Below are 56,936 nucleotides of genomic sequence, written 5' to 3'. Positions count from 1 at the left end.
AAGCAGCGGGATCGGGCTTGAAGCGGCAAAGATCCTGCTGGCCCGTGGAGATGAGCTGACCATCCTTTGTCGTAATGCAGAACGGGCCGATCACACCCAAGCAGCGTTGTCTGGATCGGTTCAGACCTGTGTTGCAGATCTGGCAGACCTTGGGTCCATCGCCAATGCGATCGACCACCTCCGTCAGAGCCACACAACATTCGATGCGATGGTGCTCAATGCGGGGTTGCAATACGCCGGACATTGTTCACCCCGTTGGAGTCAACAAGGCATTGAACTCACCTTTGCGGTGAACCATTTGGCCCATCAACTCCTGGTTGAAAGATTGAAGGACCGCGCCAGAGCGATCGTCATCACCGCCTCTGAGGTGCACAACCCATCCACTGGAGGTGGGCGGGTTGGCCAACCTGCAGGACTCGGCACGATGGAGGGCATTCACCAGGGGCCAGGGGCGGCCATGGTGGACGGCATTAGCCCTTTCAATTCTGATAAGGCCTACAAGGACAGCAAGCTCTGCAATCTGCTGATGGCCCAGGAGATTCATCGTCAAAGTCCTGGAGTACCCGTGGTGGCATGGAGTCCGGGGCTGGTGATTCCACGGACATCAGGGGGGTTTTTCAGAAACAGTCGCCAAGCCAATCCCATGGGGCAGGCCCTTTTTGGATTTGTCGCCCGAGATCTATTGAGATTGACGGAAAGCGTTGAACAGGCTGGAGGTCTTTTGGTGCGACTCATCGACGAAGAGCTCAACCAGCCTGGATTTACCTACTGGAGCAACGGGCTGCTGGGGCCCGGACGACATCAATTCAGCCCAACTGAACCTTCCGAAGAAGCATCCGACAGCAACAAAGCGACGACTCTCTGGAGACTGTCGTCCAAACTGATCAAGGCGACGCTTTCAACATAAAACTGTTGTTCAGCCCCATAGAAAGACACACAGACAACAGAAGTACGGATCAACGATGCGGTTCCAATAACCGCAATCCCCCGAAAGCTGATCGTGACGGCAGAACGTCGGATCAATTTCCCGTCACTGACGGCTCAATGCCCCGACAAGCTCTCAAGCAATTGCCCCAGCACATTTCGCATCTCCAGAACTCACGTTCCTGAATTGTGCACAGAGTTCTGAACGACACAGGAGACTTCACGACGATCACCATCACGAGATGACGGGAGTGCTGGCGGCCCTCGGTGCAGCCATGGCCTGGACCGGAGCCAGTGCTCTTTGGCGTTCGCTATCGGGTCGGGTGACGGCGATCCGGCTCAATGCTTTGAAAAACGGCCTGGCAAGCCTGGTGTTTCTGCCGGTACTGCTCATGCTTCCGCGGAGTACCGAGGGAGAAGCTGTGTTGCTGCTGTTGATCAGCGGCTTGATCGGAATTGCTGCAGGAGACAGCTTTTACCTCGGTGCTTTACGTCGGCTCGGCACTCGTCGAACCCTCACTGTCGAGGCAAGCGGTCCGGTGCTGGCAAGCATCGCTGGAGTCCTTGTGATGGGGGACAGCTTGAGTTCGAAGAACTGGCTTGGCGCCATCCTGGTGTCGGGCGCGGTTGTGCTGATCGCTTTACAGGCCAAGGAAGAAAGCCATCGACAAGAGGGTGAAATCGGCACCGAACTGAGCAGCGGTCTGATGTTCGCCCTCGTCGCTGTGATCTGTGGTCTGAGCGGGGCCTTTCTTGCCCGTCATGTCTTGATCAGCTCAGAACTGACGCCGCTGCAGACGGCAGCCATTCGCTTGCTGGGGGGATGGCTTGGTCTGATCCCCGTGATGAAGGGGGCCTGGAGAAGATCAGCAATGACACGGCAGGAGCAGTGGAAGCTTGTGGTCGCCACCCTGATCGGAACCAACGGGGGCATCCTGTTGCAACAGGTCGTGTTGCAGACCATGCCCGTTGGACAAGGCGTCACGTTGATGGCTACGGCTCCGGTGATGGCTCTTTTTATTGGCCGAATGGAAGGTGATCCGATTCAGCTCCCCGGAGCTGCTGCTGCAGTGCTGGCCTTGGCAGGTGTGGCCTGCACAAGCCTCTGAAGAGCGGTTTCCACGGCCGAAGCCGCAGTGTTGTTCAACGCCAGCACCACAAGATCAGCACCGCAGCCACCCTCAGGACGCCAGGCATGGCTGGGGGCAGCTTCAAACCAGCTGTTCAGCCGTGGGCCCACCATCTGGACTTGAAGCGGAAGCGCTTTGCCCTGCAACCAGACGCGCCCTTTTAGACGAAGCACCTGCTGATCACGAACGAGGTTGGGCAGCAGCTGCTCGAAAGCCTGCCGATCCAAGGCGCCTTCCACGCGAACGTTGCTACCGACCATCTCGACGTGGGTGTGGTCGTGATGATCGTGGTCATGGTGGTCGTGATCGTCGTGGTGTTCGTGCTCATGGCTGTGATGCGTGGCCTGGTGCTCCAGTCCCAGCACAACAGCCGTCTCCACCTGTCCCTGAGATACCGGAAGCAGAGCAGTTCCCGGTCGGACTTTGCTGCTAATTCCCTCCTTCACATCAGCCATCGCCGAAGCGTCCAGAAGATCGGCACGACTGATCAAGACCAGGTCAGCGGCCTGGAGTTGATCCTCAAACAACTCGTCGATGGCTGTGAGGTGATCGAGGCTGGGATCCTCGGCGCGCTGACGCTCAAGCGCATCGGCGTCAGCCACAGGGCTGCCCTGCGCAAGGGCCTCGCCATCCACCAGCGTCACCACACCATTCACATGAACACGGCTGCGAATGGCGGGCCAGTCCAAAGCCTGAAGCAAGGGACGTGGCAAGGCCAGGCCGCTGGTTTCAACAACAATCCCATCCAGCTGATCCGCCCGTTCAAGCAACGTCTCCATCGTCGGGAGGAAATCGTCCTGAACCGTGCAACAGAGGCAGCCGTTGTTCAGCTCCACCAGGCGGCCTGCCACATCCTCCTCAGGGCAAAAGCCACAACTGCGGATCAGATCACCATCAAGGCCCACACTGCCAAATTCATTCACCATCACCGCCAAACGCTGGCCGCCGCGGGTGAGCAGATGGCGCAGCACGGTGGTCTTACCGGCCCCAAGGAAGCCAGTGATCACGGTCACCGGCAGGCGTTTTGGCATGGGAATTAAGGGCGACAGCCCAGGCTCTCACGGGTTGACACCCCGCTGATCGGGTTGGAGCCATCGGCCCTTGCGCAAAGGGCACGCTGCTGAGGCAGATCGATCACGGCGTTGGTGAAATCAGCACCATCAATCTGCGCGTCGGTAAAACGGCTCTGCATCATCATCGCGTTGGTGAAATTGGCACCACGCAGATCGGCGCCTTCGAAGTGACTGGCAAAGCCGACTACATCGGAGAGGTTGGCGTCACGCAGATCGGCGCCCTGAAGTTGAGAGGTGTTGATTACAGCTCCCCGCAAATCTGTGCCGCTCAGATTCACCTCCCGCAGATCGGCCTTGAGGAACTCTTTCTCCTTGAGATCGAGGCCATGCATGTCGGAGCTGATCTCCTGAACTGCAAACTGTCCGCGGAGTTCGGGAGCCGTGATGGCCTCGGCCGACTCAGGCCAGAAGATGGTGCTGAGACCCAGCAGGATCACCGCCAGCAGCGAGGCCGTACGTCGAAGGGCGCCCATGAGACCGGTAATTTGAGCAATCACGTTATGGCAAACACCAGCGGAGCGAGTCGTTATGGCCATGAGCCTGCGGGTGGTGGTTCCACCCCATCCCCTAATCGGTCATTGGCTGACGAGGCTGCGGCACCGGGAAACCCCTCCAGCCCTTTATGCCACTGCACTGCAGGAACTGGGCCGCTGGCTCACCTATGAAGCCCTGCGGGACTGGTTACCCCATCGTCGCGAGACGGTGCCCGGGATAGACGGAGACACCGAAGGAACCATCGTTGAGGCTTCTGTGCCACTGATCGCCATCCCAGTTCTTCCTGGTGGCCTCGAGCTGTGGCAAGGAGGACGATCCGTACTACCTGATGCATCCCTTTGTTTAGGGACATGCCCGCAGGAGATTGAGGCGAACGCTGGGCTGATTCTGTTTATTGATCAGATCCGCGATGGCCAGGCAACACTCAAGCTCCTGCAGGAGCTGCAAAACAAGGGTGTCGATGGGCGACGTCTGCGTTTAATCACCGCGCTGTGTGCCAGTCCGGGGCTGAAGCTATTGGGAGAAACCGTTCCCGACCTGACGCTGCACACTGCTTGCATTGACGAAGGTCTGGGTGAACAAGGCGAGATTCGTCCGGGAATCGGTGACCCTGTGCGACGGCTCAACCTCAGAGATTGAGAGCGTGACTAACCTTCAGGCAGGTTGATTGCACCCATGGCCCAGCAGCACGACACGGGCTCAGGCACCCTGGCAACGCTGGTCACCGGAGCAGTGCTCGGTGCCGCGGGTCTGGCCTGGTGGCTCTTGAATGAAGCCGACAGGCGTAGGCGCTATGGAGTGCAGAAGTCGATGTTGCATGCGCCGCGCATGCAAGACGGCTCTGAAGTGCTGGACAGCTCACCCAACGGACACCTCGAGGAACGGGTGGAAAAACTGAACGCTGAGATCGCCCGCGTTCGCGCCCAACTTGAAGGTCTTGGTAGCGAAGGATGAGCGCTCGGTAGGTTGGCTTGATCGCCACTGGTCCGCTCCGTTCCATGCTTCGCTCTGACGCCGTCACCAAGGGGATTCAGCGGTCTCCCAACCGGGCCATGCTGCGGGCCGTCGGTTTTGGTGACAGTGATTTTGGCAAGCCCATCCTGGGCATTGCCAACGGCTTCAGCACCATCACTCCATGCAATGTGGGACTGAATGACCTGTCTAAAAGGGCTGAGGAAGCAGCCCGACAGGCCGGAGGCATGCCTCAGATGTTTGGAACCATCACGGTGAGTGATGGCATATCCATGGGCACCGAAGGGATGAAGTACTCCCTGGTGAGTCGGGAGGTGATCGCCGATGCGATCGAAACTGCCTGCAACGGCCAGAGCATGGACGGCGTGCTGGCTGTTGGCGGCTGCGACAAGAACATGCCCGGCGCGATGCTGGCCATGGCACGGATGAATATTCCGTCGGTGTTCGTCTACGGCGGCACGATCAAGCCCGGCAAGCTTGGAGGTTGTGATCTCACGGTGGTGAGCGCTTTTGAAGCTGTCGGCCAGCTGACCAGCGGCAAAATCGATGAAGCGCAGCTCACTGCGGTTGAAAAAAATGCCTGCCCGGGTGCTGGCAGTTGCGGCGGGATGTTCACCGCCAACACGATGAGTGCCGCCATCGAAACAATGGGTCTCAGCCTCCCCTACAGCTCCACGATGGCAGCGGAGGACGAGGAAAAAGCCGACAGTGCAGCGCGCTCCGCTGAGGTGCTGGTCGAGGCGGTGAAAGCCAATATTCGTCCCCTCGATCTGCTCACCAAAGAAGCGTTTGAGAACGCCATCAGCGTGATCATGGCGGTAGGTGGCTCCACCAATGCGGTGCTCCACCTGCTAGCCATTGCCCGCACAGCCGGTGTCGACCTGAGCATCGATGACTTCGAGCGAATCCGTCAGCGGGTGCCGGTGATCTGCGATCTCAAGCCCAGCGGTCGCTACGTAACCGTTGATCTGCACAATGCCGGCGGTATCCCCCAGGTGATGAAGCTTTTGCTCGATGCCGGATTGCTCCACGGGGACTGCCGCACGGTCGAAGGAAAAAGCCTGAAGGAGCTTCTGGCGGACGTTCCAGGAGAGCCACCCACCGGGCAAGACGTGATCCGTCCACTAAGCGACCCCATGTACGCCAAAGGACATCTGGCGATCCTCAAGGGCAACCTGGCGACTGAAGGCAGCGTGGCCAAGATCAGCGGTGTGAAAACGCCTGTGCTCACTGGACCGGCCCGGGTTTTCGAAAGCGAGGAAAAATGCCTGGCTGCCATCCTCGACAAGCAGATCAAAGCCGGTGACGTGGTCGTCGTCCGCTATGAGGGTCCCGTCGGTGGACCTGGCATGCGGGAGATGCTGGCTCCCACCTCAGCGATCGTGGGACAAGGCCTTGGGGACAAGGTCGCTCTGATCACCGATGGGCGCTTCAGCGGTGGCACCTACGGACTCGTTGTGGGCCATGTCGCTCCGGAAGCCGCCGTCGGAGGAACAATCGGCCTGGTTCAGGAAGGCGACAGCATCACCGTCGATGCCGACCAACTGCTGCTTCAACTGAACGTGGATGAGGCCGAACTGGAGTGTCGTCGTGCGGGGTGGACCAAACCGCAACCGCGCTATCGCAACGGAATTCTCGGCAAATACGCACGGCTCGTCTCCAGCTCGAGCCGAGGCGCAACAACCGATCACGACGACTGAGTCAAACGGCCGGTTGCACCAGAGCCCTTAAGCGTCGACCCAGCGCCTCCAAAGGAGTGGCATCCTGCGGCGCAGAGCAACGTTGGCCCGAGGCCCCATCCATCCAAACTGGATGTCGCCCGTGCCAGAGCATTGGGCGTTCGGGTTGATCCCACCAGCTGAGCATCAGATTGATTTCATCACCACTCCGATAAATCTCCAGCTCAAGATCCCGATCGGGATGGCGCTGGCCATCGCCATCCCGGCTTTCAATCCGCACATGAAGGTCGTCGAGTTGCTCAGGAGCTGAGGGGTCAATCAAGACCACTGCATGGCTCCATGGCTTGAGACAAACGTCGGCCGCCTTGGCGATCAACACCAGAAGGTCCATCGGTTCAGGGCAAGGCGCGGATGGATCGAATCAGCATTCGGATGGAGCCGGGGCGAAAGCCTGGATTGAGTTCGCCCGCATCGCCGAACTTGGAGTGCAGCACCTGAATGCGCGTGATGCCACTGGGATCGAAGCGCAACGGCAAACCAACTGGCTTGGCACGCACCGTGGGCCTGAGCTGAGTGAAAGGCACCACCACGCGGGTCACCCCATCAGGATCAGTTGCTGCATCAACCACCCAGCGCAGACCACCAGGAATCAATTCGGTCAGTCCCATGGCCCCATCCCGGCAACCGATGGCAATCTTCAGCGTTCGACCCTCCCCCTCCACATCCAGCTGCAGAGCGGAGAAAAGAGAAAGGTCGAGCGGGGGTTGGAGGCGGGGCGAGCGACAGCTGACAAAACCGCCACCGTTTTCCACCAAATCTCCCTCCAGAACGAGTCCTTCTGGGGAAACATGACAACCCGCACGGGATCGGCCGCCCATGATGGTGTCATTGAGGCTGGCCCAGTCAGCGAAATCGCTGCCCTGGAAAAGAATCTGTTCAGAGGCAGGCGGCTGCATCCTGATCAGCAAGGATCAGCACATCACTAGCAGGCTGAACGAGCCGTGCGGGAGTGCGATCGGCGGACTCAGAAGGATCCAGCAGTCGCCGCAGGGCTTCTTGCTTGCCGGCCCCACTCACCAGAAAAATCACTTGTCGGGCTGCACTGAGCACAGGAGCCGTCAAGGTGATCCGATCCAAGCCCTTGCCACGACCAATGGTTGTCCAGCGATCCACAACCGCTGGAGCATCCGTACCGGGAAAAAGGGAGGCTGTGTGACCGTCGTCGCCCAGCCCAAGCAGCATCACATCAAAAACGGGAGGAACCCCTGAACAAAGCCGGGAGACCTGTTCAGCAAAGGCGTGAGCGCTGGCCTCCGGGCTCTCAAGTTCCACCGTGGGCACAGGGTGGAAGGAGGAAGAAGCTCCAGGCCCAGGGGCGAGCAGGGTGCGCCGCAACATGCCCGCGTTGCTGGATTCATCCTCAGCAGCGACCCATCGCTCGTCACCCAGCACCACATCCACCCGATCCCAGGGCAGCCTCTCCTGACCAAGCAGTGAATAGGCACTGGCAGGGGTGCTGCCACCAGAGAGTGCGATCTGGCATCGATCTCTTTGATCCAAGGCCAGATCGATCTGGGCAGCGATTGTCTCGGCAGCCCGGCGGGCAAGGTCCTGGGGATCCCTCGCCCGCTCGACGCGGTAGTTCGTCATGGCTGACCGCTCAACTGAGCCATTCGGTGTGGAACGTGCCCTCCTTGTCGACCCGTTGATAGGTGTGGGACCCAAAACAGTCGCGCATCGCCTGAACCAGGTTCTGGGGAAGGCGACCTGAGCGGTAGCTGTTGATGTAGTCGAGGGTGCTGCTGAAGCAGGGAACCGGAATGCCAGCTTGGGCAGCACCGGCAACCACCTTGGCCAGGCCAGGGAGACGGCGGTTGATCTGCTCGGCGAACCAAGGATCCACCATCAGGTTGGGCAGTTGGGGATCAGCGTCAAAGGCATCCTGAATCCGCTTGAGCAGGCGCGCGCGAATGATGCAGCCGCCTTTCCAGATCTGAGCGATGGAAGGCATGTGGAGCTCATAGTCGAGATCCTGGGACGCAATGCGTAGCAGTTCCATGCCCTGGGCATAACTTGCGATGCAGCTCAGCACCGTGGCATCCATCAACGGAGACATGGCATCCTCAGGCGTCCCCAGATCAAAGTCCTTGATTGCGGGACCCTTGAGGATGGATTCAGCGGCCATCCGTTGGGGCCTCATGGAGCTCATCACACGCGCATTGAGCGATGCATAGATGGTGGGAACCGAAGCACCCATCTGCAGTGCAGTCACCACAGTCCAGAGGCCCGTACCCTTCTGGCCAGCCTGATCCGTGATCTTCTCGACCAGATCGGTTCCATCTTCAGGATCCTTGGTGCGCAGACACACCTCCGTGATCTCCACCAGGTAGGACGACAACTCCTCAGTGGCATTCCATTGACCGAGAACATCAGCCATCTGCAAACCGGTCATTCCCTTGACCCGCTTCATCAGGTCGTAACCCTCGGCGAGGATCTGCTCGATGCCGTACTCGATGCCGTTGTGGACCGTCTTGACCAGATGACCTGATCCACCGGGGCCGATGTAGGTGACACAGGGTCCATCCTCGACCTGTGCTGCCATCTTGTTCACGAGGCTCTCGATGGCCTCATAGGAGGCTTTCGTCCCCCCGGGCATCATGCTTGGCCCCTCCAAGGCGCCTTTTGCACCACCGGAGACACCCATGCCGATGAAGCCAAAACTCTTACTTTCGAGCTGCTTCACCCGGCGTTCGGTGTCGTGATAATCGGAGTTGCCACCATCAATCAGCAGATCTCCTTCTTCCAGATAGGGAGAAAGCTGATCCACCACAGCATCAACTGCGGGGCCCGCTTTCACCATCATCAAAATCCGGCGAGGGCGTTCAAGTTTGCCGACGAAGTCTTCAAGATCAGTGGCGCCCTGGATGTTCTTCTCCCTGCCGCGACCATTCAGGAAGTCTTCAGTCTTCGCATAGGTGCGGTTGTAGACAACGCTGGAGAAGCCATTCCGCTCCGCATTGAGGACGAGGTTTTCCCCCATCACGCCGAGACCGATGAGGCCGAAGTGAGACTTGGACATGGTCTGGAGGACCACTGACAACTGTGCTCAGTGTGTTGAGGCCGGACCGCTTCGACCGCAAATCACACAAGTTATGTCAGGAATGGGCCATCAGGTTTCGGGGCCGACGGCCTTCCCGACAAGGGCTCAAATCACCGATCAGATCACCGATCAGATCACCGATCAGATAACCGTGCCATCAGGAATAGTGGCGTTTTTCTGAACAACCACAATGCCGTTGCGGATGTAGAAGCCCTGATCCGAACGATCCGCTTCTTCAACGTTGTCCTTGTTGATGATCGAGACACCCGAACCGATGCGAGTGTTCTTATCGAGGATGGCTCGTTTAACAGTGGTGCCCTTACCCACACCAAGTGGGATGCCACCGCGTTCCTGAAGAAGGGCACGCTCTTCGCTCGATTCGAAGAAATCAGAGCCCATCACCAGGGTGTCCTGAAGGACGACGTCACTTTCAATCCGGCTGCGCACACCAAGAACACAGTGGTGGATGCTGCAGGACTTCAAAATTGAACCCTCTCCAACAATCGAATTGGTGATCTGAGCGTCGACAAGTTTGCTGGGAGGCAAGTAACGGGGACGGGTATAGATGGGGAACTTCTCGTCGTAAAAGCTGAAGGGAGGCTTCGGTTGCTGCGTTAGCGCCAGATTCGCTTCATAGAAGGCACCGATGGTGCCGATATCTTCCCAGTAATCGTCAAACACATAACTCTGAAGATTGTCGCCCCTCGAGAGAGCCTCAGGAATGACTTCCTTACCGAAATCCTTGTGGCCGGGATGCTTGTCGAGCAAGTCAAACAGGGTTTGACGGCTGAAGACGTAAATGCCCATCGATGCCAGATACGGCCTCTCCTTCGCGGAGTCAGCACTCAGACCGAAGCGTGAGGTATCAACAGCCATCTCGACGAGTGAATCCCCCTTTGGCTTCTCACGGAACTCCTTGATGGTGCCGTTTTCATCCGTGCGCATCAGGCCAAAGGCTTCCGCTTGCTTGGAGTCAACAGGAAGAGCGGCAACAGTGAGGTCCGCGCCTGTGCGGCGGTGATGCTCGATAAAGCGGCTGTAATCCATCCGGTACAGCTGGTCACCGGAGAGGATCAGATATTCATCAACATCCCACTCCTGAAAAAGCCATTGGTATTTGCGTACAGCATCGGCCGTGCCACCAAACCAAGAGGGGCTGTCGGGTGTCTGCTGGGCCGCGAGCACCTCAACGAAACCTCCACCAAAGGAATTACTGAGGTTGAAGGTCTGGCTCAGATGACGGTTGAGAGACGCACTATTGAACTGCGTCATCACGTACATCTTGTTGATGTCGGAATTGATGCAGTTACTGATAGGGATATCAATCAGACGATATTTGCCAGCCAAAGGGACAGCCGGCTTAGCGCGCATTTTGGTAAGCGGATACAGGCGCGTACCAGCACCTCCGCCCAGAATGATGGCCAAAACACGCTTCATGCCGCTATCCCAAATCGGCGTTGCCGCAAGAACTTACTGGAGTTTTTGGCTTAAGAACCGTCTTCGGGAAGAATCAGTCGAGATTACTGGGATTCAGTTCGCGACTGAAAGGCTCAGCAGCTCAAGAAGCCTCCAAATTGAAGAGTCTTTCCACGATCCGAAGAGCCTGTTGACGATCCTGCCGTGTCTGCGGAGCCCGCAGCTGAGTGACTGGAGTGTGGAGGATCTTATTGATGATCCCCTTGCTCAAGGCCTCAACAACCTTGCGCTCTCTGGCTGAAAAGTCAGGTCCCATCCTGCTAAGGGCCTTCTGCAGTTCCTCCGAGCGAATCGATTCCATGGAGGAACGCAGCTGGTTGATCGTCGGCACTGCTTCGAGGCTGTCCCACCATTCCAGGAACTGCTGCGCTTCCTGCTGAAGCAACTGCTCAGCCTCTCGAGCAATGGCTTGGCGAGCTTCCTGATTGCGAGCGACGACCTCCTGAAGATCATCCACATCGTGGGATTCAACGCCGTCAACATCGGCAGCATCTGCAGCGATGTTGCGGGGCACCCCGATATCAATCAGGCGAAGCTTGCTGCGACGGTTCAGTGGAGCCAGCCGGGACGAATCAATGATCGGGTCATCCGCAGCGGTACTGGTAAAAACCAGAGAACAGGTGCTCAGATACTGATCCAGATCTGAGAGCGGCCTGCACTGAACCGGAAGATCAGGGAAATCGGCAGACAGCTGTTCGGCACGGGCAACAGTGCGGTTCAGCAGCACCACCCCTGAAGCACCTTTGGCCTGCAAGTGCTGAAGCAGCAGACGGCTCATGCGCCCTGCACCAACCACAGCGATCTGCTCACTTTCCAGGGTGACCAGTTGATCAAGACCACGGGACTGCCCAAGCTTGAGCTGGGCAAGCTCAACGGCCGCTGAACTGATAGAAACGGCTCCCGTTCCAAGGTTGGTCTCACTGCGGACCCGCTTGCCTGTAGTGACAGCCTGGGTCAGCAAGCGATTCAGAATCGGGCCCAGTGATTTGTGCTCCTGCCCGAGCCGCATCATCTTTTTGACTTGGGAGAGGATCTGTCCTTCCCCCAGCACCAGACTGTCGAGACCTGCTGCCACCCGCATCAGGTGGTCGACAGCGTCTTCGTGGTGAAAGCTGAACAGGTGAGGGGTCAGTTCACCTGTCTCAAGGCCGGAATGACTGCTGAGGAAGTCGCTGACAGCAGACACGCCGAGGTCGGGGTTCCGAACCAGGGTGTAAATCTCAAGACGGTTGCAGGTGCTGAGGATCGAAGCCTCGAGCACCTGCTCGTTACCGCGGAGCGATTGGAGCGACGTCTCCATGGTCTGCTCAGGGATACTGAGCCGTTCCCGGATTTCCACCGGTGCCGTGCGATGACTGAGGCCGACGACGGCAATATGCATGGAGACGTTCCTCTCAACCAGTTAGTGACGATCAGCTCAGAGCAATGCTCTGGGCACCGTCTTTGATGTGCACGGTGTTGGTGAAGCGGCAGGTGTTGTCCAGGTTGCTAATCACCAGGCTGCTGGTGCGGGTGCAGTCCGTTTCGAACTTAACTCCATTGAAGAGCAGACCATCAGTGATGCCGCTTCCTGCGAAACAAACATGCTCACCGCAGGCCAGTTCCTCAGCTTCGTAGACCTTGTCGGGATCGGTGATGCCCATCTCAGTCAGACGCGCCAGGTTGCCCTCTTTGGTCATGTCAGCCCATTCGGAAGTTTGAGCCACAGCCGGGTCGTAAACCAGCTGGCCCTGGAAATGGCCACCGAGAGCGCGCATGGCAGCAGCAGAGATCACACCCTCCGGTGCTGCACCAATGCCCATCAGGCAGTGGGTACCAGTGCCGGCAAAGCCGCAGGCGATCGCAGCCTGAACGTCACCATCAGAGATGGGTTGGATCCGTGCACCGGTGGCGCGGATCTCAGCGATCAGATCCTTGTGACGAGCACGATCCATCACAACAATGGTCAGTTCGTCAGGGGCAAGACCCAGGCATTCGCTGAGGATCTTGATGTTTTCAGTGGCCGACTTGCGGATATCCACCTTGCCCTTGGCTGCCGGGGGCGCAGCCAGCTTCTTCATATAGAAGTCGGGAGCATTGAACAGACCGCCACGGTCGGATGCCGCAAGAACGGCCATTGAGCCACGCTGGTTGTAGGCACAAAGATTGGTGCCTTCGCAAGGGTCAACGGCGAAATCGACGCCAGGACCATTGCCAGTACCGACCTCTTCTCCGATGTAAAGCATGGGAGCCTCGTCGCGTTCGCCCTCACCGATGACGATGCGACCTTGCATTTGAATTTGATTCATGCGCTTGCGCATGGCATCAACAGCCAATGCATCCGCTTCATCCTTCAGACCTTTGCCGGAGAGCGTGGCGGAAGCGATGGCGGCTTGCTCGACGATCTCGAGAATTTCCTGAATGAGGGTCTGATCCACGGGACTCCGGATGGGGTGGTACGGGTTGGCGAGATCTCCTGGACGGGCAGTTTGCCGCCGCCGCAGTGGATCTCGACGTCTGAGCGCGGCTCACTGTATCAGTGGTTGCGGGAGTCCCTAAAATCACGCGGCATTTCGCGCTCCACATCCATGAGCACCAAGCCCCTGGTGATCTCGCCGTCGATCCTGTCGGCTGACTTCGCACGCCTCGGCGAAGAAGTGAAAGCCGTGGACGAAGCAGGTGCGGATTGGATTCATGTGGATGTGATGGACGGGCGCTTTGTCCCAAACATCACCATTGGCCCCCTGATCGTCGAAGCGCTTCGTCCCGTCACCCAGAAGCCGCTGGATGTTCACCTCATGATTGTTGAACCGGAGAAGTACGTCCCCGACTTCGCCAAGGCCGGTGCAGACATCATTTCGGTGCAGGTTGAAGCATGTCCGCACCTGCATCGCAACCTCGCTCAGATCAAAGACCTGGGCAAAAAAGCAGGCGCGGTGCTCAATCCGTCGACTTCCCTCGACACCCTCGAGTACTGCCTTGAGCTTTGCGATCTGGTGTTGATCATGAGTGTCAACCCCGGTTTCGGCGGCCAAAGCTTCATCGAAAGCCAGGTACAGAAAATTCGCGACCTGCGTCGCATATGCGACGAAAAAGGTCTTGATCCCTGGATCGAAGTGGATGGCGGCATCAAGGGTGCCAATGCCTGGAAAGTCATTGAAGCTGGCGCCAACGCAATTGTTTCCGGCTCAGGGGTGTTCAACCAACCTGATTACGCTGAAGCCATCAAAGGCATCCGGAACAGCAGCAGCAAAGAAGCTGTTCTCGCCTGATCCTCAGGTCGTTCGCGTCAGTAGCACCAAGCCCGGCATCCATTGCCGGGCTTTTTTATGGCTGGCAGACACCATGAGCTCAAGCGAGGGCTCAGCACGGATGGTGGCTTGCGCCATAGAGAACAAGGCCCGGTGGTGGCTTGAGGCCCCAAAAAGATTCAACGTTCGAGGAATCCACAGTTTCATCATCTCCAAAGATTTGGAGCCACGGTGCAGCAAAAGAGACACCGATAATTGTTTTATGAACGCTGAAGTCAAGCTGGTTGCAGCATTCCTTGCCCTCAACGCTGGTGTGATTGCTCTTGCTGTCGCTGGATATGCCAAGGGAGGCATGAACATCAGTGCCGTGCTTCAACACTTGAGCTCATAAGCCAAATGAAAAAAGGCAGTGGCCCACCACTGCCTTCTTGTTGATAACACCGGTCTACAAACAACGTCCAGCTCTCCGGCGTCTCCACTTGAGGTGAAATACTGATGCTTCAACCAATCGCCTGAACGATGGTAGAACTGTCGAAATCGGAGTCGTCCCATGCGTGACGACGGTCCAACTCAGCAGAATCTAGAAGCTGCCTGACTTGCCTAACAAGCCACACAGCCAGACGCTTCGTTCAGCTTCAAAGAACGCCAACAAGGTTAAGGCCATCCCTGCTGGCAGGGGTGGCCTTCCTTTTTGAACATTTTACTTGTGCATAGCTTTCTGAAATCAATGGCAAAGTGGCAGCACTTTGAACAAAGCGTTTGTCTTGCCTCTAAAGATCGTCTGAAAGTACGAACAAGGCAGCACAAGGAAGTGGACGTCAGGTCACCCGAACATCTCGTGATCGGCAATCACCACAATCAGTGATGTTGAACACAAAACAGAAATCGATATTATGCAAGCATGTATTAACGCGATGATCCACAGGTCACAGCGCGAGATTCACACATAACCAAGGAGAAGACAATGAGCAGACGAGGAATCCATCCACTTCTAAGGGGTCTTGATCGACCTCAACGGATCGCACCATCCAGACATCCCGTCCAGCTATCTGGATTAGAGTCGGCACAGCGGAAACGTTATCTCCGATCAGAAGCGGAGGAAGCAGAAAAATCCATCACAACTCTCAGACATTGGTCATCTCGTTGAGGTGACATCGCTCTAACGAAGCGCAACCAAAACCAGGAGACGTCTCATCTCTCCTGCGTCCATGCCTGCTGGATTAGCCCAACACCTTAAGGCTGACGACGGCCCACTATCTTCATCAAGTTCCAATGCATCAGCAGCTCCATGGGCAAGGTCGATAACCGAGCCCTTCTTTAAGGGTTGACGGTCGTTGATCACGACAATCACATTTTCATTGGGGTGTCTTCTCGCGTCACTTTGTCCTTTGACCTTTGTTCCCAAAGGCAACAGGAAGCGGGCAGATAAGAAGGGTGTGGGGGAGAGTCCACGTGGGCCTCGATCCCCCTAAGAGGTGGGGAGAGTCCGTTAGGCCTCGATCCCCTTGTGGCGGCCGCTTTCGCTGCCAGACCCACAAGTCCACCATGGTGAACATCGGCAGGAGCTAGCCCACACCACAGGTTTTCTTCAGACTGCCGACATACAAGGTTGATCGCGCCTATCGCAGACTGCAATCCACCGTTCTGGAGGGAACATGTATGCCATCCATCTCACCCCCCTAGAGAAAATATCGTCAGCAATCGCGTCTTTTTGACGCAGGCTTGCGTGAAAGAGATGTTGGCCGTTTTGGAGAAGCCATGAATATCTCCCTTGAGAGCAATTAAGTAACTCAAAGTTGGTATCAAGAGGATAACTCCATGCACCGCAGTGGGTTTACAAAACTCATCAGAGAAATACACCATCCGCAACGTTGAGCCCTCCAATTGTCTTTAGGTTTCTTCTGTTGGCATTCGCCGGAGCAACCGTCGTCTCTGTGGCTAACTCCAAAAAAGACTTCGCCCTTCTCGCAGGCACGTTCCTCGTTGGCCTTGGTGCCCTAGAAGCAGTGATGCATGTCTTCGGCGGATGACTAAGGGATAAAAGGAGCCGGGGTCCGCCCGCATCGGGAGTGGATTGCCCACTCTCAACTCGACAACAGACATTGACTATTACTTTAAGGAACCGGATTTTTTTTAGAGAAGAGCGGAATTAACCCCAGTTAGCACTGAGCCCAAATCACATCCTCGATAAAGCTCGCTCTAGATGGGATCCGCATTGAATAGTGATCCGATAATAACCATGATGAGCGCGATTATCTGTGTGCATCGTGACGGTCAAAACAGCTCATCGACATCAATATCCACTGTGTCATCTGGCATTACTGGTGGCGGGATCTGAGGTGTGTTCAGGCCCGTTCAGAGATCACCTGCCATTACGCGGTTCAGGATGACCTGCTTGATCATGGCGCGGTCTCGTTCCACGTAGATCATCGCCATGTGATCTGGATTCGACTTTGAGCGCAGGTTGTACAGAGATTTCTCAAGCTTGCCAAGAACCTCTTCAACGTGAGCGCCGGGGTTGTCTCCAAAGCTGTCGTAGTTGGCCAAGGCTTTGTCCAGTTTTTTGATCAAGCGCGTGGCGGCAGTCATTGATAGCAGAAAATTACTGGACAATTTTGGTCGTAGAAAGCTCTGTTCAACAACTTCGTCAGGTCCTCCACATCTTCCATAAAGCAGTGGTGTGTCATTGTTTACAGTCTCGTCCTCGGATCCCCCATCAGATTCCTCCTTTCCATGGGGGGAATCCCTCTAGTTCTCGCTACGGGAGCAGACCCACAGGAGAAATGGGAGAAGAAGGGGGATGAACAAACTGATCACACGGGGGAACGAAAGACACCAAGAGGCTTGTCCTCATCAGGGAACCGAAAGCCAATGGAAGTCATATCGCGCTGGGAACACTTCATCCCATTGCCAGCACGACCAACAACGCTGTCAAAACAGAGCAAACCAAATCACTCACCTCAAAGAATGAGTAGATCATTTAATGCGGAACAGACAGGACTCTTTCAAGGAGATAAAGGCCACTAAAGCAAAACAACGAAGATCAATATACGAGACAGACAACGCTGCAAATCGTCAATATCCAAGAACAACATTACTCGTGCCGATCACGCATCGTCAAAATCTCACTCTAAGGTAATTCATATTTAATCATTGCTTGACGATTAATATACAAGAATGAGCTACAACATGCGGAAATAATATTTTCAAGACGAGTATCCCGTAGATTGAGATCTCTTTAGGAAAAACAATCCGTGTCAAAGACCATCATTGGCATGACTCCGAGCCCAAAAACCAGCCATAACCTAAACAACAGATCAATACTGGATTCTCAGTAGGCAAGCAGTTGGTAAGCACAACTAGTACTGAAGAAGAATATTGGCGACTCTATACCGTTTGGATGTGCGCAGGGGGGCTATGGGCCCTCACCTCACGGACAGCTAGGCGTTCAGCCTTGACCTAGTGGTTTTAGGATTACTGCCAGACCCAATACACTCCTTCAAGTCATGAAGGGGATCCGTAGCCTTCACTTGTTCCTGGCTGCCTGGCCTGTTGTCGGCATCTGGTTCACCGCCCTTGGCGTGTCAACCATGGCCTTCAACCCGAACGGCTTCAACTTCAACCAGTCCATCCTTGATGGTCAGGGCCGCGTCCTGAACACCTGGGCCGACATGATCAACCGTGCCGGCCTCGGCATGGAAGTGATGCACGAGCGCAACCCTCACAACTTCCCTCTCGACCTGGCTGCTGCTGAGTCCACTCCTGTGGCTCTGCAGGCTCCTGCCATCGGTTGATCTGGAATCAACCTGTTCCTTCTGGAACAGAACAAACGATTCAGATCAACTGAATCGGAAAGCCCCCTCTCACGAGGGGGCTTTTTGTTAGAAGCAATCATTTAGAGTAGATTATAAAGCTGAGGTTCATTCAATGTCTGCATATCTAATAGACTTAGATGGTACATTCTTTTTTTATGGAACTAATAAGCTAACGCCTAGAGGCGCAGAGATAGCAAAAGCCCTCAATCAACGCGGTGATAAAATTTATTTTGTAACAGCAAGGAAAGAAATCAATGAACCTGTGCATCTAAATCTTTCCCAGACGCATTTAGAGCTAAAAAAACTTGGCATTCAATACGAACTAGTCATCGGCGATATGCCAAGTCCCAGAATACTAATCAATGACGAGGGAGCTACTGCATATAACATTGAAACAAATACCAGCCTAGCTCAACCAATATCACTAGACATTACAGCTCATTCAATTCATTGTGCTTTAGCTGGTCTCACTTGGGTTAACTCAAAATTTGGAGAACCAGGGGATGCTGATGACTATGTTCAAACGATTCTGATCGCAGAATCTTTAATCAAGAACTCAGGCTTCAATCACCTTGATATCGTTTCCAAATTCAGGGCAGCTCCGCCCATTCTGATGCGCAATTGCAAGCTAGAACCTGGAGGGATAAGCGCTAAAGGACTCGGAACCCAAAAAAACATTAATTACAAGGGGCAGATCTCAAAACTAATTCTCAGCAATGATCCTTACTACAAGGCAAAAGATGGTGTATCTGATGGTGCAGCTATGAGAACGCTTGGGATCGGAGCTTATTTTGCTAATGACTTCAAAGATCTTGTTTTTGCTGCTTACGAAATTGCTGCCATTACTCACGGATCATCAGAAGCTCGATTAAGTGCCGTATTGACGGCGTTAAGATACAGACAAATTTTTGTTCAAGACATATTTGCAAGCCCATCTTCACTCTACGCTCAAATTGTTGAAGCGTCGCGAATGCTCGGCCTAGGTGAGTCAGCAAATTTCTTCCTCAAAAGAGCAAAGACAGCCGCCTCAATCGCGACAAAATTCAACAATCCTGCGAAACAACTTTTGCTACTTGCCAGATTTATAGGCATTGACCATCTTTGCTGGTCAACGCCAATTGCAGCGACTTTCTGGAGTTTTCACTCCGAAGAAAATTATAAGAATTGGTTCAAAGGCTTTAATTATAAAAATATTCAGATCCCTGGCTCTACTATTCCCAAGAGAAATCCCATTCTTGTCAACGCTAAAACATATCTGGAGAGCCAAAGAGAGGAAGACGTCAAACATTTAAAATACATCAATGAATACGAAGAGTTCATAAATTGCCACGATTATCATTACGGGAAATGGATTGATATTGACACGTTTTTCAGCATTGCCATCTCAATGCTTTCTGGCAAGAATGGCGTACGCATGCTCTATCTAGAACTTGATGAACATTTAAAGACGTTTAATGTCGACATAGGTATGCTTGCAAAAGCCTTTGCAGAGAATCTAGCCGGAAATCCTGATTGTGCTAATAGTGAAAATCATTATAATTTTTACACTTAAAATCCGACAGAACCCTCAGTCAATAGAAACCATTTTTCACGTACATTACTCAATTCAATTAGATAAGTTTCAAGCAGTTTATCCTAAAATGACTATTACCACTTCATCATTGATGATAATATTGAGATCTGGCTCTATCGCGCTCAACAGGCCGATGGTTATTATCTGACTTCAGATACTTTTTGTCCTGACAATCCGGAAGAAGATCTTAATTACTTCTGGCGCGGAAAATCCTTTTAGAGGAATAATGCCCCCTCCACACCTAGGAACAAAGAGGCCTGGGACATGTCCCTCGAGACAGAAATTAAGTGGGATGGATTTCTGATGGTGTTCACTTTCACGATGCATTTTTCATTAGTTTGATCACCAAAGCATAGTACGACTAGGTGAAGAAGTTTCTCTCTGAAATCATGGAACATCAATCTGGTATTGACAATCAGATTCTTATAAACTCCAGCCGATTCTTGAGAAGGCTGAAATGTCCATCAAGATTCAGGCAATCGCTTCACTTGTCTGATCATTAGGAGGGCTGAAACTTGTTTGAGGACTTCGTAGGAGGCCAAGAAGCAAGGTTTACCATCCCCACACTTAGTGGGCTTGGAGGATGAGGGTTATGTCCAAGGAGTAAGAAGAAAGAAAACCAAGTATTGATACGCCTTCAAAGAAACCATCCACTAATAGGAATACTAGTATTTGCAATGGTTCTGAGCAGGTTCCCAACAGGTTACCAATCCTTTGTGTGAAGGTCGATTCTTTACAATGTGACAGGACTGAGGACTGATTGTGGTTGCATTGAGAGGGGGGCTTTTGCTCCCCTTTCTTTGCAAGCAGTCAGAATTCAGATGCATTAATTGCTTTCTCAGATTCCATTGAAACAATTACATTGTCTTGTGGATTAATGCCAAATGTACCCGCAGCTCGACCTGGCTCGGTGTCGGAACCAATAGGCATTGGGTCTAGGCATGAAAACCTTGTGCAGAAATGAGTGTCAACAAGTTCACCGTCACGGTCAAATATGTTTTCCTTTTTATGCATTGCTTGACCAGATTTTATGACTGACCAGAAAGCTTTTCTGTCCAACGGATCATGAATACTCATGACAACTTCTTTGGTATATGATTTTTCAGGCATTATTAATGAGTTTACACCAATTTTTAAATCTAAGATTTCGAAGCTTACTCCGCCAATTTCCATCTTACAGCCCTGACTTTCTGGGTCTACAGGAACGGTTGGAAGATCATCCCCCCAATAACCGTATTTGTCCATAAGCCTTTCACGTGTTTGCGACGTAATGTTTAGATATCCCGTATTGTCGTAAACCTTTTTCCCATGGTAGGCACCAAACCAACGACGAGTGCGATATTCATTCAAAACCTTCTCGACATTATAATTTTGCCATGGCTCTAAATCAGAAACAGTTATCTCCGGATCTAATTTATAAATACACTGGGGAAAAGCAACCATCCAATCGTTTTCAGTTTTAAGATCTTCCCAGTACATTTCTCCAAGAATCTTACTTTTAGATTCCTTTACTTCTTTCTCAATAGGCAATGCTTCTTTCCCTACTGAAGGAGCAACTTCCACTTCAGCAATATCTGGTTTTGCGGGTTGAGGAGTGTCAGATGAGGCAGATTTCTGCGCCAGTTTTGCAGCATTAGAGTTATTTACAGATTCTATCGAAGATGAGCAAGAAGAAAGTAAAATCAAGGACAGGCCTAACAGATAAAACTTCATGCAGTCTCAAGACAATGAAATTTAAATTACTTTACCGTATAAGGCTGAGGCATTGCAACTTCTCGATTCTCCGCAACCCCTATGACCTCAAACTGGGCAGTCAATAAATAACCTTGAGTAACCTGCAACTTTGAGCAAATGACACGCAGAAGTTTTAATAAGAGAACTGGATTTGATAAGAAGATTGATAGATTAAGAGCTAAGGGAGCTGAGCTATCAATTCTCTCTAATCCAAATACAACTCAGGAAGAACGCAAGTTTGCCTTGCAGTCTCTGAAGGAAGCCAGAGAGCAACAGCAACCTCCTAGTGCCTATATGGCAGACAGGCACTATCAACTACCCAATCAACCGGAAATCAGGCTTGTTCCCAAGTGGTTCCCAACAAGAAAACCTAGTATTTACTAGGGTTCATAAGAACCATCCATAACTGTGCAAACCGATGCCTAGAAGATTGACGCCGATGTAGCAAACAGCAATCACGACCAGCCCCACCACAGCCACAAAAGCAGGACGCCGGCCCTGCCAGCCGCGGCTCAGACGCGTGTGCAGATAAGCCGCATAGACCAACCAGCAGATCAAGGCCCAGGTCTCCTTCGGATCCCAGCTCCAGTAACTTCCCCAGGCTTCGTTCGCCCAAACCGCGCCACTGACAATGCCCACGGTGAGCATCAGAAAGCCAACCGTGATGGTGCGGTAGCTGAGACTGTCGAGTTGCTCATTGGTGCTCAGCTGAACAGATTGCAGCTGAACAGAGCCACCATTCCCTATCGAGGCCGCCTGACGAAAGCCACCACTGCCGATCGAACTGCTGCGCAGCTCCAAAGCCTGGTCGCGATCCGTGATCAGCACCGCAAGGGACAGAAGCGATCCCACTAGCAAGGCGGCATAACTCACCATGATCACGCTCACATGCATCACCAGCCAGCTCGAGCGCAGGGCAGGCACCAGAGGTGCCGCTGACTGCAATTGATCCGGTAAAGCAAAGCTGGCAAAGGCAATGCAGCCAAGCCCCATCGGTGTGGCCGCTGCCGCAACGATCGGTGAAGGCCAGGCCCGTTCCACCAGCAGCTGGGTGAGTGTGCAAGCCCAGGCCAGAAAGCAGAGCGATTCGTAGAGGTTGCTGATGGGGAAGTGCCCGGATTGCCACCAGCGCAGAATCAACTGGGCCGTGAACAAAAGGTTGGCCATCGCAACCAGCAGGCGCACCAGGCCGGCACGAGACTGGCTCGACACCGCCCAGAAAGCCAAAGGCATGGCCACCAGCAGCAATACAAAGCCGGCAAAACCAAGGCTGGTCACCAGCTCAAAAGGCGTGTTCAGCGCACCATTTCACGAAGAAATGCCATTCTGACTCGGCAGATCAACGACTGGCCTGTTTCAGCAACAGACCACCCGCACCCAGAAACAAAACCACAGGAAGCCATGCCGCCAGGAGGGGTGGAAGGGTGCCCTTCACGCCAAGCGAACTGAAGCTGAAGCCGATCACGTAATAAACAGCGATGATCCCAAGCGTGAGAACGAACGAAAAGCTGCGGCTGCTGCGGTAACTGGGCTGAGCACCGAGGGTGGCTCCAAACAGGCCGAACACCAGACAAGCCATCGGAACCGTGAACTTCTCCTGGATCCGAACACGGATCTTGCGAGCTTCTTTGATGCTTCCGGCCTCCTCATAAACCCTCTGAGCCTGCAAGGCTTCGCCGACGGTCATGTTGACGGCATCTTGCTCAATCCCAGCCAGACGTACGGGTCCGGAGCCGAGGGGATAGACATAACGATCAAAATCGGCCTTGGTCGAACTGCCATTGGCCGCCAAGGTCAGAATCTGCCCATCGAGGAAATCCCAGCTGGCTTGATCCTCATTCCAGATAGCTCTGTCCGCACGCAACATCTGCGTGAAACCAGAGCGAGAGAAATCCAGAACCGTCACATCCACCATTTCGCCGTCCTGAAACTTGCGGGAATAGAAGAGTTGGTTCAGGCCCTTGCCGTCTTCCTCACCCTCAGAATCGATGCGGGTGCCGAAACGGGGATAAATGATGTCGCGACCTGTCTCACTAGCGAGTGAGCGCCCCAAGGCCCGCTTCAAGGTGACCTCTGCATAGCGTTGGCTTCGAGGAACCACCACGTCGTTGAGAACGAAGGTGAACAGGGTCATCACCATCGAAAGCACGAGGGCCGCACTGATCATCCGCACCGTGGTGACACCGAGGCTGCGCAGGGCGGTGAGTTCACTGTTCGCCGAAAGGCGAGTGAATACAAACAGCGATGCCATCAGGGTTCCGATCGGAACGGAGAAGGCCAGCCAACGCGGGATGCTGAACAGCAAAACCTGCACCGCGATCGTGATCGGCAGGTTCTTATCAACCATCTGCCGCACCAGCTCAAACATCACCCCGCCGGTAAGCAGCAGAAGGGTGAACAGCGCGATGAAGAACAGCAGAGGGCCCAGGAGTTCCTTGAGCAACCAGCGGTCTAGAAGAGCCAGCCGCATCCAGGTGGCCCGTTTGAGACGTTCCAAAATCACAGCTGGAATCCCTCCCCGAGGTAGTAACGCCGCACCTGGGGATCGGCTGCGACCTCATCGGAGCGACCTGCAGCCAACACCGCACCATCGTTAAGGATGTAGGCACGATCGGTGGTAGCCAGCGTTTCGCGCACGTTGTGATCGGTGATCAGGATGCCCATGCCCCGTGACCGCAATCCCTCAATCAGCAGTTGAAGGTCGGCGACAGCCAGGGGATCAACACCGGCGAAGGGTTCATCCAGAAGGAGATACAAGGGTCCATTGACACCGGAGGCCAGCGCTCGGGCAACCTCACAACGGCGACGTTCCCCACCGGAGAGTTGGAAGCCACGGCGGTTCATGAACGCAGTGAGATGGAAGTCTTCAATCAGCTGCTGGCGCCGGTCCCGCCGTCGTTCAAGGCTGAGATCGGTCTGCTCAAGGGCGATATCCAGATTTTCGCGCACGGTGAGATTGCGAAAGACACTGGCTTCCTGGGGCAGGTAGCCCACACCGAGACGGGCCCGTTGCGGCATGGGAAGGTCTGTGACACGCCGACCATCAATGATCACCTCACCCTGATCAGGGCAGAGCAGACCAATCACCAGGTTGAACGTGGTGGTTTTGCCGGCTCCGTTGGGGCCGAGCAACCCGACCACCTCGCCAGGAGAAAGAGCCAGATCAAGATCCTTCACCAGTTGACGCCCCCCCAAGGTGATGGAGACGTTTGACAGTTCCAGGGTCATGGGGCCACCGGTTTGGTCGCGGGGGCGGAGTCCAAAACCGGCTGGCTGGGCTGAAGTGTCCATTGACTGAACACCTGCTGGCCAGGGAGGGGATTGGCAATCGCCCTTCCTTCCTCCAACAGGTAGATGAACCGATCAGCACGGAGCAGATTGCCATCGGTCTGGATTACGTCGACATCACCACTCAGCACAATCCGATCTTCTTCCGTGAAGTACTGCGCCTGACGGCTTGTGGCCACCAGGCCGCGGTCGGCATGCACCAAGCGAACGTTGCCACTCGCGGTGATCACACCCGTGCTGTTGTCTGCCGATTGCAGGTCGGATTCGATCGTGATCACACCGGCTTCAGCAGCTTGCTGGGCCTGTGCAGTGAGCATTGGGCAAAGTGCGGCCAGAAGAGGCAGAAAGAGAAGAAGGCCCCCGGAACGGAGCATCGCCTTGGCTGCCACGCAATCAATCCACAGTTGGTTGAGGTTACCGGCGCTTCAGCTCTGCAACCGCAGAACAGGGACAGTGCATGACTCGGGATCCCCATCCAGCTGAAGTGCTTCAAGACGTTGCTGCGCCGCAGAGCACAACGCCTCAAGATCAAGACCCAGATCCGGCGTACCTGGACGTTTCAGACGTCCAAGAGCTTCGCCATACAGGATGGTTGCACCTCGCCGGTTGCCCCGTTGAAGATGCAACTGCGCGACAGCAACCTGCAGGATTCCCTGCAGGCTGCGCCGCTCTGGATCAGCCGTTTCATGCCAGAGCTCCTCAAACACATCGTGGGCGGCGTACCACTCACCTGCATTGAAGAGCTCCAGGGCCTGTTGAAAGCGGGGATCCGCTTGGGGCATCAGCGCTTGGCCTTCGCCGGCTTCTTGCCAGGAAGCTTGCGGAGACGAATCGACTCCGGCGTCACTTCGAGCATCTCATCGGGGCCGATGTATTCCAGGGCCCGTTCCAGGGTCATCTGAACCGGCGCTTGCAGCGTGTCCAGTTCCTCAGCACCGGCGGAGCGCATGTTGGTGAGCTGCTTGGTCTTGCAGACGTTGATCTCAAGATCCTGCGGTCGGTTGTATTCACCGATGATCATTCCTTTGTAGACCTTGGTTCCCGGGCTGATGAAGAACTGGCCACGATCCTCGGCATTCTTCAGGGCATAGAAGGTTGCCGTTCCTTCTTCGAAGGCGATCAAAACACCGTTCCGACGGGTGTCGAAGTCACCCATCATCGGGCGGTATTCATAGAAGGAATGGCTCATGATTCCTTCGCCGCGGGTGGCCCGGATGAATTCACCCCGGAAACCAATCAGACCGCGGGATGGAACGATGAATTCCAGCTGGGTGCGGCCGTCAGCACTGGTTTCCATGTTCTGCATTTCGCCCTTGCGAGTGCCCAGTTTTTCGATGCAGCTTCCAACTGCTGGTTCAGGAACATCCATCACCAGGGTTTCAACGGGCTCGCATGGGGTGCCATCGATGGTGCGGTAAATCACCTGAGGCTGAGACACCTGGAACTCATAGCCCTCACGACGCATGGTCTCGATCAGGATGCCGAGGTGCAGCTCACCGCGACCACTCACAGAGAAGCGGTCCGGTGAATCGGTGTCTTCGACACGCAGGGCCACGTTGGTGAGCAACTCACGCTGCAAGCGGTCACGCACCTGACGGCTGGTGACGAACTTGCCTTCCTTACCTGCAAACGGGGAATCGTTGACGACGAAGGTCATCTGCAAGGTGGGCTCATCCACCTTGATCAGCGGCAGGGCCGTGGGTTCATCGGGACAGGCGATGGTTTCGCCGATATTGACGTCATCAAAACCAGCCACGGCCACCAGGTCTCCGGCGGACGCCTCTTCGATCTCGATGCGTTGAAGGCCTTCGAAGCCCAGCAGCTTGCTGATGCGACCCTTCTTGACGGAGCCGTCGTCCTTAATCAGAGCAGCATTCTGGCCCTGTTTGATTTTTCCGTTGTGCACACGACCAATGATGATCCGGCCGAGGAAGTCGGAATAATCAAGGGTGGTGATTTGCAGCTGGAGGGGCTTCTCAGGGTCACCAACCGGCGGCGGAACGTGGCGAAGGATGGCATCGAACAGCGGACGCATGTTGTCGCTGTCGGTCTTCATGTCGGGCTTGGCGAAGCCTCCGAGACCACTGCCGAACAGATAGGGGAAATCACACTGATCGTCGTCAGCCCCAAGTTCGATGAATAGATCGAGAACCTTGTCGACGGCGGTCTCGGGATCCACACGGGCACGGTCGATCTTGTTGACGAACACGATCGGACGGAGCCCTTGCTCAAGGGCCTTCTTCAGCACGAAGCGGGTCTGGGGCATCGGGCCCTCATTGGCGTCCACGATCAGCAGACAGCCGTCCACCATGCCCAGCACCCGCTCGACTTCGCCACCGAAGTCGGCGTGGCCTGGGGTGTCAACGATGTTGATCCGCGTGTCGTTGTAAGTGACCGCAGTGTTCTTCGACAGGATCGTGATGCCCCGCTCACGCTCCAGATCGTTGGAGTCCAACACACAGGTGGGCACCGCTTCGTTGTCGCGGAAAATCCCTGACTGCGCCAACAGCGAGTCGACCAGAGTCGTCTTGCCGTGATCAACGTGGGCGATGATCGCGATGTTGCGGATCGCCTTGTTGTTGGCGCTCATGCGGGCTGACCGTAAGAATTTGTGAAGAACGCCAATGGCGCAGTGCGACAGGTTATCTCAACGTGAGAATCGACTGGTGCGCTCAGGACCCCTGATCCGCAGACTGCCGCGGGTGACCCCGAGCTGGTGGTGGATCCGCTCCTGAGACCACACGTCCTGGGTGGCCATTCGACCCGCCATAGCCTCGGCATAGAGGCTGATCCGACGTCGTGTGGCGTCAGCATCCTCATCGAGGAGTTCAAGCCGAATCCTGCGCACGCCTGCCCGCAGCAGCGACGGAAGAGCTTCAACCCCGGATTGCGCAGTCCCATTGAAGAGCGTGTTGCGACAGCCCAAATCGGCACGTAGGGGATGGTCAACGCCGCTGCGATCCCTCAGCGTTACGTGGTGCTTCTCGCAAGGACGACCGCAGTCGGTGTGGTCTTTTCCGTCGGACAAAAAGGCACAGAACAGGCAATGCTCCATGTGGAACAGAGGCATGTGCTGATGCAGGGTGACCTCCAGCAAAGCTGGATCAACAGCAGCCGCCAAATCAAGCAGCTGCTGCAGGTTGAGGTCGTAACTGGCGGTAATGCGCTGCAGCTTCCAATGGTCGCGATACCAGTGAAAACTCAGAGGATTAGCAGTGTTGAGGGAAAAGTCGCCGATGCAGGGGGCCAAAGGGGTCAACACCTCCAGCTGATCGGCATTGCGCACGAGAAAACCGTCAGGGCGAGCGCGAATCAGTGGCTCAAGGCTCCAGCGTTCGTCGGGTCGTGTGATCCGTGCCCCGGCCAGCCAGAGTCCATCCGGCCAGCAGCCTCGCCCCATTGCCACCGCTTCTCGTAGCTCACGGGGCTGCTCAAGGTCCGCAACCACCGACTGGACCGGCAGGCCCTCGTCGGAGAGATTCACCAGTGCCTGCAACTGCTCAAGACTTCGCACCAGAACAACCAGACCCGGCGCCGTCTCGCTCTGCGGGACGAGAGATTGGGGACACATCCTGGCCAGCAGCTGCTTGGCATCCGCCCGTTCGGAAGCAGCCGGGATAAGACCTGAACCTGTTGTGTCGTCCAGCGAGGCCTCCAAAAGATCAAGCAAAGCCCTGCGCATGCGGTTCAGCTCAGCCACAGGCAGGAAAAGATCTCCTTGGAGCTGGATCTCCAGAGACTGAAGCGACCAGCCCGTGCCCCCCAGCCGTCCCAGTTGCTCCTGGAGCCGTTCACGATCGAGGGGGCGCTGGGAGGCTTGCTGCAGCGGCATCATGCTGCTGAGCTTGAGATCCAAACCCTGCGGGGCCAGCAATTGCAGTTCGAGCGGTGCATCCAGCCGACCGGACACCCGTAGTGCCAGATCCCGGGACCGGGCCTCCACCGTTCGGCGCGCAGCACGGTGCCAACGGGACTGCCAGTCGGGGTCGCTGGTGAGCCACACCGACGCTCCAGGGCTCAAGCCAGAGAGATCCGCACGATCCGGACCCAGCCGCAGCTTCCAGCGTTCGGCGCCCATCCGCTCACACACCATGATCCGGCCACCGATTTCCCGTGGTGGTTGCAAGGGATCAGACGAATGTTGTTCCAACACGAGCCCCTGACCAAGTTGCAGCTGCTCTCGACTGCGCAGGTGCAACCAACCGCCCCGCTCAACCCGAAGCAGCTGTCCCAGCAGCGGACCACGCTTTTTGCTCCAGCGGCCATGCACAAGGCGACGGTGATTCACACCCTCCAGCCAACCGGTGGCGAGCCCCCTGGAAAACGCCAGCTCCAGCTGGCGTTGAACCTGCGGAGCCGAGACGGGGATCTGATCCAAGCGTTGCCGATAGGCATCGGTTACGGCAGCCACATAGGCCGCATCCTTTAACCGCCCCTCGATCTTCAGACTGGCCACGCCGATCCGCTGCAACTCCGGTAGGAGCTCCCAGGCAGCAAGATCCTGGGGTGACAGCAGATAGCGCTGATCTTCGAGAGCGTGGGACTTACCATCCACCACCATTTCGTAGGGAAGACGGCAGGCCTGAGCACATTCGCCTCGGTTAGCACTGCGCTGGCCGAGGGATTCACTCGTCAGACACTGCCCGGAATAGGCGACGCAAAGGGCGCCATGCACGAAAACCTCCAACGGCATCACGAGGTTCCGCTGGGCCAGTTGCGCCTGCAGGCGCTCGAGATCACGAAGGGCAAGTTCACGGGCCAGCACAACCCGCTGACAACCAAGCGCTGCAGCCTGGGCAATCCCCGCTGAGCTCGTAATCGACATTTGGGTGGAGCCATGCACGCAGAGATTCGGCACCAGGCGCTGAGCCAACCGACAGAGCCCAACGTCCTGGACGATCACCGCATCAACAGCCGCCTCGTCGGCAGCAATCAGCAACTGCGCCGCTGCCTCGAGTTCATCACTGAACACCAGCACGTTGAAGGTGAGGAAGCCCTTCACATCGCGCTGATGCAGCCATTGCATCACTTCAGGTAGGTCATCAAGTCTGAAATTTTCCGCCCGCTGCCGAGCATTGAAGGCATCAACACCGAAGTACACCGCATCAGCGCCGGAGGCGACGGCCGCCTGCATCGCAGCCCAGTCGCCGGCAGGAGACAGCAGCTCAGGGACGGTCAAGGATCGCGCCTAGAGAAGCGACGGGCCGCCTCAAAGAGACGCAATGCATCTGCATTGCCCTCATAGCGCCAATGCCAGGGTTCATACATCACACCCTGCTGATTTCCCTGAGGGAAGGACAGAACAAAGTGATATCGAGCGGCATGGTCTTGGAGCCAGCGGAAAGCGTTGGTGTCTTGAAAGCTCTGGGAGAGGTTGGTTTCAGGAACCCGGCCATCACCAAGATCAACGGCATAGCCAGTGCTGTGCTCGGAGTAGCCCGGTGGAGCCGATACCTGGGCACGTTCCTCTGCAGTCTGATTACGTTCCGAGGCCACATCAAAAAAAATGGACTCCTGCAGGGCCAACGAGCGAAACCCGCTGAGCAAGCGGAGATCGACACCGTCGGCCGCAGCGGAACGCATCATCGTGTCGAGGGCATCGGCTGCCTCCAAATTCAGCTCAATCCCCGGTTGAAACACGATGAGTTGATTAGCTTGCGCTTCGCGATAAGGGAAGTGCCCCAACAGGCGTCCATCCGCATCGGGACGTTCACGAAAGCCTGAAATCTCGAGGGTCTGCGTGGGTTGCCGTCGAGACAACAGGGAGGGAGCGACCAGCACCGCCACCAGGGTTCCAGCGCAGACAAATACAAGTCCGAAAAGCAGACCAGCAGCGCCATTTCCCTTTCGTTGACGCGGCGGTCGTGTCCGACGGGCGACCGGAATATCCTCCCGCTCGGTGCGTCGCGCAGAGGAGGCCCGAACCAAAGCGCTGATGCGTGTTGTTTCGATCGTAAAGGCACTGGCCAGTTCGACCCACAAAGGTCGTTGTGACAGTGATAGCTTCAAAAAACAATCCAGCGGAGACGGGCTGAGATGTTGCGAGTTGCGGTGATCGGCGGTGGCCCCAGCGGCTCCTGTGCTGCAGAGATTCTGGCCAAGGCAGGAATTCAGACCTGGCTGTTTGAGCGCAAACTCGATAACGCCAAACCCTGCGGAGGGGCCATTCCTCTCTGCATGGTTGAGGAGTTCGAGCTTCCGGACGAGATCATCGACCGCAAAGTGCGCAACATGAAGATGATTTCCCCTTCCAACAGGGAAGTGGACATCAAACTTGATCCCCTCGGCTACGACGACAACGCCTACATCGGCATGTGCCGACGGGAAGTCTTCGACGCCTTCCTCCGCAACAGAGCCGCTGATCTAGGAACGACCCTGATCAATGGTCTGGTGCAGAAAATCGACACCGGTACCGACCGTCAGGGGCCATACACCATTCATTACGCCGACTACAGCGGAGGCGGCCCCACCGGCGAGCAGAAAACCCTTGGTGTCGATCTGATCATCGGTGCTGATGGCGCCAACTCACGGGTGGCGAAAGCCATGGATGCCGGTGATTACAACGTGGCCATTGCCTTCCAGGAGCGGATCAAGCTTCCGGCCGAGGAGATGACCTACTACGAGGATCTCGCGGAGATGTACGTCGGCACCGATGTGTCTCCTGATTTCTATGCCTGGGTGTTCCCCAAGTACGACCACGTTGCGGTGGGGACGGGAACCATGCAACAGAACCAGAGCCTGATCAAGGGTCTGCAGAAGGGCATCCGTGAACGGGCCAACAAGCGCCTGTTCCAGGGCGAAGTGATCAAGGTGGAAGCCCATCCCATCCCCGAGCACCCTCGTCCGCGACGGGTTGTAGGCCGAATGGCGCTAGTGGGCGATGCAGCTGGTTACGTCACCAAGAGTTCAGGAGAAGGGATTTATTTCGCTGCCAAGAGCGGCCGGATGTGCGCTGAAGCGATCGTGGAAATCTCCAACAGCGGTGCTTCCGTCCCAACAGAAAAACAAATCAAGTCGACCTACATCAAGCGCTGGGACCGGAAGTACGGCGCCACCTATGCGGTACTCGACATCCTTCAGCGCATTTTCTACCGCAACGACGCCGCCAGGGAGGCCTTCGTCGAGATGTGCGACGACAAGGACGTACAGAAGCTGACCTTCGACAGCTATTTGTACAAGCGGGTGGTGATGATGAACCCCTGGCAGCAGATCAAGCTCACCCTTCGCACTGTCGGCAGCTTGATCCGGGGCGAGGCCCTGGCTCCGTCGAAGTACAACCCTGTTCCCTCAGCAGTTGGTCGTTCAGACGGCGATTTTCTTGCCGAGGAAGCTTCACAGCAGATCAAGGCTCAGGCCACTGAGTCGAAAGGATCCAACTCCAAGGAAACGGAATCGAAAGAAAAGGCCGGCGTCTCCTGAGGAGGCCGGCCCCAAACAACCCTGAAGTTGCTGGTTAGTTGCGCGACTCCATCGCTTTGCCAGCAGCATCTTTGATCCGTTCAATCCCCTGCTCAATGTTTTTGGCGGGGGATGTTTCTTTCTTGGTCGTCGACCAGACGTTGACGGCGTAGATGGCTGCTGCCGCCAGGATGATGGCCGCGATCACAGTTCCAAGGCCGTTACCTCCTTGGCGGATCACGACAGGCTGCTGCTGGGTGGTGTTGGTCTCTTGTTCAGGCATTCCAAAGGAATGGACTGGCTCCTGCTTAGCCACTGGGGCCGGAGCTGCCATTCATTTGGATTGAATCGATTCAAATTCAGCCAACACAGAAGCCTGATTCCGCAGAACGGCCAGCAGGTTGAGGCGGTTGAGCCGCAAATCGGGGTCTTCGACCATCACCATCACGCTGGTATCACCATCGAAGAAGGCCTGAAGAATCGGGGTTGCGGCCACCAGCGCATCGGCTAAAGCTTGATACGACCGCTGCTGAGCCAAAGGTTGCAGCTGCTCCAGTGCGGCGAACAGATCCTGCTCACTGGCCGACTCGAAGCGTTCAGCCTGAACCACATCGCCAGCAACAAGCTGATCCCGTGCCAATTCGCCCTTCTCGGCCAGCTTGGCGGCCCGTTGAACAACCGCTTGCACGGCATCCAGCTGGCCGCTATCCCGGAGAGCACGCAACAGCTGAAGCCGCTGTTTCACGTCGAGAGGATCACTGAGCAAACGCTGGTTGGAGACGGCGTCTCCAGCAACAGCCTGCACCAGATCCGGAGCAAAGCCGTCGTCTTCCAGCTGGGAGACGATTCTCTGACGCATGAGCTGGCAAAGATCGTTGTGCAATTGGCTGGAGTCGACCGCAAAGGCCGGGAACAGGGCAGCCCACTCGGCCACGGCATTGGTCAAAAAGGCCATGAGGTCCAGCCGCCAACCCATCCCCCAGAGAATCTGCAAAACACCGTTGCCAGCACGGCGCAGGGCATACGGATCTGAGGATCCCGTCGGGCGCTCGCCTTTGGCAAAGATGCTGAGCAGCAGCTCCAGCCGTTCCGCCACGGCCACCACAGCCCCCGCAGGCGTTGCTGGTAGGTCATCACCGGCGCCTCGGGGCAGATAGTGCTCCACCACAGCAAGGGCGACCTCGCGAGGCTCGCCCTCCTCCAGGAGGTACTTACCACCCATCAGGCCCTGGAGTTCCGGGAACTCGCCCACCATCTGACTCACCAGGTCGTTCTTGCAAAAATGAGCTGCTCGCTGGGCCGCATCCGTAACGGCTTGATTAAGACCGAGTTGCTTCAACAGCAAGCCCGTGAGCCGCTCGATCCGCTCGCACCGGTCCAGAAGACTGCCAAGCCCTTCAGCAAAGGTGACACGGTCAAGAGCCTCACGCCTCGATGCGCTGGATTGACGTCGGTCGACATCAAGAAAGAATTCGGCATCGGCAAGACGCGCTCCGAGAACGCGCTCATTGCCGCGGACAATCAGGGAAGCTGCCGGAGCCAAGCCGTTGCCCACCAGCAGGAACTGAGGACGAAGCACCGCATCGGCGGTCAGTCGCAGCGGATCAGGTTCAAGGCCAGGCACTTGCAGCGGCACATAACGCTGATGGGCCTGCATCACCGTGCTGATCACTTCGGGGGGGAGCTGCAGGAAACGCTCAGCGATGGTTCCCTCGAGGACCCTTGGATCCTCAACAAGGTCGACGAGTTCCTCGAACAGGGACTCTGGACAGTCGGGAGTTCCGTTGGCGGCCTCAGCCGACTGATCAAGACTGGTACGGATCCGTTTAGCTCGCTCCGTGCGGTCAACAACAACACCTGCAGCGTCAAGGGTCTCAGCGAACTCATCCGCCGATGCGATGGAAAGCGGCTCGTCACCATGAAGCCGGTGGGCACGGCTGAAGCAATCGCTGCGGACCTCAGGGTCAGCACCATCAAGCACAACAGGAATGACGTCGGAGCCCTGAAGGGCGAGCAACCAGCGGATGGGGCGACTGAAGCGCTGGGCTCCCGTTCCCCAGCGCATGAACCGCCGCCCCTGGAGGGCATCGATCCATTGGGGGATGAGAGCTCGTAGGAGATCAGCACTGGCTTGACCAGGAGTCAATACCGTTGCAAAGACGCAGGGGCCCTTTGGCGTCTCTCGCTGTTCCAGCGCTGAGGGATCGACACCACAACGCTTCGCGAAACCGATCGCCGCAGGTCCGGGAATGCCGTCCTTGAAGGCTTGAGCCACGGGGGGGCCTTTGCGGTCTTCCTGAAGATCAGGTTGTCCGTCTTCCAAATCGGCGACGGAGACCACCAGACGCCGGGGGGTGCCGAACACCGACACAGCCCCGTGCCCAAGCCTTGCCTCACGCAAGTCGCGAGTGACCCGCTGCTCAAGCTGGGTCAGCGCTTGCTTGACGAAATCAGCGGGAAGCTCCTCGGTGCCGATTTCCAGAAGAAAGGTTGCCGTCACGCCAAGGTCAGAGCCGGACGCGACTGTATTGGAAGCCGTTTCGCTACGTTCAAATCAAGAAGTCCTTTTCAGGGTGGGGGAAAGCTCCTTGACAGTGGCGGAAAACGGATCTCAATCCCTGTCTAAGGCGGAGCAGCGCAAGCTGGACAGCGACCATCTGCGCGACCCACTGCTGAGTGAGCTCGGCAACGATGAGGTTCGCTTCACAGAAGATGCCGTTCAACTGCTGAAGTTCCACGGCAGCTACCAACAGCATCACCGCGAACTGCGCAAAACCGACAAGCTCCGCAGCTGGCAGATGATGCTGCGGCTGCGCAGCCCCGGGGGACGCATCCCCGCCAGGCTCTTTCTGGCCCTGGATGAACTCTCCAATCGTCTGGGTGATGGAACCCTGCGGGCAACCACCCGCCAGGCCTTCCAGATGCATGGCATCCCCAAGGCTGATCTGAAAGAGGTGATCGGCACCATCGTTCGCAACTTGGGCTCGACCTTGGCGGCCTGCGGAGATATCAACCGCAATGTGATGGCTCCTCCGGCTCCCTTTGAGAAGGGCGGGTATCCCGTTGCGCGCCGCCTGGCAGATGAGATTGCGGATCTACTCAGCCCTGAGGCTGCCGAGGGGGCTTATCTCGATCTCTGGGTGGATGGTGACCTGAGTTATCGCTTCAAGCCCAGCCGCGCCGTTCGGAAGGCCAGGAAGCGCCAGAGCGAAGACGGTGTGTTTTCAGGCAGCTCTGAGGAGCCTCTGTACGGGGACACCTATCTCCCCCGGAAGTTCAAGGTGGCCGTCACCGTGCCGGGGGACAACTCCGTGGATCTGCTCACCCAGGACATCGGTCTGGTGGTCTTTACCGATCCTTCAGGCGAGCTTCGGGGCTGCAACGTCTATGTCGGCGGTGGAATGGGTCGCACCCACAACAAGGAGGAGACCTTCGCCCGCACCGCAGACCCCCTTGGCTACGTCGAAGCCGCTGACGTTCTCGATGTGGTTCAGGCGATCCTGGCGTTGCAACGGGACCATGGTGACCGGGAGGTGCGTAAGCACGCCCGCATGAAGTACCTGATTCATGACAAGGGCATTCAATGGTTCCGCGAAACCCTTTGCGCTACCTACTTCAAGGGAGCACTCAAAGGTCTGCGCAATGAGCCAAAGGCCAAACTGCTCGACTACCTCGGCTGGCATCGGCAGAAGGCAGGGATGTGGTTCGTGGGGCTGCCCCTGTTGTGCGGTCGCCTGAACGGTGATCTGAAAGCGGGACTGCGGCAACTCGTCGAGACCTACCAGCTGGAGATTCGTCTCACAGCCAATCAAGACCTGCTCCTTTGCAACATCGGCACCTCCCAGCGCGCCAGCATTCGCACGCAGCTTGAGGCGATGGGCTTTGAGGTGCCTGAAGCACCAGCCCGCCTCGCCAGACATGCCATCGCCTGCCCAGCACTCCCCACCTGCGGCCTGGCGATCACCGAATCGGAGCGCATCCTTCCAGATGTTCTTGATCGCCTGGATGCCCAGCTGCGTCGGCTCGAGATCGAGAAGTCGCTTCTCGTGCGCATGACCGGCTGCCCCAATGGCTGTGCTCGGCCCTACATGGCGGAGCTGGGATTGGTGGGCAACGGAGTCAACCAGTACCAGCTATGGCTCGGTGGGACCCCCAACCTCCAACGTTTGGCGCGTCCCTACATGGAGAAACTGCCCCTCGACGATCTTGAAAAGACCCTCGAACCGTTGCTGCTGAGCTGGAAGGCCGCCGGTGGTCGACGCAGCTTCGGGGATCACATCGAAAAGCTGGGGGATCAGGAGGTGAACGCGCTGTTAGCGGCCTCGGCATAGACCGCTACAGAAGCACCCTTGCGCCAGGCCCAGAGCTGATCACCGAACGAGTAGTGCCACCACTCGTTCGGGTGCTGGGCGAATCCGGAAGCATCCATGACATCGGCCAGAAGCTGCCGACGTTGATGCCAGCAGCGGGCATCGGGATCCTCCTGTCCGGCGTAATGCTCGGGCTCTGAAATCGCACCAATGGCATCGATCTCTCCACCCATCTCCAGCGGGGTTCCATCACTGCTACTGAGGGCGAGATCAACAGCGGCACCGGTGCTGTGGGGTGGCGGTGTGGCTGGATCGCGGCTGGGGGCGGCCCAGAACCGCCCCACATCGGCAACCACACGGTCGTAGGCGTCCCCCGACATCAGTTCAACCCCGCGTTCGCGACAGAGGTCGGCAATGCTGTGCTCCACCATGAAGGCCTGCACGGCGATCGGGCGCCACGCATCGAAAATGCTCAGGCGAAGGCTGGGGTTGTGATCGCTCAGACGCTGCTGCGCCTTCAGCAGACGCTGAACCACCCCTTGGCGCAATTGGAAGGGATTCCCTGAGGCCCCATAGGGTGCACCGAGCGCCATGTAGGGATGGGGTTCCATCCGCAAGAACTCCCGAGGGAGGTCTTGCAGCGGCTCACCGCACTCCTCGATCGGGATAGGGCTCCAGGGGCGCATCGAATCGTTGAGAGGGGATGGGTCAGTTCAGGGGGGTGCCGCCGCTGAGGCGACGCTGCTGCTCATCCAGGGTCTTGCGCAGCAGCGGGAGCTGTTCAAGGTCTGGATCATGTTTCAGCAGCTCCTGAGCCGCCGTTCGTGCATCCTCCAGAACAGCACCATCATCGGCAAGGCTGGCCAAAGCCAGATCGGGCAGGCCCGACTGACGGGTCCCCAACACCTGTCCAGGACCGCGCAGACGAAGATCCATCTCAGCGATCTCAAAACCGTCAGTGGAGCGCACCAGCACATCCAGACGCTGGCGTGCCAAGGGATTGGAACTGCCATTGATCAGCAGGCAGTGGGAAGCGGCGGCGCCCCGACCGACGCGCCCCCGCAATTGATGCAACTGCGCCAGTCCAAAGCGCTCGGCATGGTCGATCACCATCACGCTGGCCTCAGGTACATCCACGCCCACCTCCACCACCGTGGTCGACACCAGCACCTGGGTCTTGCCGGCAGCGAACGCGTTCAACACCGCCTGCTTGTCGACACTGGAAAGACGACCATGCAGGAGACCGACAGCCAAGTCAGGGAAAACCTCCGAGGCCAACTCGGCATGAACTTCAACAGCCGAACGAAGCTCGAGTTTCTCCGACTCATCCACCAGCGGCAGGACCACATAGGCCCTCTGGCCAAGCTGAACCTCCTCACGGATCAGCTCATAGGCCTTCTCGCGCTTACCTGCCGTGAGCATGCTGGTGCGAATCGGTGTGCGACCTGGAGGTAATTCATCGATCTGGCTGACATCCAGATCCCCATGCATCGACAACGCCAGAGTGCGTGGGATCGGCGTCGCTGTCATGGTGAGCAAGTGGGGCTGCAACCCCTTATTGAGCAGACGATCCCGTTGGTGAACCCCGAAGCGGTGTTGTTCATCAACCACCACAAGCCCCAGGCGATTGAAAACGACCGGATCCTCAAGAAGGGCGTGGGTCCCGACAAGAACCTTCAGAGAACCATTGGCCAAGTCATCCAACAGCTGACGGCGGCGTGGTCGTGGTGTGGATCCCGTCAACAAGGCGACGCTGACGTGAAGCTGAGGCAACCACTGGCAGAGATTGCGGTAATGCTGCTCGGCCAGCACCTCCGTGGGGGCCATCAGGGCCCCCTGCCAACCAGAGGCGATGGTGCTGAGCAACGCCGCAATGGCGACCACCGTCTTTCCCGAGCCGACATCCCCCTGCACCAGTCGGGCCATGGGTTCGGTGCGACCGAGATCGGCTTCAATTTCCTGAAACACGCGTTGCTGGGCTGCGGTGAAGCGGAAGGGAAGAAGGTCCATGAACTCCCCCACAAGCCCATCGGCACTGGTCTGAAGATCGAGATCAGGCCCCGTCCGAGAGCGCAGCAGCTGACGTCGTCGTAACAGGCCCAACTGCAAGAGCAGAAACTCATCGAACACCAGCCGGCGGCGGCCCCGATCGAGGCTTTCACGATCCTTCGGCGCATGCAGCGCTTGCAAGGCTTCCGCCAATGTCGCCAGCTCGAATCGCCGTTGCAGCTCAGCAGGAAGGGGATCGGGCCAGGTGGCCGCGAGGGGCAAGACCTGATCAATCAAGCTGCGGAAACGGTCAGCACCAACCCCTTCGGTGAGGGGGTACACCGGCAGAAGACGACCGATGCTGGGGGACTTCACAGGAGAAGAGGGGCTGTCCAACACCTCAATCAACGGATCCTGGAAGGTGATGCCGTAGGGGCCGTCCTTGACCAGACCACTAACGGCCACGGTGGCACCAACGGGATAAAGGCGCTGCTGACCTTTGAGGTACGCCGGAGAACTGAAGCGTTTGCCAGCCAGGAAGCGACTCACCTTCAGGCGACCTGTCGGATCCTGGAGCTGGAGCTCAATGATCGCGAGATTGGTGTTTCTTGGGCTGACAAATCCATTGCAGCGGCGGATCGTGGCAACAATCGTGGCGGTCTCTCCCGACACCAGCGCCTCAATACGCCGCATCGCCGAGTAGTCGACATGATCTCGGGGGTAGTAGCGCAGCAGGTCGCGCACCAGAAGCAGGCCGATCGACGCCAGCCGTGCGGCGAATTTCGGACCCACACCACGAATTTGCGTGATCGGGCTATCGAGCTGCAACGGTGACGCAGGCCGCTGAGCGCCCTCTCCAGACTTGGCGGACGACTGAACCTTCAGCCTTGGCGGTGCCATGGGGGCCGAGGGTTCCAGGCGATGGCGCAGCTCATACAGCCACTGGCGAGCATCGGTAACGAGACGCCGGCGGGCAGGATCAGCCAACTCCGGATACTCGGCGAAACCAGCGCTGAGCCTGGTCATCCGATCGGTTACGGCCTGAGGGAAGGGCAGTGATGGTGGCGCTGCAAGCTGCTGATGCAGAAAGTCGTGAAAACGCTGCTGGCGACCCTGCAAGTTCCGAAAGCCTCGGTCGGCCTCCAACCCCAGCGAACGCTGGATAGGAAGCATCCATGCCAGCAACAGCGACAGTTGCTCGCCGGTCAGTCCCCGCTCAGCTGCTGCGTTGAATCGGATGGGGTCTGCCAATGGGTACGGGCCTCACGATCGAGGGAGCGACGCTGCCAGTGGCGTTGCTGCCGAACCATTGTGAGCAGAGCATGGTGGTGAGTGCGCAAACGCTTGCGGCACTGACGCAGTCGTGGGCTGTCGAACTCCAGATCGTTGCTGCGCAGGAGCACACAAAGAACATCCATGCCCTGGTCGAGATCACCGACGGCCAGAGGGAGCCGCAAACGCAACACATTTGTGGCCGTTGGCTGTGTTTCCACCTGACCCTTCAGGACGGCGTCGAGAAGGCTGATGGGCAGAAGCGTCTGGGCCAGCCCTGACCGCAGCATCTGCACATTCACAGCGTGGGACAGGTTGCGAAGCCGTCGCTCAAGCGCCTGATCCATGGCGTGGATCCAGTGCAACAGCGCATCCGGCTCACGGGGAAGGAAGTGGTCGTCGCCTTCAACAGACTGATCAAATGCGCCACTGGCCTCGACGGGCGTTTGTGCCTGCTGCATCGCATCACCGGCCAGCTCGAACAGCGAGCGGAGCACATCAAGATCCCCTGAAGGTTGGCTGTCTGGTTGTTCAGGGAGAGGTTCAACAACCGGACCTGAACCTGGATCTCCCTGGGGGGAATCGAGGGGGGACGCCAGGCTCAACTGAATGGAGCCACTGGGTTCGTCCTGCTGCGGAGGAGACGATGGCGACTCGGACGCAGCGTCTCTGTTCAACGTCTGACGGCCGAGGTTCTGAAGCATGGTTCGGCTGGCATGGGCCTGCTGCCGCCGCTGCTCTTGCTGCATCTGCTGAACAAGCTGCATCAGCTGCTCCACCGTGAGCAGGACGCTGCAGCGCTCAATCAGATTGTTGACCGACGCATGGAAGTTCTGGCGGGTCGAGTCTGGAAGCCGACTGAATCGGGAAGGATCAACCTCTCCGAGAAGATTAAACAGAGCCTGACGGGTGGCTCCTGGAAGCAGCTCACGCAGCACCTGGAGATAGAGAGCCTGCTCCCGGTAGAGGGCGATGGCCCGCAGCCGGCACAACCGTTGAAGGCGCGCCAGCTGATCTGCCGGGTCGTAAGCAGGCCTGACGTCCGGGTCGGACAATGGAATCAGCCGGCGTTCTGCATGGACGCCACTTCAGCGGCGAAATCGTTCTCCGCCACCTCGATGCCCTCACCAAGGGTGTAGCGGGTGAAGCGACGAACCTTCACGTTCTCGCCGATCTTGCCGGCAGCCTGCTTGACGAGATCAGCGACGGTGATTGAGCTGTCTTTAATGAAGGGTTGCTCCATCAGAGCGAGTTCCTTGAGGCGCTTGCCAATCCGACCTTCAACGATCTTTTCCTTCATCTGTTCAGGCTTTCCGTCGAGGTCGTCTCGGCCCATCTCAATCGCCTTCTCGCGCTCACGGATCTCGTCGGGGATCTCGTCGGTGGTGACGTATTCCACGTTGGGGCATGCCGCCACTTGCATCGACACATCCCGAAGAAGTTCCTGGAACATGTCGCCACGAGCCACGAAGTCGGTTTCGCAGTTCACTTCGATCAACACACCCACCCGGGCGCCGGTGTGGATGTAACTGCCGATCGCACCCTCGGCAGCGGTGCGTCCAGATTTCTTTTCAGCGCTGGCGATGCCTTTCTGGCGAAGCCATTCAACGGCTTTATTGGTGTCCCCATCCGTTGCGGCCAGGGCCTTTTTGCAGTCCATCATTCCCGCGCCGGTCTTGTCGCGGAGTTCTTTGACAAGCTTGGCGGATACGGCAGCCATCGGTCGGAAGGGAAGAAAAGGGTGGATGCGCCGTTCTCCGTCATCGGAAAACGGCGAGGTCGAGAAGGGGAAGGGTGATCAGGCGTCGGCGTCGCCGCCACGCTGATCGTTGGAACCGTGGCGACCTTCATTGATCGCGTCGGCCAAACGACCCAGGACCAGCTGAACGGAACGTACAGCGTCGTCGTTGCAGGGAATCGGAACCTCGCAGAGGTCCGGATCGCAGTTGGTGTCGAGCATTGACACCAGGGGAATGTCGAGCTTGCGGGCTTCAAGCACCGCATTGGACTCACGGCGTTGGTCCACCAGAACCACGACGTCGGGGAGACGGCGCATGTTCTTCAGACCGCCCAGGTACTTCTGGAGACGCTCAAGTTCGCGACGAAGCACCGCACCCTCCTTCTTGGGGCGCATGGCAATGGCGCCACTGGATTCCATCCGCTCCAAATCCTTGAGACGGTCGATCCGGGCCTTCATCGTGGTCCAGTTGGTGAGCATTCCGCCCAACCAGCGCTGGTTCACATAGGAGGCTCCGCAGCGGGCAGCTTCGAGAGCAACCACTTCAGAAGCTTGCTTCTTGGTGCCAACAAAAAGGAAGCGCTTGCCGCTGCGAGCAGCGGAACGGGTCCACTTGTAGGCGTTGTTCATGCAGACAGCGGTCTGCACAAGATCAATGATGTGAACACCATTGCGCGCGCAATAGATGTAGCGCGACATCTTGGGGTTCCAACGACGGGTCTGGTGCCCAAAGTGGGCACCAGCCTCCATCATCTCGGCGAGGGTGACGACAGCCATGGTTTGTGGGTTTCGGGTTCGCCTCCACCTGCCAGGGACCTGAACAACCAGCAGATGCTGGTGTCACGGTGCACCCGAAACGGGCAGGTGTGCGGAGTGAAAGGACCTATAGAAGGTATCAAAACGTTGATCAACGCAGTCCAGCTGCTTTGGCTTCGCGGAACAGGGCACGCACACCGATGCGATTCAGAGGCAGACGAAGCAGCTCCATCGCAGTCCCCGGGTAGCCATGACGAATTAACCAGCGGAGCAGGGGGCGAAGGCTGGACGGATTAATCAGCCCCCCGAAAGTCAGAAGCTCCCAGAGGATCCGATGGAACCAGGTGAACTGGATGATCAGGCGCACCCGCCGGGTTGGATGCTTGCGGAAGAACACCAGCCCCATGCGGGCCCGTTCTCCCTCCACTTCCACAAGGCGGGGGATTTGATCCAGGCTCAGAGCAGGGTGCCAGTGATAGCCGACAGCGGCAGGACACTTCACCAACTCAACCCCCATCCGCCGCAGGCGCTCACCAAGTTCCAGATCCTCCCAGCCGTAGAGGCGGAAACCTGTGTCGAAAAGGCCTGAGCGCTCCAACACCGCCCGATCGATGGCCACGTTCCCCGTAGCGAAATAGGCCCAAGACAAGTCCCTCAACTTGTGACGTTCTGAGCGGGGCGCCTCGAAGTTGGCCGTGTTGATCACAGCGCCATAGGTGAAACAAAGGCGATCACCCCGTTTCTGCCAGCACTGCCTCAGGGCTAGTGCGTGGGTCTCCAGAAAGGTCTCTGTGACCACCAGGTCACTGTCGATGAAAACAATGACGTCACCACGGGAATGATCGACGCCCCGGTTTCGCCCTTCCGCAGGACCACCATGCTCCTGCTCAATCAGACGCACATGGGGGAAACGATCCGACTGGTGCCGCAGCCACGACGGCGTTCCATCGGTGGAGCCGTCGTCGACCACGACAACCTCGTAATCATCCAGAGCACCGTCGAGCTGCTGATCTTCCAGTGCCGAGAGGCATTTCTCGAGAATCGGGCGTCGGTTGTAGGTCGGGATAACGACGCTGACGAACATCGCGACAGCCGATGCAGAAGGAACCCACCCTACGAACAACAAAAAAGGGGCCCAAAGGCCCCTTTTTTCTGAACATTGCTTGGCAGATCAGTCCGCCGCGCCACCATTGTTGGCGGTTCCGGTCACGCCATTGCCAGCGCCTTCACCACGGCCATCGTTCCGCATCTTGCGCTTCTTGAACTTGCGGGCGTAGGCGCGGTTCCGCTCCTGCTTCTCTTTCTTCAGGTTTCTGCGCTTGGCCATGCGGAACTGCGGGCTCTTGAATCAACGTTGAGTCTACTCAACGGCATTCAGCAGCCGCCCATCCTCCATCTGGAGCACGCGATCGGCGACATCAACGATGCGTGGATCATGGGTCACCATCAGCACCGCACAGGACTGTTCGCGTGCAAGTCGGCGCAGCAGCTCCACCACCTCCCTGCCGGTGCGGCTGTCAAGGGCGGCTGTGGGCTCGTCCGCCAGGAGAAGCCTGGGATTAGCCGCAAGGGCACGGGCAATGGCGACCCGCTGCTTCTGGCCTCCAGACAAGTCATGGGGGACTTTGGCCATGTGGTCTTCAAGGCCTACAGAGCGGAGCCACTGACGGGCCTCATCCCGACGGGCCCTGTAACTGAGATCAGGCAGAAGATCAGCTCCCATCTGCACGTTCTGTTCAGCCGTGAGGCAGCGCAGGAGGTTGTGCCCCTGAAAAATCATTCCAATGCGTCGGCGCACCTGCTGGCGACGACGACGGCCGGCTCCATCCAGGGATTGCCCAAGCACAGACACCTGGCCCTTCTGAACCGTCCGCAGGGCGCCGATCAAGGTGAGCAGCGTTGTCTTGCCACAGCCGGAGGGTCCGGTCAGCAAAACCACTTCGCCCGGCTGGATGCTGAAGCTGATGTTCTGAAGAACCTCGCGGCGCATCTCACCTTGACCGAAGGCATGGGAGAGGTTGTCGACAACAACAGCGGCCATCAGAAGATCTCCGCAGGGTCTGCATCAATGAGACGACGCATGGCCAGGAACGACGACAACATGCACATCACCAGGATCATCACCAGAACGGTCAACGCCCGCGAGAGATCCATGCCGACGGGCAGCTTGGTGGCGTCACGAACGAACCAGTACAGACCCTGACCGGCCAGATAGGCGGGGACGTACCCCATCGCCGCCAGATAGAAGCCCTCACGGACCACCACTCCCAACAAATGGCTGAGGCGATAACCCATCGCCATCAAGGTGGCGTATTCCGGCAGGTGATCACTCACATCGGTGTACAGCACCTGGTACACGATCACGCAGCCCACAACGAACCCCATGGCAGCGCCGAGGGTGAAGATGAAACCGATGGAGGTGCTGCTCTTCCAGTAGTTCTGCTCGAAATCGATGAAGCCTTGCTTGGTTAACACCGAAACATCCTTGGGAAGGCGTTCGCTCAACCGAGACACAACCTGCTCAGGATCCGCTCCTGGCTTCAACCGCACCAGACCCACTTCGATCGCCCCAGGAGGTTTCTGAGGCATCAGATCGAGAAACGTCTCTGTGCTCGTAAGCAGATTGCCGTCGGCACCGAAGCTGGTGCCCAGGCTCACCAGACCTGCCACCCGGACGCGGTTGCCAGCGATCTCGGTTTCCACCACCCGGCCATCGCGATACCACTCAGCAATGGGTCCGAATTCAGGGCGTGACAGCTGATCAAACAGGATCCGCCCTTTCTGCTTGAGAGCGTCAGTTTTCTCAGCCAGGGAGGGGTCGACGAAGAAGGGGTCATCGGGATTGAAGCCCAAGGCCAGGATCGACCGGTTGCGCCGCGTTTCGGGGTTGCGCCAGAGCATCAGCCCCCAGTGCACCGGGGTCACCCCCTCGACATCGGGATCAGCCAGGGTCTGAACCAGCCGCCGCCTGGGAAAGGCTTCCATGCTCACGGAGCTGGCGGAGCGGGGACTGATCAGAACGACATCGGCATCGAACAGCCGGTGCGCCGTGACGCTGGCGTCAAAGAGGCCATCACGGAATCCGAGCTGCATGAACATCAGAATTCCCGCAAAACTGATGCCGGCAAGTGCCACCAGCAAGCGAACGGGCTGGCGCGTCAGCAACAGCCAGGAGAGGGGAATCCGACGCCCCCGCCAGAACCGGTTCATGGATCGAAGCGGGCAATCACCTTCAAGCCAGCCAAACGGCTGACTTTGGCTGCATCTTCAGGGTTGAGCACCACATCAACGACCACAACGCGGGCGTCGGCATCGCCGGTGGGATCGGTGGAGAGAACAGATCGTTGTTCCACCTGCGGGCTGATGCGCAGCACGCGCCCGATAAGTTCACCGCGGAAGCCACCGTTCTCACTGGTCAGGCGAACGGACTGGTCGGGGCTAATCCGAGCGATATCGGATTCGTAAACCTCGATGCTGGCCTGCATCGCCTGGTTGGCCCCCACGTCCATCACTCCCTCCACGCCAGGGCGCTCGCCTTCACGGGCGTGCAACTTGAGCACGACACCATCAATGGGAGAAATCAGCTGGCTCAGCTCGAGATCGGCCATGAACCCCTTGCGTTCAGCCAGGGCCTGATCCCGCTGTCCCTGAAGGCGCACCAACTCCTCCCGCTTGTTGTCCACCAAAGACAACTCAGCAGCTCCCCAGTCCGCGGCTTGCGTGAAACGCTCAACCTCAATGGCCTGAAGACGGATCTCCTGGTCCAGGCTTCTCAGCTCAGCGTCAACACGCTCTAGGTCTGCCAGGAGGCCAACACGGTGATCAAACGCCGCCAAAACTTGGCCGCGCTTGATCGAATCTCCCTCGTTCACCTGAAGGGAGGCAACCCTCGGGGTCCCCGCCATTCCCGCGTTGGGAGCCGCCAAATTGCGAATGTCCCCCGCAGGCTCAAGTTGCCCCAAGGCAGCAACGGCTTGCGGACGAACCGATCGTTCAGCAGGGGGGACAACAGGTGTTGGGGCCGGCTTTGGTCGAAGCAACCAGCCGCCGACTGCAGCGATGACCAAACTTCCAGCCACAACAGACCAGCGCTTGGGACTCATCACGGTTCGGGTGGATTGTCGAAGAGCAACAAATCGATGTAGCGATCGGCCCAAGCCGAATCGAAGGCCTTCTCGAGAACGCGTCGGGTCTTGTCGTTGCGTTTCTGCTGAAGGCAATAGTTCAGCTGACCCTCGTACCGGCGAACTGTAGTGAGAGCAGTCGATGGTTCGGGAGTCGCTTCGATCACGCTTGTTGCCATCACCTGCAGGTAGTGGCTCACCAGGTCATGAAAGGCCGTCTCCTCTTCCACACCATCCGGGCGAATGAAGCAGACCTTGCTGGAGAAGATGGCTGATCCCCACGCCGGTAGGTCCCGGACCTGCCGAAACGCAGGCCAGGGCTTGGCCTCTAGACGACTCAGCAACTGCTCCGGCAGGGCACCTGAGGTGGGAGAGAGATCGACGATCGCGGCGGAAATACCAGCCGGGCCGGCCACGATGTCAGCCCCGAAAATCGGCAGGTCATAGCAGGGATCCGGGAACCAAACGCTGTGGAGGATTTGAAGACCGTTCCCGAGTCGCGCGACCTCCAGATGCAATTTGCGAAGGCCGACACAGCGAAAGAGTTCATTCCCGATCGTCAGCCCTTCACCATCGAGCTTCCCCTTGATGAAGCGCAAATCATCATCACAGGGAAGGATCTCCAATCCGGGTAATCCTTGCCAGGCACTGCGAATCGACGCTGCCAAGGCATGCACAAGAGGATGCTGTCCTGGCGGTTGCGCCAGCGGCTTGGGCTGCATCGAAGAAGCAGGCACAGAATGGAACTTTGCCACGCAGTTCTGAACATTCCGTTCTCCGGCCCATCACTGGACCATTGGACTCTCCCCAACGGAGTGCGCTGCGTGACGGCAGACATGCCGGATGCACCCTTGACCTGTCTCGATCTTTGGTGCCGCGCAGGCAGTGCCAGTGAGCATCCAGGGGAAGAGGGAATGGCCCATTTCCTTGAGCACATGGTCTTTAAGGGCAGTGAGCGGCTAGCCGCAGGGGCCTTCGATGAGGCGATCGAGGCCCTGGGTGGCAGCAGCAATGCAGCCACAGGCTTTGACGACGTCCACTTTCACGTGCTGACACCACCGGATCGGGCCCGCGAAGCGTTGGATCTGCTGCTGGAACTTGTTCTGCAGCCGAGCCTCGATCCAGGCGGGTTCAATACAGAACGGGGTGTGGTTCTGGAGGAGATCGCGCAATACGCCGATCAGCCGAATGAGCAGGTGCTGCAACTGCTGCTCAGCAAAGGCTGTGACCAACACCCATATGGCCGCCCGATTCTTGGAACCCCCCGCAGTCTGGAGGCCATGACCCCGGGCGCTATGGAGGCGTTTCACAAACGGCAGTACCGCGGTTCCAACTGCTGCCTGGCGGTGGCCGGCCCCGCATCCACTGAGCTGCGCTCCGCTATAGGCTCCTCGGCTCTGGCCGGACTCCTGAATGCCCCTGGCCCCTCAGCCCGGTCAGCCCCTCTGAGCGTGCGACCCGGACGCCAGAGCGTCGCGGTGGATCGCCTGGAATCAGCGCGACTGCTGATGCTCTGGGAGGCGCCCCAGGCCCAGGATCAGGGCGGCGTGATGGCGGCGGATCTCGCGACGACACTGCTAGGGGAGGGACGACGCAGTCGTCTCGTCAACCGCCTGAGAGAGGAGCTTCAGATCGTTGAAAGTGTGTCGATGGACCTATCGGTTCTGGAGCAGGGGAGCTTGATCACCCTGGAAGTGATCTGCCCAGATGAGCATCTGGACGCTGTTGAAGAGGAGGTCAACCGTGAGTTGCGCACCATGGCGCGGGAGCTTGTCACCGATCAGGAACTGAAACGGGGGCAACAGCTGGTGAGCAATGGGCTCCGATACGCGTTGGAATCGACCGGTCAGGTCTCAGGACTCTGTGCCAGTCAGACCCTCTGGGACCGTCAGCAGGACCTGCTGCACCCCCTTGCCTTCCTCCCAACGTGGACAGCGGAGCGGCTGCGCTCGGAGCTGTTTCCCAGGCTTCAACCCGAAAAGGCCTTCATCCTGACGGCCCAAGCCAAGTCGGAGCACGAATGAGCAACCCCGAACTTCTGGTCGAACCGGTCGCAACCCCGGGGATATTGGCCGCAAAACTGCTGCTCCCTTTCGGCAGCGCAGAGGACCCTGCCGGGGCTCGTGGAGCCCATGACCTGCTGGCGTCCCTGCTCAGCCGAGGCTGTGGAAATCACAACAACCTTGAGCTGGCTGATCTGGTGGAGGGATGCGGCGCCGGTCTGCGCTGTGATGCCCAGGAAGACGCCCTCATCCTGAGTCTGCGCTGCACGGTGGAAGATGCCGAGCATCTTTTGCCCCTACTGGCGCAAATGGTGCGAGCCCCCCACCTTGAGCCCGATCAGGTGGCCCTAGAACGTTCGCTCACGATTCAGGCCTTACAGCGGCAAAGGGAGGACCCCTTCCATTGCGCCACGACCGGCTGGAGGCAACTGACCTACGGCAGCGGTGGCTACGGCCATGACCCTATGGGCATCACCGAGGAGCTGATCGAACTGGATCGGAAGGTGCTGCTTCCCCTCGCCGAACGGCTGCCAGAGGCCTCCAGTGTTCTCGCCCTTGCGGGCAGCGTCCCGCAACACCTCGTCGATCAACTCCATTCGCTTGAGGACTTCCGCAACTGGCCTAAGGGCAGAGCGCAGGATTCCGCCAGCCGACTCCCCTACGCCGAAGGAGTCGGCACCGAAACAATCCACCTTGAACCGATGGACACCGAACAAGTGGTGCTGATGCTGGGTCAGGCAACGTTGGGGCATGGCCAGCCGGATGAGCTGGCCTTACGGCTGTTGCAGTGCCATCTAGGGGTTGGGATGTCGAGCGTGCTGTTCCAGCGCCTGCGTGAAGACCATGGCGTGGCCTACGACGTGGCAGCCCACTTCCCTGCCCTGGCAGGCCCCGCACCCTTTGTGCTGATGGCGTCAAGCGTGGAGGAACGGGCCAACCTCGCCCTGGACTTGCTGCTAACGATCTGGGAGGAGCTGCGGGAGCACCCCCTCAGCGAGGCAGAGCTTGAGCTTGCAAGAGCGAAGTACATCGGCCAGCTCGCCCAAGGACTGCAGACCTGCTCCCAAAGGGCTGAGCGGCGCGTACAGCTGAAGGCGCAGGGCCTCCCTGAAGATCATGACCAGAGATGTGTTGATGCCCTTTCGCAACTGACATCGTCTGATGTTCGCGATGCAGCAGCGCGCTGGCTCAGCGAACCACGGCTCAGCCTCTGCGGAACCTCCGGAGCACTGGAGCAGCTCGCACGACGCTGGCAGCGCCGTGTTGCTGGTTAGTCCGCCTCAGCGGCATCGACGGCATCCAGCCGGTCGAGGGCGATCAGGAACGTGCCCCGACGGAAGCGGACGGCCACAGTATCCATCGGATGCAGCGCAACCACCTCACCCACTTCACCGGCCGCCACCAGATCCGGGGGACGCAACATCGGCATCGGATCAGCGGATTTCAGGAAAGGAAGCTGCTGCTTCAGGAGCAGGCGATCACCAATCGATACCGTCATCTGAACTGGGCAGGATCTGCATTGTCGAGCAGGATGGGCCGAGTTGACGGATTGATGTGAGGGCTCTCGCCTCCTGGTGTGGTGCCCTGGCGGGTCTGCTGGCCATCCTCATTGGTGGTCTTGTGCCGGCAGCGATGTATCTGCCTGTGCCGGAACCAATTGTTCTTCCCCTGCCCGTGACCTGGCAGGTGCCAGCCCTCCTCCTCTGCGCCATGGTGAGCGGCCCGCGCGCCGGTGTGATGGCCGCCGTTGGGTATCTGACCCTGGGACTGTTCAGCCTGCCGGTGTTCCATGGCGGTGGCGGGCTGAGCTACGTGCTGGAACCAGGTTTCGGCTATCTGGCGGGTTTTGTTCCGGCGGCCTGGCTCACCGGTCGCCTGGCGCAGCAGGACGGTATGAACGACCTGCCCAGACAGTCGCTGTCCGCCCTTGCAGGACTCCTGGTTCTTCAGATCTGCGGTCTCCTCAATCTCGCCATCGGGGCCATTTTGGGTCGATGGACGCTTGGATTCCTCGAGCTCCTGATGCAGTTTTCCATCGGCCCATTGCCTGCACAGATGCTGCTCTGCATCGGTGCAGGACTGCTCTCGGTTGTGTTGCGTCGGCTGTTGATCATTGAGTCATGAACAGAACCCTGCCGCGTCAATCAACCCTGCTAATTGCTCTTGTCATCGTTGTGGTGGACCAGGTCAGCAAGGGTGTGGCCTCCAGCGTTTTGCAGGATGGCCACACCCTTCCCCTGCTACCGCACCTGATCTCCCTACAGTTGGTGCACAACACCGGAGCCGCATTCAGCGTGCTGCGGGGATCCACTGCCCTCCTTGGACTTCTCAGCTTGGGGGTCGGCATCGGTCTGATTCTCTTGATCTGGCGACAACGAGTTCTGCCGTTTTGGCAAGCACTTGCTTCAGCAGCGCTTCTTGGCGGCACCCTGGGCAACGGGCTCGATCGCTGGCGCCTGGGTTACGTAGTCGATTTTCTGGCGCTCGAACCGATCGACTTCCCGATCTTCAACGGAGCCGATGTCGCCATCAATCTCGCTGTGCTCTGCTTCGGCATCGATCTCTGGACCCGTCGTGGTGAAACCAGCCGTGGCTGACTCAAACTTGCCCTGAGGCTGGTGTGACGAAGGCATGAAACGTCAAACCAAGTTGCTCATCGGTCTTGCAGTTGCCTTTGTGGCACTTGTGGTGATCGGTGTTGCCGTTCAAACGATCCGCAGCCTGCTGTGGGATCTGAGTTACTTCCTGCCTCCCTGGCTGCTTACGCCGGTTCTGCTTCTGGGTCTTGTGCTGCTGGTGACTGTGGTGATGCAGGTGGGCTGGCCAATGTGGAAACGCTGGAAGTCAGGCCCCCCTCAACACCCGCGGCAGCCAGCCGCCGCTCCTCAGAACCGCAGGGACGCCGCAAACACAAGCCTGGGCCATGTAGATCGTTTGATCGAACGCATCCAGGACAACATCAGCCGCCGGAGTCTGCAAAACGAACGCGATCGCGTCGCGGACGAACTGAAGCGAGGGGATCTGGTGGTTGTTGTGTTCGGCACCGGATCCAGCGGCAAGACATCGCTCATCCGTGCGCTGCTCAATGAAATGGTCGGCGATGTGGGTGCCCCCATGGGCGTCACAAAAACCAGCCGTGCCTACCGCCTGCGTTTGAAAGGGTTAGAGCGTGGTCTGCAACTTGTCGACACCCCAGGGATCCTTGAAGCGGGAGAGGAAGGCCTCAGCCGCGAAGAGACGGCCCGTCGTCGGGCGGTACGCGCCGACCTGTTGATCGTTGTCGTGGACGGTGATCTCCGAGCCTCGGAATTCGCCGTTGTGCAATCCCTTGCTGGCCTCGGCAAGCGGCTGCTCTTGGTGCTGAACAAGCGGGATTTACGAGGTGTGGATGAGGAAAAACGGCTCCTGCAGGTGCTTCGATCCCGTTGTCAGGGACATCTCAACACTGCCGATGTGGTGGCCTGCAGTGCATCTCCTCAATCGATTCCTCAACCCGGTCGTCGACCCCTGCAGCCGATGCCTGACGTGAGCGATCTGCTGCAACGCCTCGCCGTCGTGCTTCATGCCGAGGGTGAGGAATTGATTGCCGACAACATCCTTCTCCAGTGTCGGTCACTCGACAGCCGCGGTCGTGACCTGTTGAACGACCAGCGCTCCCGGGAAGCCAAACGCTGCATCGACCGTTACAGCTGGATGGGCGCTGGGATCGTCGCTGCCAACCCATTGCCAGGTGTGGATCTGTTGAGTACCGCAGCAGTGAATGCCCAGATGATTCTGGAAATGGCGAAGATCTACGGGGTTGAGATGTCCCGGGATCGTGCCAAAGACTTGGCCATGTCCCTCGGGCAAACCCTGGGCAAGTTGGGCATCGTCAAAGGGGCCATGTCCTTGCTGAGCACCAGCCTCAGCCTGAGTTTGCCCACCCTGATTCTTGGTCAGGTGCTCCAGGGGGTGGTCACCGCATGGCTCACCCGAATTGCTGGAAGCAGCTTCATCCGTTACTTCGAACAAGACCAAGACTGGGGCGACGGCGGGATGCAGACCGTCGTGCAACAGGCCTTTGAACTCAATCGGCGGGAACTCTCGCTGCAGCGCTTTCTTGCCAGTGCCATGCGGCAAGTGGTGGAACCGCTTCAGCAGTCGGCAGCGGGGCGCCTTCCGCCCCGGCCAGAGCCTCAGCAGGAGGGGGGAGCATCGGCCCCCGGGCATCCAAAACCGTGATCAGCAGCAGATAGATCACACCAATCGCAACTGAAATTGCACCGGTGACGATCGCAACCCAGCGTGAACCCTGCTTCTGTTCCGGCATGGGACCCACTCAAACGAGGGCGATTGTGGACGATCAGGCTTCAGGCCAGCGATGCATTCAGCCGATCGGACAAGTCGCGGAGATGCTGAGCTGTGGTGTGCGGGTTACCCAAGACCGCTTTAAGACAGAAACGGTCGCCGTAGAAGGGTCTCGAGAGCATGTAGCCGTGAGAGAGAAGCATCTGGCGGGTCTCTTCACTCCAACAAGCGGCAGCATCAATTCCCCCCTCCCTGGCCTGGAACGCCAGAAGGTGAAGGTCACCCGACAACAGCGTCAGCTTGTTGGGATCCAACATGGAGGCAAAGGCCTTTCGCCGTTGCAAGGCACCGCTGAGGGTCGCTTCAATCCCCGCCTCACCCAGCTGACGCAGGCCCAGCCAGAGCTTGAGGATCTCCGCGGGCCTGGTTCCCTGCAAGCCGATCTCCCCACCGTGGTCCACCCCATTGGGCGCCTGCATGTAGGGCAATCCTGTTGAAAAGGCCTGGCGGAGGTGGGTGCGATCCCTCAGCAACAACAGCGATGAAGCTTTGGTGATGCCCAGCAGTTTCTGAGGATTCAGAGTGATCGAATCCGCCAACTCCATGCCGCACATCAGAGATGCGTGGCTGGTGCTCAGGGCGAACACACCGCCGATGGCTGCATCCACATGCAACCACACCCCTGCATCACGACAGAGTGCGGCAAGATCCGAGAGTGGATCAATGGCGCCACGCACGGTTGTCCCAGCGGTGGCCACCACCGCCAGACAAGGGCGGCCCTGGGCTTGCAGTGTTGTCAACCGCTCGCCCAAAGCGTCAAGACAGAGGCCGCCGTCGGGGACCACCGGAAGCGTCTGGAGGGCATCCTCCGACAGACCCATCACCCTTGCCGCCTTGTTGATCGAGACGTGGGCGTCTTGGCTGCAGAGGAGCACTGGATCCCCCTGCATCGAGCTCAAGGCGGCCCGTGCCGAGACCAGTGCCATGAGATTGCTCAGGGTTCCACCACTAGCCAGAACGCCTCCGGATCCTTCCGGCAACCCAATCCTGTGGCAGAACCAGCGGCAGAGATCATGTTCCAGGCCAGTCAGCCCAGGAGACAGTTCCTCTGCCAGGAGATTGTTGTTCAAGCCCGCGCAAACCATCTCCGCCGCAATGGAGGCGGTGAGAGGGGGCGGATCAAGATGAGCCAAGGCACCGGGATGAGACGGCTGGTAAGCCCCATCCATCACTTGCTGCAGATCACTCAGGAGTGATTCGACACCAGCTCCTTCCAGCCCGGGAGCCACGTCAGGCAAAGGGCGCATCAAGGGCACCGGGCCCGTTCGTTCAGCCGAGCCGATCCAACGGCAGAGCAGATCTGAACTGCGGTGCAAGAAGTCATTCAGTACCGGGTCTGCAGCCGAGGGGATGGCGAACGGAGCGAGCCGATCCGATGGGTGCTGAGACTCGGAACAGGCTTGCAACGGAGACCCGTGAACTTCAGTGATCTTCGCGTCTCGTGGGATGGTGCTCAAAGGACAGCGTGTGACGGCGGTGGATCAGCGGGACGACTTCACTCGCTGGATGGACGTTCTGCTCCAGCGTGCCGAGGCCACTGGCACGGAAGGAGAGGTACCAGTTGCCGCGGTGATCCTGGATGGAAACGGAAAGGCCATTGGACATGGACGCAACAGACGCCAGACCCATATGGACCCCCTTGGTCATGCCGAACTGGTGGCGTTACGACAGGCAGCGGTGGTAAATGGCGATTGGAGATTCAACGACTGCACCTTGATCGTGACCCTCGAGCCCTGCCCCATGTGTGCGGGAGCCTTGGTGCAGGCCCGAATGGGAACAGTGGTGTATGCCGCATCTGACCCTAAACGCGGTGGTTTGGGGGGCAGCCTCGACCTCTCAACCCATGCAAGCGCGCACCATCACATGGAGGTGGTGCGAGGTGTGCGCGAGCCTGAAGCAAGAGGGCAGCTGGAGCGCTGGTTCAGGCAGCGGCGGCTTCAGAACCGCTAAAGCGAGGTAGCTCTGTCTCAAACAGGTTGAGGAGACGATTCACATTTTCTGGGTTGGAGTTGTACCCCATCAGCCCGATTCGCCAGATTTTTCCAGCAAGGGTCCCGAGACCACCGCCCACCTCGATCCCGTGGTTGTTCAGCAGGTGCTGACTGAAGGCCTTTCCATCCACACCTTCAGGGATGCGAACAGTGGTGAGCGTCGGCAGTCGACGGTCGGCCGGCACATGCATAGAAAGCCCAAGACTTTCGAGGCCGCTCCAGAGCAATTCCGCATTGCTGCGGTGTCGAGCCCAGGCCTGATCTAGACCTTCCTCGGCCAACAGGCGCAATGCCTCGCGCATGCCGAAATTCATGTTGACTGGCGCCGTGTGGTGGTAGACGCGATCACTGCCCCAGTACTGATTAAGCAGGGACACATCGAGGTACCAATTGGGAACCTTGCCCTGACGGGCTGACATCTTGGCCTCGGCGCGAGGGCCCATCGTGAAGGGTCCAAGGCCCGGAGGGCAGCTCAATCCTTTCTGGCTGCAGCTGTAAGCGAGATCAACCTTCCACTCATCGATATAAAGCGGAACTCCCCCCAAGGACGTGACGGTATCGAGCAGCAGCAAGCAGTCGTGCTTGCGGCAGAGATCGCCAATGCCGTCCATGGGTTGGCAGACACCCGTGGAGGTTTCGGCATGAACTATCGCCAGGATCGCGGGCTTGTGCTCGATCAGGGCCGCTTCGAGTTCATCGAGAGAAAACCACTCTCCCCAGGGCTTATCAATGGTTTTGACATCAGCGCGGTAACGCCCCGCCATATCTGCCAGACGGAGGCCGAAATATCCCTTCACCGCAACAAGAACGGTGTCTCCAGGTTCCACGGTGTTGGCCAGGGTTGCCTCCATGGCGGCACTCCCGGTACCACTCATCGGAAGCGTGAGGCGGTTGTCCGTCTGCCAGGCGTAGCGCAGAAGTTCCTGCACCTCACCCATCAGCTCGACGTAAAGAGGATCAAGGTGACCGATGGGGGTTCGCGACAGAGCCTTCAGAACCGTCGGGTGCGCGTTCGAGGGGCCTGGTCCCAGAAGCAGTCGATCTGGAGTGCTGATCGGTGCAAAAGCTTTGCGATGACGATCGTCAACAGGAAGAAGAGAGTTCGTCGTCGCCAAAGCCCTGATCATTGGTTCGTGGTGATGAGCCTACGCAGTCATGCCCCTCGGAAGAGATGAGAGCTGCACGATTGCAATCTGTTCAAATCTTGCGCTGAACTTTTGAGTTCAACGTTGGCGCACATTGGTTTCAGCAAGGCCTTTGGCCAGGTGATCAAACGGCTGCAGAACAGTGGCGAGCTGCTCGGATGCCGCACCGTTGGCCAGAAGCATCTCGGCCACGACTTCCCCGAGCAAAACAATGCTACGGACAGTGGGGCCCGTAGGAACGCCAAGGCTCTTGTAGGTGTCGTCCAGCCCGTTGAGAACACGCTCATTGAGAATCGTGCTGTCGCCAGCAACCAGGGCATAGCTGGCGTAGCGCAGGAAGTAATCCATGTCCCGCAGACAGGCAGCGAGCCGACGGGTCGTGTAGGCGTTTCCGCCAGGAAGGAGCAGGTCCGGCTCATCCCGGAACAGCCGCTGGCTGGCCTCACGCACAATTTCGGCGGCGGAACCGTTGATCAGCTCAACAGCCTGAATCCGCAGCGTGGATTCATCCAGATACGCATTGATGCTGTCGATCGCTGGACGATCGAAATAACGACCCAGTTGGTCGTAGCGACCGATCAGACCGCTGATTGCATCGCGCATTTACCTGAATCTCCAGAGGATCCCCCGCGGACGCTAACACCGTTGAAGCGGGCAAATCCTTTGGCAGGCCTGCATTTCGGCCAAGTTGACAGAAACGGTTACGCAGTTGACTCCATGCAGCTGGAACGTACCTCTTGATACAAAATGGTGAGTTGTGGCTCTATACGGTCACATCACTGCACAATTCAGTCGAGCAGTCCTTTCTTATGTCGAAATCCCCCCAGGACGTCCTGCGCCAGATCAAGGACGAAGGCATCGAACTGATCGACCTCAAATTCACCGATCTGCACGGCAAGTGGCAGCACCTAACGGTCTGTACCGATCTGCTGGAGGAAGAATCCTTCACTGAGGGCCTGGCCTTTGACGGTTCATCCATCCGTGGATGGAAGGGCATCCAGGCCTCCGACATGGCCATGGTTCCCGACGCCAACACGGCCTGGGTTGATCCCTTCTATCGGCACAAAACCCTGAGCATGATCTGCTCGATTCAGGAGCCGCGCACCGGTCAGCCCTATGAGCGCTGTCCCCGCGCCCTGGCCCAGCGTGCTTTGAATCACCTCGCCAGCACGGGGCTGGCCGACATGGCCTTCTTCGGTCCTGAGCCTGAATTCTTCCTCTTCGACGACGTCCGCTACAACTCGGCCGAAGGTGGCTCCTTCTACAGCGTCGACACGATCGAGGCGGGTTGGAACACGGGTCGCATCGAGGAAGGCGGCAACCTCGCCTACAAAATTCAAGTGAAAGAGGGGTACTTCCCCGTTGCTCCCAACG

Annotated in this window: 54 protein-coding genes and 1 pseudogene (2 of these 55 only partly in view); 18 read left to right on the top strand and 37 right to left on the bottom strand. The window is 57.8% G+C overall.

What is annotated here, in order from left to right:
- Positions 1–907, top strand: the 3' portion of a protein-coding gene (locus tag DXY30_RS06190) for an SDR family NAD(P)-dependent oxidoreductase (protein WP_115093810.1). Its footprint begins 41 nt before the window's first position; the window shows 907 of its 948 coding nt (coding positions 42–948); the start codon falls outside the window, past its left edge; the stop codon is at positions 905–907.
- A 259-nt stretch (positions 908–1,166) separates the two neighbouring features.
- A complete protein-coding gene (locus tag DXY30_RS06185) occupies positions 1,167–2,033 on the top strand; it encodes a DMT family transporter (RefSeq protein WP_115093809.1) in 867 nt (288 codons plus the stop codon).
- On the opposite strand, the gene cobW is transcribed toward DXY30_RS06185, so the two are convergent.
- Both cobW and DXY30_RS06175 read right to left on the bottom strand, forming a co-directional pair.
- Entirely contained in the window at positions 1,970–3,085 is a 1,116-nt protein-coding gene (cobW, locus tag DXY30_RS06180) for a cobalamin biosynthesis protein CobW (RefSeq protein ID WP_115093808.1), read from the bottom strand. The genes DXY30_RS06185 and cobW overlap by 64 nt on opposite strands.
- Before the next feature lie 5 nt (positions 3,086–3,090).
- On the bottom strand, positions 3,091–3,600 hold the full coding sequence (locus DXY30_RS06175; RefSeq protein ID WP_115023243.1) for a pentapeptide repeat-containing protein: 510 nt from the start codon (positions 3,598–3,600) through the stop codon (positions 3,091–3,093).
- 55 nt (positions 3,601–3,655) lie between these two features.
- Between DXY30_RS06175 and DXY30_RS06170 the strand changes: the two genes are divergently transcribed.
- The 3 genes from DXY30_RS06170 to ilvD are packed head-to-tail and all read left to right on the top strand — an operon-like array spanning position 3,656 to position 6,294.
- Positions 3,656–4,261: a uracil phosphoribosyltransferase gene (locus DXY30_RS06170; RefSeq protein ID WP_115093807.1), complete on the top strand. Its 606-nt coding sequence runs from the start codon at positions 3,656–3,658 to the stop codon at positions 4,259–4,261.
- A gap of 36 nt (positions 4,262–4,297) precedes the next feature.
- Complete coding sequence (locus tag DXY30_RS06165; protein WP_115023247.1) at positions 4,298–4,576, top strand: hypothetical protein; 279 nt, start codon at positions 4,298–4,300, stop codon at positions 4,574–4,576.
- 44 nt (positions 4,577–4,620) lie between these two features.
- Positions 4,621–6,294, top strand: a complete 1,674-nt coding sequence (gene ilvD / locus DXY30_RS06160) for a dihydroxy-acid dehydratase (RefSeq protein WP_115094234.1) — start codon at positions 4,621–4,623, stop codon at positions 6,292–6,294.
- A 1-nt stretch (position 6,295) separates the two neighbouring features.
- On the opposite strand, the gene DXY30_RS06155 is transcribed toward ilvD, so the two are convergent.
- The 7 genes from DXY30_RS06155 to glpX all read right to left on the bottom strand — a co-directional run bounded on the left by DXY30_RS06155 (position 6,296) and on the right by glpX (position 13,266).
- Positions 6,296–6,664 (bottom strand): hypothetical protein, encoded by a 369-nt coding sequence (locus DXY30_RS06155; protein WP_115093806.1) that lies wholly within the window; start codon positions 6,662–6,664, stop codon positions 6,296–6,298.
- 4 nt (positions 6,665–6,668) lie between these two features.
- Positions 6,669–7,229 (bottom strand): CIA30 family protein, encoded by a 561-nt coding sequence (locus DXY30_RS06150; RefSeq protein WP_115093805.1) that lies wholly within the window; start codon positions 7,227–7,229, stop codon positions 6,669–6,671.
- Positions 7,210–7,923, bottom strand: a complete 714-nt coding sequence (pgl, locus tag DXY30_RS06145; RefSeq protein ID WP_115093804.1) for a 6-phosphogluconolactonase — start codon at positions 7,921–7,923, stop codon at positions 7,210–7,212. Before pgl ends, DXY30_RS06150 begins: the two co-directional genes overlap by 20 nt.
- 10 nt (positions 7,924–7,933) lie before the next feature.
- Positions 7,934–9,352 (bottom strand): NADP-dependent phosphogluconate dehydrogenase, encoded by a 1,419-nt coding sequence (gndA, locus tag DXY30_RS06140; RefSeq protein ID WP_115093803.1) that lies wholly within the window; start codon positions 9,350–9,352, stop codon positions 7,934–7,936.
- A gap of 162 nt (positions 9,353–9,514) precedes the next feature.
- Positions 9,515–10,810, bottom strand: a complete 1,296-nt coding sequence (locus DXY30_RS06135; RefSeq protein ID WP_115093802.1) for a glucose-1-phosphate adenylyltransferase — start codon at positions 10,808–10,810, stop codon at positions 9,515–9,517.
- A 121-nt stretch (positions 10,811–10,931) separates the two neighbouring features.
- Positions 10,932–12,230, bottom strand: a complete 1,299-nt coding sequence (locus DXY30_RS06130; RefSeq protein ID WP_115093801.1) for a glutamyl-tRNA reductase — start codon at positions 12,228–12,230, stop codon at positions 10,932–10,934.
- Between the two features lie 31 nt (positions 12,231–12,261).
- Positions 12,262–13,266, bottom strand: coding sequence for a class II fructose-bisphosphatase (gene glpX / locus DXY30_RS06125; protein WP_115023262.1), 1,005 nt, complete (start codon positions 13,264–13,266; stop codon positions 12,262–12,264).
- A 150-nt stretch (positions 13,267–13,416) separates the two neighbouring features.
- Here glpX and rpe point away from each other — a divergent pair, with 150 nt between their 5' ends.
- Complete coding sequence (gene rpe, locus DXY30_RS06120; RefSeq protein ID WP_115093800.1) at positions 13,417–14,100, top strand: ribulose-phosphate 3-epimerase; 684 nt, start codon at positions 13,417–13,419, stop codon at positions 14,098–14,100.
- A gap of 91 nt (positions 14,101–14,191) precedes the next feature.
- Here rpe and DXY30_RS14035 read toward each other — a convergent pair whose 3' ends face one another.
- Positions 14,192–14,455: a hypothetical protein gene (locus tag DXY30_RS14035; protein ID WP_170951164.1), complete on the bottom strand. Its 264-nt coding sequence runs from the start codon at positions 14,453–14,455 to the stop codon at positions 14,192–14,194.
- Positions 14,456–15,983: 1,528 nt separating this feature from the next.
- Between DXY30_RS14035 and DXY30_RS14555 the strand changes: the two genes are divergently transcribed.
- The gene (locus DXY30_RS14555; protein WP_256359543.1) at positions 15,984–16,109 is read left to right on the top strand and encodes a hypothetical protein; all 126 of its coding nucleotides are present in this window, start codon (positions 15,984–15,986) and stop codon (positions 16,107–16,109) included.
- A 325-nt stretch (positions 16,110–16,434) separates the two neighbouring features.
- Here DXY30_RS14555 and DXY30_RS06100 read toward each other — a convergent pair whose 3' ends face one another.
- The gene (locus DXY30_RS06100) at positions 16,435–16,668 is read right to left on the bottom strand and encodes a hypothetical protein (protein WP_115093796.1); all 234 of its coding nucleotides are present in this window, start codon (positions 16,666–16,668) and stop codon (positions 16,435–16,437) included.
- Positions 16,669–17,597: 929 nt separating this feature from the next.
- On the opposite strand from DXY30_RS06100, the pseudogene DXY30_RS06095 reads away from it, so the two are divergent.
- A pseudogene (locus DXY30_RS06095) lies at positions 17,598–17,873 on the top strand (photosystem II q(b) protein); the annotation flags it as partial.
- A gap of 133 nt (positions 17,874–18,006) precedes the next feature.
- The gene (locus DXY30_RS06090) at positions 18,007–19,446 is read left to right on the top strand and encodes an ADP-ribosylglycohydrolase family protein (RefSeq protein WP_115093795.1); all 1,440 of its coding nucleotides are present in this window, start codon (positions 18,007–18,009) and stop codon (positions 19,444–19,446) included.
- Positions 19,447–20,277: 831 nt separating this feature from the next.
- Here DXY30_RS06090 and DXY30_RS06085 read toward each other — a convergent pair.
- The 9 genes from DXY30_RS06085 to DXY30_RS06045 form a co-directional block, all read right to left on the bottom strand.
- Positions 20,278–21,180, bottom strand: a complete 903-nt coding sequence (locus DXY30_RS06085; protein ID WP_137006804.1) for a hypothetical protein — start codon at positions 21,178–21,180, stop codon at positions 20,278–20,280.
- A 408-nt stretch (positions 21,181–21,588) separates the two neighbouring features.
- Positions 21,589–22,434: a c-type cytochrome biogenesis protein CcsB gene (ccsB, locus tag DXY30_RS06080; RefSeq protein WP_244281329.1), complete on the bottom strand. Its 846-nt coding sequence runs from the start codon at positions 22,432–22,434 to the stop codon at positions 21,589–21,591.
- Positions 22,435–22,540: 106 nt separating this feature from the next.
- A complete protein-coding gene (locus DXY30_RS06075) occupies positions 22,541–23,701 on the bottom strand; it encodes an LptF/LptG family permease (RefSeq protein WP_115094232.1) in 1,161 nt (386 codons plus the stop codon).
- Positions 23,701–24,429, bottom strand: coding sequence for an LPS export ABC transporter ATP-binding protein (gene lptB, locus DXY30_RS06070; protein WP_115093792.1), 729 nt, complete (start codon positions 24,427–24,429; stop codon positions 23,701–23,703). The genes DXY30_RS06075 and lptB overlap by 1 nt, the downstream gene beginning before the upstream one ends.
- Complete coding sequence (locus DXY30_RS06065; protein ID WP_115094230.1) at positions 24,426–24,863, bottom strand: LptA/OstA family protein; 438 nt, start codon at positions 24,861–24,863, stop codon at positions 24,426–24,428. Before DXY30_RS06065 ends, lptB begins: the two co-directional genes overlap by 4 nt.
- A 51-nt stretch (positions 24,864–24,914) precedes the next feature.
- Positions 24,915–25,271: a DUF309 domain-containing protein gene (locus tag DXY30_RS06060; protein WP_115093791.1), complete on the bottom strand. Its 357-nt coding sequence runs from the start codon at positions 25,269–25,271 to the stop codon at positions 24,915–24,917.
- The gene (gene typA / locus DXY30_RS06055; RefSeq protein WP_115093790.1) at positions 25,271–27,079 is read right to left on the bottom strand and encodes a translational GTPase TypA; all 1,809 of its coding nucleotides are present in this window, start codon (positions 27,077–27,079) and stop codon (positions 25,271–25,273) included. Before typA ends, DXY30_RS06060 begins: the two co-directional genes overlap by 1 nt.
- 57 nt (positions 27,080–27,136) lie before the next feature.
- Complete coding sequence (locus tag DXY30_RS06050) at positions 27,137–29,668, bottom strand: U32 family peptidase (RefSeq protein WP_115093789.1); 2,532 nt, start codon at positions 29,666–29,668, stop codon at positions 27,137–27,139.
- Positions 29,665–30,417 (bottom strand): M15 family metallopeptidase, encoded by a 753-nt coding sequence (locus DXY30_RS06045; protein ID WP_115094228.1) that lies wholly within the window; start codon positions 30,415–30,417, stop codon positions 29,665–29,667. The genes DXY30_RS06050 and DXY30_RS06045 overlap by 4 nt, the downstream gene beginning before the upstream one ends.
- Positions 30,418–30,525: 108 nt before the next feature.
- Between DXY30_RS06045 and chlP the strand changes: the two genes are divergently transcribed.
- Positions 30,526–31,908 (top strand): geranylgeranyl reductase, encoded by a 1,383-nt coding sequence (gene chlP, locus DXY30_RS06040; RefSeq protein ID WP_115093788.1) that lies wholly within the window; start codon positions 30,526–30,528, stop codon positions 31,906–31,908.
- A 34-nt stretch (positions 31,909–31,942) separates the two neighbouring features.
- On the opposite strand, the gene DXY30_RS06035 is transcribed toward chlP, so the two are convergent.
- Together DXY30_RS06035 and glyS are read right to left on the bottom strand one after the other, a co-directional pair.
- On the bottom strand, positions 31,943–32,170 hold the full coding sequence (locus DXY30_RS06035) for a hypothetical protein (RefSeq protein WP_244281295.1): 228 nt from the start codon (positions 32,168–32,170) through the stop codon (positions 31,943–31,945).
- Positions 32,171–32,221: 51 nt separating this feature from the next.
- Positions 32,222–34,387, bottom strand: coding sequence for a glycine--tRNA ligase subunit beta (glyS, locus tag DXY30_RS06030; protein ID WP_115093787.1), 2,166 nt, complete (start codon positions 34,385–34,387; stop codon positions 32,222–32,224).
- Positions 34,388–34,475: 88 nt separating this feature from the next.
- On the opposite strand from glyS, the gene DXY30_RS06025 reads away from it, so the two are divergent.
- The gene (locus DXY30_RS06025; RefSeq protein ID WP_115094224.1) at positions 34,476–36,218 is read left to right on the top strand and encodes an NADPH-dependent assimilatory sulfite reductase hemoprotein subunit; all 1,743 of its coding nucleotides are present in this window, start codon (positions 34,476–34,478) and stop codon (positions 36,216–36,218) included.
- Here DXY30_RS06025 and DXY30_RS06020 read toward each other — a convergent pair.
- The 11 genes from DXY30_RS06020 to DXY30_RS05970 all read right to left on the bottom strand — a co-directional run bounded on the left by DXY30_RS06020 (position 36,182) and on the right by DXY30_RS05970 (position 46,798).
- Positions 36,182–36,883, bottom strand: coding sequence for a M15 family metallopeptidase (locus DXY30_RS06020; protein WP_115093786.1), 702 nt, complete (start codon positions 36,881–36,883; stop codon positions 36,182–36,184). The two genes, DXY30_RS06025 and DXY30_RS06020, sit on opposite strands and share 37 nt — an antisense overlap.
- Positions 36,884–36,905: 22 nt before the next feature.
- Positions 36,906–39,359 (bottom strand): ATP-dependent DNA helicase RecG, encoded by a 2,454-nt coding sequence (recG, locus tag DXY30_RS06015; RefSeq protein ID WP_244281328.1) that lies wholly within the window; start codon positions 39,357–39,359, stop codon positions 36,906–36,908.
- Between the two features lie 32 nt (positions 39,360–39,391).
- Positions 39,392–40,513, bottom strand: a complete 1,122-nt coding sequence (locus tag DXY30_RS06010; RefSeq protein WP_115094222.1) for a hypothetical protein — start codon at positions 40,511–40,513, stop codon at positions 39,392–39,394.
- A gap of 5 nt (positions 40,514–40,518) precedes the next feature.
- Positions 40,519–41,178: a translation elongation factor Ts gene (gene tsf, locus DXY30_RS06005; protein WP_115023284.1), complete on the bottom strand. Its 660-nt coding sequence runs from the start codon at positions 41,176–41,178 to the stop codon at positions 40,519–40,521.
- Between the two features lie 78 nt (positions 41,179–41,256).
- The gene (gene rpsB / locus DXY30_RS06000; RefSeq protein WP_115023287.1) at positions 41,257–41,973 is read right to left on the bottom strand and encodes a 30S ribosomal protein S2; all 717 of its coding nucleotides are present in this window, start codon (positions 41,971–41,973) and stop codon (positions 41,257–41,259) included.
- A gap of 130 nt (positions 41,974–42,103) precedes the next feature.
- A complete protein-coding gene (locus tag DXY30_RS05995) occupies positions 42,104–43,036 on the bottom strand; it encodes a glycosyltransferase family 2 protein (protein ID WP_115093784.1) in 933 nt (310 codons plus the stop codon).
- Between the two features lie 87 nt (positions 43,037–43,123).
- Entirely contained in the window at positions 43,124–43,279 is a 156-nt protein-coding gene (locus DXY30_RS05990) for a hypothetical protein (protein WP_006850288.1), read from the bottom strand.
- 33 nt (positions 43,280–43,312) lie between these two features.
- Positions 43,313–43,993 carry a DevA family ABC transporter ATP-binding protein gene (locus DXY30_RS05985; RefSeq protein ID WP_115093783.1) on the bottom strand — a complete coding sequence of 227 codons (681 nt, stop codon included), beginning with the start codon at positions 43,991–43,993 and terminating at the stop codon, positions 43,313–43,315.
- A complete protein-coding gene (gene devC / locus DXY30_RS05980) occupies positions 43,993–45,162 on the bottom strand; it encodes an ABC transporter permease DevC (RefSeq protein WP_115093782.1) in 1,170 nt (389 codons plus the stop codon). The genes DXY30_RS05985 and devC overlap by 1 nt, the downstream gene beginning before the upstream one ends.
- Positions 45,159–46,055, bottom strand: coding sequence for an HlyD family efflux transporter periplasmic adaptor subunit (locus tag DXY30_RS05975; RefSeq protein WP_115093781.1), 897 nt, complete (start codon positions 46,053–46,055; stop codon positions 45,159–45,161). The genes devC and DXY30_RS05975 overlap by 4 nt, the downstream gene beginning before the upstream one ends.
- On the bottom strand, positions 46,055–46,798 hold the full coding sequence (locus DXY30_RS05970) for a phycocyanobilin:ferredoxin oxidoreductase (RefSeq protein ID WP_115094220.1): 744 nt from the start codon (positions 46,796–46,798) through the stop codon (positions 46,055–46,057). The genes DXY30_RS05975 and DXY30_RS05970 overlap by 1 nt, the downstream gene beginning before the upstream one ends.
- 18 nt (positions 46,799–46,816) lie before the next feature.
- On the opposite strand from DXY30_RS05970, the gene DXY30_RS05965 reads away from it, so the two are divergent.
- Positions 46,817–48,100: a pitrilysin family protein gene (locus DXY30_RS05965; protein ID WP_115093780.1), complete on the top strand. Its 1,284-nt coding sequence runs from the start codon at positions 46,817–46,819 to the stop codon at positions 48,098–48,100.
- On the top strand, positions 48,097–49,353 hold the full coding sequence (locus DXY30_RS05960; RefSeq protein WP_115093779.1) for a pitrilysin family protein: 1,257 nt from the start codon (positions 48,097–48,099) through the stop codon (positions 49,351–49,353). The genes DXY30_RS05965 and DXY30_RS05960 overlap by 4 nt, the downstream gene beginning before the upstream one ends.
- Here DXY30_RS05960 and DXY30_RS05955 read toward each other — a convergent pair.
- On the bottom strand, positions 49,350–49,577 hold the full coding sequence (locus DXY30_RS05955) for an NAD(P)H dehydrogenase assembly family protein (protein ID WP_115093778.1): 228 nt from the start codon (positions 49,575–49,577) through the stop codon (positions 49,350–49,352). The genes DXY30_RS05960 and DXY30_RS05955 overlap by 4 nt on opposite strands.
- Before the next feature lie 56 nt (positions 49,578–49,633).
- Between DXY30_RS05955 and DXY30_RS05950 the strand changes: the two genes are divergently transcribed.
- The 3 genes from DXY30_RS05950 to DXY30_RS05940 are packed head-to-tail and all read left to right on the top strand — an operon-like array spanning position 49,634 to position 52,300.
- Entirely contained in the window at positions 49,634–50,203 is a 570-nt protein-coding gene (locus DXY30_RS05950) for a biotin transporter BioY (protein WP_115093777.1), read from the top strand.
- Positions 50,200–50,676, top strand: a complete 477-nt coding sequence (gene lspA, locus DXY30_RS05945; protein WP_115093776.1) for a signal peptidase II — start codon at positions 50,200–50,202, stop codon at positions 50,674–50,676. Before DXY30_RS05950 ends, lspA begins: the two co-directional genes overlap by 4 nt.
- A 34-nt stretch (positions 50,677–50,710) precedes the next feature.
- Positions 50,711–52,300 (top strand): YcjF family protein, encoded by a 1,590-nt coding sequence (locus tag DXY30_RS05940; protein ID WP_115093775.1) that lies wholly within the window; start codon positions 50,711–50,713, stop codon positions 52,298–52,300.
- 128 nt (positions 52,301–52,428) lie between these two features.
- Here DXY30_RS05940 and DXY30_RS05935 read toward each other — a convergent pair whose 3' ends face one another.
- Entirely contained in the window at positions 52,429–53,832 is a 1,404-nt protein-coding gene (locus DXY30_RS05935; RefSeq protein ID WP_115093774.1) for an aminotransferase class V-fold PLP-dependent enzyme, read from the bottom strand.
- Between the two features lie 40 nt (positions 53,833–53,872).
- Here DXY30_RS05935 and DXY30_RS05930 point away from each other — a divergent pair, with 40 nt between their 5' ends.
- Positions 53,873–54,376, top strand: coding sequence for a nucleoside deaminase (locus tag DXY30_RS05930; protein ID WP_115093773.1), 504 nt, complete (start codon positions 53,873–53,875; stop codon positions 54,374–54,376).
- Here DXY30_RS05930 and DXY30_RS05925 read toward each other — a convergent pair.
- Positions 54,348–55,544, bottom strand: coding sequence for an alanine--glyoxylate aminotransferase family protein (locus tag DXY30_RS05925; protein WP_170951163.1), 1,197 nt, complete (start codon positions 55,542–55,544; stop codon positions 54,348–54,350). The genes DXY30_RS05930 and DXY30_RS05925 overlap by 29 nt on opposite strands.
- A 96-nt stretch (positions 55,545–55,640) precedes the next feature.
- Complete coding sequence (locus DXY30_RS05920) at positions 55,641–56,165, bottom strand: allophycocyanin subunit beta (RefSeq protein ID WP_115023308.1); 525 nt, start codon at positions 56,163–56,165, stop codon at positions 55,641–55,643.
- 206 nt (positions 56,166–56,371) lie between these two features.
- Between DXY30_RS05920 and glnA the strand changes: the two genes are divergently transcribed.
- Positions 56,372–56,936: the 5' end (the start) of a type I glutamate--ammonia ligase gene (gene glnA, locus DXY30_RS05915; protein WP_006849711.1), read on the top strand. 857 nt of this gene lie beyond the right edge of the window; 565 of the gene's 1,422 nt are visible here — the first part of the coding sequence; the start codon lies at positions 56,372–56,374; its stop codon lies beyond the right edge, outside the window.

The sequence above is a fragment of the Synechococcus sp. UW106 genome (assembly GCF_900474015.1).
Classification (GTDB): Bacteria; Cyanobacteriota; Cyanobacteriia; order PCC-6307; family Cyanobiaceae; genus Parasynechococcus.
Note: the sequence above shows the minus strand (reverse complement) of the source record. Positions and strands in the feature narration are given on the sequence as shown.

Coding starts and splice junctions, on each gene's coding strand:
- DXY30_RS06185 (WP_115093809.1), top strand. CDS start 1,167: ATGACGGGAGTGCTGGCGGCCCTCGGTGCAGCCATGGCCTGGACCGGA.
- cobW (WP_115093808.1), bottom strand. CDS start 3,085: ATGCCAAAACGCCTGCCGGTGACCGTGATCACTGGCTTCCTTGGGGCC.
- DXY30_RS06175 (WP_115023243.1), bottom strand. CDS start 3,600: ATGGGCGCCCTTCGACGTACGGCCTCGCTGCTGGCGGTGATCCTGCTG.
- DXY30_RS06170 (WP_115093807.1), top strand. CDS start 3,656: ATGGCCATGAGCCTGCGGGTGGTGGTTCCACCCCATCCCCTAATCGGT.
- DXY30_RS06165 (WP_115023247.1), top strand. CDS start 4,298: ATGGCCCAGCAGCACGACACGGGCTCAGGCACCCTGGCAACGCTGGTC.
- ilvD (WP_115094234.1), top strand. CDS start 4,621: ATGCTTCGCTCTGACGCCGTCACCAAGGGGATTCAGCGGTCTCCCAAC.
- DXY30_RS06155 (WP_115093806.1), bottom strand. CDS start 6,664: ATGGACCTTCTGGTGTTGATCGCCAAGGCGGCCGACGTTTGTCTCAAG.
- DXY30_RS06150 (WP_115093805.1), bottom strand. CDS start 7,229: ATGCAGCCGCCTGCCTCTGAACAGATTCTTTTCCAGGGCAGCGATTTC.
- pgl (WP_115093804.1), bottom strand. CDS start 7,923: ATGACGAACTACCGCGTCGAGCGGGCGAGGGATCCCCAGGACCTTGCC.
- gndA (WP_115093803.1), bottom strand. CDS start 9,352: ATGTCCAAGTCTCACTTCGGCCTCATCGGTCTCGGCGTGATGGGGGAA.
- DXY30_RS06135 (WP_115093802.1), bottom strand. CDS start 10,810: ATGAAGCGTGTTTTGGCCATCATTCTGGGCGGAGGTGCTGGTACGCGC.
- DXY30_RS06130 (WP_115093801.1), bottom strand. CDS start 12,230: ATGCATATTGCCGTCGTCGGCCTCAGTCATCGCACGGCACCGGTGGAA.
- rpe (WP_115093800.1), top strand. CDS start 13,417: ATGAGCACCAAGCCCCTGGTGATCTCGCCGTCGATCCTGTCGGCTGAC.
- DXY30_RS06100 (WP_115093796.1), bottom strand. CDS start 16,668: ATGACTGCCGCCACGCGCTTGATCAAAAAACTGGACAAAGCCTTGGCC.
- DXY30_RS06090 (WP_115093795.1), top strand. CDS start 18,007: ATGTCTGCATATCTAATAGACTTAGATGGTACATTCTTTTTTTATGGA.
- DXY30_RS06085 (WP_137006804.1), bottom strand. CDS start 21,180: ATGAAGTTTTATCTGTTAGGCCTGTCCTTGATTTTACTTTCTTCTTGC.
- ccsB (WP_244281329.1), bottom strand. CDS start 22,434: ATGCCTTTGGCTTTCTGGGCGGTGTCGAGCCAGTCTCGTGCCGGCCTG.
- lptB (WP_115093792.1), bottom strand. CDS start 24,429: ATGACCCTGGAACTGTCAAACGTCTCCATCACCTTGGGGGGGCGTCAA.
- DXY30_RS06065 (WP_115094230.1), bottom strand. CDS start 24,863: ATGCTCCGTTCCGGGGGCCTTCTTCTCTTTCTGCCTCTTCTGGCCGCA.
- DXY30_RS06060 (WP_115093791.1), bottom strand. CDS start 25,271: ATGCCCCAAGCGGATCCCCGCTTTCAACAGGCCCTGGAGCTCTTCAAT.
- typA (WP_115093790.1), bottom strand. CDS start 27,079: ATGAGCGCCAACAACAAGGCGATCCGCAACATCGCGATCATCGCCCAC.
- chlP (WP_115093788.1), top strand. CDS start 30,526: ATGTTGCGAGTTGCGGTGATCGGCGGTGGCCCCAGCGGCTCCTGTGCT.
- DXY30_RS06035 (WP_244281295.1), bottom strand. CDS start 32,170: ATGCCTGAACAAGAGACCAACACCACCCAGCAGCAGCCTGTCGTGATC.
- DXY30_RS06020 (WP_115093786.1), bottom strand. CDS start 36,883: ATGCGCCCCTGGAGCCCTATCCCGATCGAGGAGTGCGGTGAGCCGCTG.
- recG (WP_244281328.1), bottom strand. CDS start 39,359: ATGCTTCCTATCCAGCGTTCGCTGGGGTTGGAGGCCGACCGAGGCTTT.
- tsf (WP_115023284.1), bottom strand. CDS start 41,178: ATGGCTGCCGTATCCGCCAAGCTTGTCAAAGAACTCCGCGACAAGACC.
- rpsB (WP_115023287.1), bottom strand. CDS start 41,973: ATGGCTGTCGTCACCCTCGCCGAGATGATGGAGGCTGGTGCCCACTTT.
- DXY30_RS05995 (WP_115093784.1), bottom strand. CDS start 43,036: ATGTTCGTCAGCGTCGTTATCCCGACCTACAACCGACGCCCGATTCTC.
- DXY30_RS05990 (WP_006850288.1), bottom strand. CDS start 43,279: ATGGCCAAGCGCAGAAACCTGAAGAAAGAGAAGCAGGAGCGGAACCGC.
- DXY30_RS05985 (WP_115093783.1), bottom strand. CDS start 43,993: ATGGCCGCTGTTGTTGTCGACAACCTCTCCCATGCCTTCGGTCAAGGT.
- devC (WP_115093782.1), bottom strand. CDS start 45,162: ATGAACCGGTTCTGGCGGGGGCGTCGGATTCCCCTCTCCTGGCTGTTG.
- DXY30_RS05975 (WP_115093781.1), bottom strand. CDS start 46,055: ATGAGTCCCAAGCGCTGGTCTGTTGTGGCTGGAAGTTTGGTCATCGCT.
- DXY30_RS05970 (WP_115094220.1), bottom strand. CDS start 46,798: ATGCAGCCCAAGCCGCTGGCGCAACCGCCAGGACAGCATCCTCTTGTG.
- DXY30_RS05965 (WP_115093780.1), top strand. CDS start 46,817: ATGGAACTTTGCCACGCAGTTCTGAACATTCCGTTCTCCGGCCCATCA.
- DXY30_RS05960 (WP_115093779.1), top strand. CDS start 48,097: ATGAGCAACCCCGAACTTCTGGTCGAACCGGTCGCAACCCCGGGGATA.
- DXY30_RS05955 (WP_115093778.1), bottom strand. CDS start 49,577: ATGACGGTATCGATTGGTGATCGCCTGCTCCTGAAGCAGCAGCTTCCT.
- lspA (WP_115093776.1), top strand. CDS start 50,200: ATGAACAGAACCCTGCCGCGTCAATCAACCCTGCTAATTGCTCTTGTC.
- DXY30_RS05940 (WP_115093775.1), top strand. CDS start 50,711: ATGAAACGTCAAACCAAGTTGCTCATCGGTCTTGCAGTTGCCTTTGTG.
- DXY30_RS05930 (WP_115093773.1), top strand. CDS start 53,873: ATGGTGCTCAAAGGACAGCGTGTGACGGCGGTGGATCAGCGGGACGAC.
- DXY30_RS05925 (WP_170951163.1), bottom strand. CDS start 55,544: ATGATCAGGGCTTTGGCGACGACGAACTCTCTTCTTCCTGTTGACGAT.
- DXY30_RS05920 (WP_115023308.1), bottom strand. CDS start 56,165: ATGCGCGATGCAATCAGCGGTCTGATCGGTCGCTACGACCAACTGGGT.